The 57290-nt window shown below is 35.8% G+C and carries 64 protein-coding genes, 1 pseudogene and 2 other annotated features (2 of these 67 running past the window's edge); of the genes and pseudogenes, 43 read left to right on the plus strand and 22 right to left on the minus strand.

Annotation, left to right across the window (positions count from 1 at the left end; all coding sequences use genetic code 11):
* Positions 1–250, plus strand: partial view of a NupC/NupG family nucleoside CNT transporter gene (locus tag Q3V31_RS21115; protein WP_000706849.1) — the 3' portion only. 932 nt of this gene lie to the left of the window's left edge; the window shows 250 of its 1182 coding nt (coding positions 933–1182); the start codon falls outside the window, past its left edge; its stop codon occupies positions 248–250.
* Between the two features lie 43 nt (positions 251–293).
* On the opposite strand, the gene Q3V31_RS21120 is transcribed toward Q3V31_RS21115, so the two are convergent.
* The 3 genes from Q3V31_RS21120 to Q3V31_RS21130 form a co-directional block, all read right to left on the minus strand.
* Positions 294–1463: a DUF418 domain-containing protein gene (locus tag Q3V31_RS21120; RefSeq protein ID WP_329766977.1), complete on the minus strand. Its 1170-nt coding sequence runs from the start codon at positions 1461–1463 to the stop codon at positions 294–296.
* A gap of 147 nt (positions 1464–1610) precedes the next feature.
* Positions 1611–2117 carry a ferritin gene (locus Q3V31_RS21125; RefSeq protein WP_000949403.1) on the minus strand — a complete coding sequence of 169 codons (507 nt, stop codon included), beginning with the start codon at positions 2115–2117 and terminating at the stop codon, positions 1611–1613.
* A 53-nt stretch (positions 2118–2170) separates the two neighbouring features.
* Complete coding sequence (locus Q3V31_RS21130; RefSeq protein ID WP_000355746.1) at positions 2171–2494, minus strand: MazG nucleotide pyrophosphohydrolase domain-containing protein; 324 nt, start codon at positions 2492–2494, stop codon at positions 2171–2173.
* Between the two features lie 73 nt (positions 2495–2567).
* Between Q3V31_RS21130 and Q3V31_RS21135 the strand changes: the two genes are divergently transcribed.
* The 3 genes from Q3V31_RS21135 to Q3V31_RS21145 all read left to right on the plus strand — a co-directional run bounded on the left by Q3V31_RS21135 (position 2568) and on the right by Q3V31_RS21145 (position 4466).
* Positions 2568–3146 carry an LOG family protein gene (locus Q3V31_RS21135; RefSeq protein WP_483413565.1) on the plus strand — a complete coding sequence of 193 codons (579 nt, stop codon included), beginning with the start codon at positions 2568–2570 and terminating at the stop codon, positions 3144–3146.
* A gap of 118 nt (positions 3147–3264) precedes the next feature.
* Entirely contained in the window at positions 3265–3546 is a 282-nt protein-coding gene (locus tag Q3V31_RS21140; RefSeq protein WP_329767006.1) for a hypothetical protein, read from the plus strand.
* A 416-nt stretch (positions 3547–3962) separates the two neighbouring features.
* The gene (locus tag Q3V31_RS21145; protein ID WP_329767007.1) at positions 3963–4466 is read left to right on the plus strand and encodes a DinB family protein; all 504 of its coding nucleotides are present in this window, start codon (positions 3963–3965) and stop codon (positions 4464–4466) included.
* Positions 4467–4573: 107 nt separating this feature from the next.
* Here the strand turns inward: Q3V31_RS21145 and Q3V31_RS21150 are convergent, their stop codons facing one another.
* The 4 genes from Q3V31_RS21150 to Q3V31_RS21165 form a co-directional block, all read right to left on the minus strand.
* The gene (locus Q3V31_RS21150) at positions 4574–4771 is read right to left on the minus strand and encodes a hypothetical protein (protein WP_000656323.1); all 198 of its coding nucleotides are present in this window, start codon (positions 4769–4771) and stop codon (positions 4574–4576) included.
* A gap of 306 nt (positions 4772–5077) precedes the next feature.
* Entirely contained in the window at positions 5078–5233 is a 156-nt protein-coding gene (locus Q3V31_RS21155) for a hypothetical protein (protein ID WP_329767009.1), read from the minus strand.
* Positions 5234–5431: 198 nt separating this feature from the next.
* Positions 5432–5872 carry a Dps family protein gene (locus Q3V31_RS21160; RefSeq protein WP_071734618.1) on the minus strand — a complete coding sequence of 147 codons (441 nt, stop codon included), beginning with the start codon at positions 5870–5872 and terminating at the stop codon, positions 5432–5434.
* A gap of 213 nt (positions 5873–6085) precedes the next feature.
* Positions 6086–7519 (minus strand): alanine/glycine:cation symporter family protein, encoded by a 1434-nt coding sequence (locus Q3V31_RS21165; RefSeq protein WP_329767011.1) that lies wholly within the window; start codon positions 7517–7519, stop codon positions 6086–6088.
* A gap of 409 nt (positions 7520–7928) precedes the next feature.
* On the opposite strand from Q3V31_RS21165, the gene Q3V31_RS21170 reads away from it, so the two are divergent.
* The 7 genes from Q3V31_RS21170 (at position 7929) to Q3V31_RS21200 (ending at position 14003) form a co-directional block, all read left to right on the plus strand.
* Positions 7929–8426: a cation:proton antiporter regulatory subunit gene (locus tag Q3V31_RS21170; protein WP_001026068.1), complete on the plus strand. Its 498-nt coding sequence runs from the start codon at positions 7929–7931 to the stop codon at positions 8424–8426.
* Entirely contained in the window at positions 8427–9626 is a 1200-nt protein-coding gene (locus Q3V31_RS21175; protein WP_000380227.1) for a cation:proton antiporter, read from the plus strand.
* A gap of 81 nt (positions 9627–9707) precedes the next feature.
* Positions 9708–10301, plus strand: a complete 594-nt coding sequence (gene uptA, locus Q3V31_RS21180; RefSeq protein ID WP_000900199.1) for an undecaprenyl phosphate transporter UptA — start codon at positions 9708–9710, stop codon at positions 10299–10301.
* 136 nt (positions 10302–10437) lie between these two features.
* A complete protein-coding gene (locus Q3V31_RS21185; RefSeq protein ID WP_329767016.1) occupies positions 10438–10872 on the plus strand; it encodes a DUF3920 family protein in 435 nt (144 codons plus the stop codon).
* A 114-nt stretch (positions 10873–10986) separates the two neighbouring features.
* Entirely contained in the window at positions 10987–11397 is a 411-nt protein-coding gene (locus tag Q3V31_RS21190; RefSeq protein ID WP_000642652.1) for a MarR family winged helix-turn-helix transcriptional regulator, read from the plus strand.
* A gap of 51 nt (positions 11398–11448) precedes the next feature.
* The gene (locus tag Q3V31_RS21195) at positions 11449–12147 is read left to right on the plus strand and encodes a pirin family protein (protein WP_329767018.1); all 699 of its coding nucleotides are present in this window, start codon (positions 11449–11451) and stop codon (positions 12145–12147) included.
* A gap of 206 nt (positions 12148–12353) precedes the next feature.
* Complete coding sequence (locus Q3V31_RS21200) at positions 12354–14003, plus strand: M4 family metallopeptidase (protein WP_044738130.1); 1650 nt, start codon at positions 12354–12356, stop codon at positions 14001–14003.
* Positions 14004–14046: 43 nt separating this feature from the next.
* Here the strand turns inward: Q3V31_RS21200 and Q3V31_RS21205 are convergent, their stop codons facing one another.
* Together Q3V31_RS21205 and Q3V31_RS21210 are read right to left on the minus strand one after the other, a co-directional pair.
* Positions 14047–14364 (minus strand): metal-sulfur cluster assembly factor, encoded by a 318-nt coding sequence (locus tag Q3V31_RS21205; protein ID WP_000082522.1) that lies wholly within the window; start codon positions 14362–14364, stop codon positions 14047–14049.
* 473 nt (positions 14365–14837) lie between these two features.
* Positions 14838–15656 carry a class I SAM-dependent methyltransferase gene (locus Q3V31_RS21210; protein ID WP_001072237.1) on the minus strand — a complete coding sequence of 273 codons (819 nt, stop codon included), beginning with the start codon at positions 15654–15656 and terminating at the stop codon, positions 14838–14840.
* A gap of 115 nt (positions 15657–15771) precedes the next feature.
* Positions 15772–16044, plus strand: a binding site (T-box leader).
* Positions 16045–16094: 50 nt separating this feature from the next.
* Between Q3V31_RS21210 and metG the strand changes: the two genes are divergently transcribed.
* A complete protein-coding gene (gene metG, locus Q3V31_RS21215; RefSeq protein WP_098271652.1) occupies positions 16095–17729 on the plus strand; it encodes a methionine--tRNA ligase in 1635 nt (544 codons plus the stop codon).
* Between the two features lie 43 nt (positions 17730–17772).
* On the opposite strand, the gene Q3V31_RS21220 is transcribed toward metG, so the two are convergent.
* From Q3V31_RS21220 to Q3V31_RS21240, 5 genes are all read right to left on the minus strand, one after another.
* Positions 17773–18675, minus strand: a complete 903-nt coding sequence (locus Q3V31_RS21220; RefSeq protein WP_000410493.1) for an EamA family transporter — start codon at positions 18673–18675, stop codon at positions 17773–17775.
* 206 nt (positions 18676–18881) lie between these two features.
* On the minus strand, positions 18882–20324 hold the full coding sequence (locus tag Q3V31_RS21225; RefSeq protein ID WP_098477761.1) for a sensor histidine kinase: 1443 nt from the start codon (positions 20322–20324) through the stop codon (positions 18882–18884).
* On the minus strand, positions 20302–20967 hold the full coding sequence (locus tag Q3V31_RS21230; RefSeq protein ID WP_000148841.1) for a response regulator transcription factor: 666 nt from the start codon (positions 20965–20967) through the stop codon (positions 20302–20304). The genes Q3V31_RS21225 and Q3V31_RS21230 overlap by 23 nt, the downstream gene beginning before the upstream one ends.
* Positions 20968–21326: 359 nt before the next feature.
* Positions 21327–21788: a L,D-transpeptidase gene (locus Q3V31_RS21235; protein ID WP_329767024.1), complete on the minus strand. Its 462-nt coding sequence runs from the start codon at positions 21786–21788 to the stop codon at positions 21327–21329.
* A gap of 29 nt (positions 21789–21817) precedes the next feature.
* Entirely contained in the window at positions 21818–22261 is a 444-nt protein-coding gene (locus Q3V31_RS21240; protein WP_000388748.1) for a DUF3978 family protein, read from the minus strand.
* A 415-nt stretch (positions 22262–22676) separates the two neighbouring features.
* Here Q3V31_RS21240 and Q3V31_RS21245 point away from each other — a divergent pair, with 415 nt between their 5' ends.
* On the plus strand, positions 22677–23291 hold the full coding sequence (locus tag Q3V31_RS21245) for a DedA family protein (RefSeq protein WP_000455363.1): 615 nt from the start codon (positions 22677–22679) through the stop codon (positions 23289–23291).
* A gap of 42 nt (positions 23292–23333) precedes the next feature.
* Here Q3V31_RS21245 and Q3V31_RS21250 read toward each other — a convergent pair whose 3' ends face one another.
* Complete coding sequence (locus tag Q3V31_RS21250) at positions 23334–24026, minus strand: hypothetical protein (RefSeq protein ID WP_002077813.1); 693 nt, start codon at positions 24024–24026, stop codon at positions 23334–23336.
* 263 nt (positions 24027–24289) lie between these two features.
* On the opposite strand from Q3V31_RS21250, the gene Q3V31_RS21255 reads away from it, so the two are divergent.
* The 4 genes from Q3V31_RS21255 to Q3V31_RS21270 all read left to right on the plus strand — a co-directional run bounded on the left by Q3V31_RS21255 (position 24290) and on the right by Q3V31_RS21270 (position 26541).
* Positions 24290–24511 carry a helix-turn-helix transcriptional regulator gene (locus tag Q3V31_RS21255; protein ID WP_000776149.1) on the plus strand — a complete coding sequence of 74 codons (222 nt, stop codon included), beginning with the start codon at positions 24290–24292 and terminating at the stop codon, positions 24509–24511.
* Positions 24495–25208 carry a DUF3169 family protein gene (locus tag Q3V31_RS21260; RefSeq protein ID WP_083583353.1) on the plus strand — a complete coding sequence of 238 codons (714 nt, stop codon included), beginning with the start codon at positions 24495–24497 and terminating at the stop codon, positions 25206–25208. Before Q3V31_RS21255 ends, Q3V31_RS21260 begins: the two co-directional genes overlap by 17 nt.
* A gap of 13 nt (positions 25209–25221) precedes the next feature.
* Positions 25222–26304: a M50 family metallopeptidase gene (locus Q3V31_RS21265; protein ID WP_083583352.1), complete on the plus strand. Its 1083-nt coding sequence runs from the start codon at positions 25222–25224 to the stop codon at positions 26302–26304.
* 96 nt (positions 26305–26400) lie between these two features.
* Positions 26401–26541, plus strand: coding sequence for a DUF3985 family protein (locus tag Q3V31_RS21270; RefSeq protein WP_000404783.1), 141 nt, complete (start codon positions 26401–26403; stop codon positions 26539–26541).
* A 235-nt stretch (positions 26542–26776) separates the two neighbouring features.
* Here the strand turns inward: Q3V31_RS21270 and Q3V31_RS21275 are convergent, their stop codons facing one another.
* Positions 26777–27163 (minus strand): DUF3938 domain-containing protein, encoded by a 387-nt coding sequence (locus Q3V31_RS21275; protein WP_001077772.1) that lies wholly within the window; start codon positions 27161–27163, stop codon positions 26777–26779.
* Positions 27164–27623: 460 nt separating this feature from the next.
* Here Q3V31_RS21275 and Q3V31_RS21280 point away from each other — a divergent pair, with 460 nt between their 5' ends.
* On the plus strand, positions 27624–28145 hold the full coding sequence (locus tag Q3V31_RS21280) for a GNAT family N-acetyltransferase (RefSeq protein ID WP_329767031.1): 522 nt from the start codon (positions 27624–27626) through the stop codon (positions 28143–28145).
* Between the two features lie 110 nt (positions 28146–28255).
* Here the strand turns inward: Q3V31_RS21280 and Q3V31_RS21285 are convergent, their stop codons facing one another.
* Positions 28256–29149, minus strand: a complete 894-nt coding sequence (locus Q3V31_RS21285) for a YitT family protein (protein ID WP_000530031.1) — start codon at positions 29147–29149, stop codon at positions 28256–28258.
* Between the two features lie 274 nt (positions 29150–29423).
* Between Q3V31_RS21285 and Q3V31_RS21290 the strand changes: the two genes are divergently transcribed.
* The 7 genes from Q3V31_RS21290 to Q3V31_RS21320 all read left to right on the plus strand — a co-directional run bounded on the left by Q3V31_RS21290 (position 29424) and on the right by Q3V31_RS21320 (position 36959).
* Positions 29424–29708 (plus strand): hypothetical protein, encoded by a 285-nt coding sequence (locus tag Q3V31_RS21290; RefSeq protein WP_000394940.1) that lies wholly within the window; start codon positions 29424–29426, stop codon positions 29706–29708.
* Between the two features lie 28 nt (positions 29709–29736).
* Positions 29737–30519, plus strand: a complete 783-nt coding sequence (locus Q3V31_RS21295; RefSeq protein ID WP_329767036.1) for a membrane protein insertase YidC — start codon at positions 29737–29739, stop codon at positions 30517–30519.
* 129 nt (positions 30520–30648) lie between these two features.
* Complete coding sequence (locus tag Q3V31_RS21300; RefSeq protein WP_329767037.1) at positions 30649–31611, plus strand: hypothetical protein; 963 nt, start codon at positions 30649–30651, stop codon at positions 31609–31611.
* A 288-nt stretch (positions 31612–31899) separates the two neighbouring features.
* Positions 31900–32136: a binding site (T-box leader), on the plus strand.
* 64 nt (positions 32137–32200) lie between these two features.
* Positions 32201–33514: an APC family permease gene (locus Q3V31_RS21305; RefSeq protein ID WP_098271645.1), complete on the plus strand. Its 1314-nt coding sequence runs from the start codon at positions 32201–32203 to the stop codon at positions 33512–33514.
* Between the two features lie 108 nt (positions 33515–33622).
* Positions 33623–34807, plus strand: a complete 1185-nt coding sequence (locus Q3V31_RS21310; RefSeq protein WP_142319571.1) for an MFS transporter — start codon at positions 33623–33625, stop codon at positions 34805–34807.
* Between the two features lie 79 nt (positions 34808–34886).
* Entirely contained in the window at positions 34887–35051 is a 165-nt protein-coding gene (locus tag Q3V31_RS21315) for a hypothetical protein (protein ID WP_000312822.1), read from the plus strand.
* A gap of 297 nt (positions 35052–35348) precedes the next feature.
* Positions 35349–36959 carry an MSCRAMM family protein gene (locus Q3V31_RS21320; protein ID WP_329767039.1) on the plus strand — a complete coding sequence of 537 codons (1611 nt, stop codon included), beginning with the start codon at positions 35349–35351 and terminating at the stop codon, positions 36957–36959.
* 31 nt (positions 36960–36990) lie between these two features.
* Here the strand turns inward: Q3V31_RS21320 and Q3V31_RS21325 are convergent, their stop codons facing one another.
* Positions 36991–37749: a TrmB family transcriptional regulator gene (locus Q3V31_RS21325; RefSeq protein WP_000939474.1), complete on the minus strand. Its 759-nt coding sequence runs from the start codon at positions 37747–37749 to the stop codon at positions 36991–36993.
* Positions 37750–37957: 208 nt separating this feature from the next.
* Here Q3V31_RS21325 and Q3V31_RS21330 point away from each other — a divergent pair, with 208 nt between their 5' ends.
* The 3 genes from Q3V31_RS21330 (at position 37958) to Q3V31_RS21340 (ending at position 40632) form a co-directional block, all read left to right on the plus strand.
* Complete coding sequence (locus tag Q3V31_RS21330) at positions 37958–39958, plus strand: methyl-accepting chemotaxis protein (protein ID WP_329767040.1); 2001 nt, start codon at positions 37958–37960, stop codon at positions 39956–39958.
* A gap of 77 nt (positions 39959–40035) precedes the next feature.
* Positions 40036–40338, plus strand: a complete 303-nt coding sequence (locus Q3V31_RS21335; RefSeq protein WP_001018862.1) for an MTH1187 family thiamine-binding protein — start codon at positions 40036–40038, stop codon at positions 40336–40338.
* Positions 40339–40386: 48 nt separating this feature from the next.
* Positions 40387–40632 (plus strand): YusU family protein, encoded by a 246-nt coding sequence (locus Q3V31_RS21340; RefSeq protein WP_329767069.1) that lies wholly within the window; start codon positions 40387–40389, stop codon positions 40630–40632.
* Positions 40633–40786: 154 nt separating this feature from the next.
* Here Q3V31_RS21340 and Q3V31_RS21345 read toward each other — a convergent pair whose 3' ends face one another.
* Positions 40787–41158: a DUF1433 domain-containing protein gene (locus Q3V31_RS21345; protein WP_000728342.1), complete on the minus strand. Its 372-nt coding sequence runs from the start codon at positions 41156–41158 to the stop codon at positions 40787–40789.
* A 58-nt stretch (positions 41159–41216) separates the two neighbouring features.
* Between Q3V31_RS21345 and Q3V31_RS21350 the strand changes: the two are divergent.
* From Q3V31_RS21350 to Q3V31_RS21360, 3 genes and pseudogenes are all read left to right on the plus strand, one after another.
* Positions 41217–42299 (plus strand): annotated as a pseudogene (locus Q3V31_RS21350) (cytoplasmic protein).
* A 15-nt stretch (positions 42300–42314) separates the two neighbouring features.
* Positions 42315–42614 (plus strand): hypothetical protein, encoded by a 300-nt coding sequence (locus Q3V31_RS21355; RefSeq protein ID WP_329767074.1) that lies wholly within the window; start codon positions 42315–42317, stop codon positions 42612–42614.
* Positions 42615–43057: 443 nt separating this feature from the next.
* Complete coding sequence (locus Q3V31_RS21360; protein WP_000436766.1) at positions 43058–43975, plus strand: proline dehydrogenase family protein; 918 nt, start codon at positions 43058–43060, stop codon at positions 43973–43975.
* 22 nt (positions 43976–43997) lie between these two features.
* Here the strand turns inward: Q3V31_RS21360 and Q3V31_RS21365 are convergent, their stop codons facing one another.
* The gene (locus tag Q3V31_RS21365; protein ID WP_071734595.1) at positions 43998–44837 is read right to left on the minus strand and encodes a D-alanyl-D-alanine carboxypeptidase family protein; all 840 of its coding nucleotides are present in this window, start codon (positions 44835–44837) and stop codon (positions 43998–44000) included.
* A gap of 87 nt (positions 44838–44924) precedes the next feature.
* The gene (locus Q3V31_RS21370) at positions 44925–45071 is read right to left on the minus strand and encodes a YuzL family protein (RefSeq protein ID WP_001096346.1); all 147 of its coding nucleotides are present in this window, start codon (positions 45069–45071) and stop codon (positions 44925–44927) included.
* Positions 45072–45308: 237 nt separating this feature from the next.
* On the opposite strand from Q3V31_RS21370, the gene Q3V31_RS21375 reads away from it, so the two are divergent.
* The 11 genes from Q3V31_RS21375 to Q3V31_RS21425 all read left to right on the plus strand — a co-directional run bounded on the left by Q3V31_RS21375 (position 45309) and on the right by Q3V31_RS21425 (position 56391).
* Entirely contained in the window at positions 45309–47690 is a 2382-nt protein-coding gene (locus Q3V31_RS21375) for a 3-hydroxyacyl-CoA dehydrogenase/enoyl-CoA hydratase family protein (protein ID WP_329767078.1), read from the plus strand.
* Between the two features lie 21 nt (positions 47691–47711).
* Positions 47712–48884 carry an acetyl-CoA C-acetyltransferase gene (locus tag Q3V31_RS21380; RefSeq protein ID WP_001206340.1) on the plus strand — a complete coding sequence of 391 codons (1173 nt, stop codon included), beginning with the start codon at positions 47712–47714 and terminating at the stop codon, positions 48882–48884.
* Between the two features lie 262 nt (positions 48885–49146).
* Positions 49147–50931, plus strand: coding sequence for an acyl-CoA dehydrogenase family protein (locus tag Q3V31_RS21385; protein ID WP_000416295.1), 1785 nt, complete (start codon positions 49147–49149; stop codon positions 50929–50931).
* 138 nt (positions 50932–51069) lie between these two features.
* On the plus strand, positions 51070–51792 hold the full coding sequence (locus Q3V31_RS21390; protein ID WP_329767084.1) for an MBL fold metallo-hydrolase: 723 nt from the start codon (positions 51070–51072) through the stop codon (positions 51790–51792).
* 3 nt (positions 51793–51795) lie between these two features.
* Positions 51796–52353 carry a TetR/AcrR family transcriptional regulator gene (locus Q3V31_RS21395; protein WP_000074930.1) on the plus strand — a complete coding sequence of 186 codons (558 nt, stop codon included), beginning with the start codon at positions 51796–51798 and terminating at the stop codon, positions 52351–52353.
* Between the two features lie 183 nt (positions 52354–52536).
* Positions 52537–52764, plus strand: a complete 228-nt coding sequence (locus tag Q3V31_RS21400; RefSeq protein WP_000813830.1) for a helix-turn-helix transcriptional regulator — start codon at positions 52537–52539, stop codon at positions 52762–52764.
* The gene (locus Q3V31_RS21405) at positions 52761–53048 is read left to right on the plus strand and encodes a DUF2178 domain-containing protein (RefSeq protein ID WP_000029290.1); all 288 of its coding nucleotides are present in this window, start codon (positions 52761–52763) and stop codon (positions 53046–53048) included. Before Q3V31_RS21400 ends, Q3V31_RS21405 begins: the two co-directional genes overlap by 4 nt.
* Before the next feature lie 663 nt (positions 53049–53711).
* On the plus strand, positions 53712–53897 hold the full coding sequence (locus Q3V31_RS21410) for a hypothetical protein (protein ID WP_001180550.1): 186 nt from the start codon (positions 53712–53714) through the stop codon (positions 53895–53897).
* A 13-nt stretch (positions 53898–53910) separates the two neighbouring features.
* A complete protein-coding gene (locus Q3V31_RS21415; RefSeq protein ID WP_001002991.1) occupies positions 53911–54159 on the plus strand; it encodes a spore coat protein in 249 nt (82 codons plus the stop codon).
* A 245-nt stretch (positions 54160–54404) separates the two neighbouring features.
* Positions 54405–55355 carry an L-lactate dehydrogenase gene (locus tag Q3V31_RS21420; RefSeq protein WP_002079696.1) on the plus strand — a complete coding sequence of 317 codons (951 nt, stop codon included), beginning with the start codon at positions 54405–54407 and terminating at the stop codon, positions 55353–55355.
* Between the two features lie 22 nt (positions 55356–55377).
* Entirely contained in the window at positions 55378–56391 is a 1014-nt protein-coding gene (locus Q3V31_RS21425; RefSeq protein WP_000666165.1) for a PTS sugar transporter subunit IIC, read from the plus strand.
* A gap of 56 nt (positions 56392–56447) precedes the next feature.
* On the opposite strand, the gene Q3V31_RS21430 is transcribed toward Q3V31_RS21425, so the two are convergent.
* Complete coding sequence (locus tag Q3V31_RS21430) at positions 56448–57095, minus strand: phosphatase PAP2 family protein (RefSeq protein WP_000787715.1); 648 nt, start codon at positions 57093–57095, stop codon at positions 56448–56450.
* Between the two features lie 144 nt (positions 57096–57239).
* Between Q3V31_RS21430 and Q3V31_RS21435 the strand changes: the two genes are divergently transcribed.
* Positions 57240–57290 carry the start of a hypothetical protein gene (locus Q3V31_RS21435; protein ID WP_000830433.1) on the plus strand. The gene runs 477 nt beyond the window's last position, so the window shows 51 of its 528 coding nt (coding positions 1–51); it begins with the start codon at positions 57240–57242; its stop codon lies beyond the right edge, outside the window.

The raw sequence follows: 57290 nt of genomic DNA on the forward strand, positions 1-57290 counted from the left end.
AACGAACGAATTCGTTGCAATGCTTGACCTTGGAAAAGTAGCTGGTGAGTTATCAGCTCGTACAGTAGGTATTTTATCTATCTTCCTTGTATCATTTGCGAACTTCTCATCTATCGGAATTATCGCAGGTGCAACGAAGAGTATCGATGGCAAACAAGCAAATGTTGTATCATCATTCGGACTAAAACTTGTATACGGTGCAACGTTAGTAAGTATATTATCAGCGATTATCGTTGGGGTTATGCTTTAATAATAAGAAAAGCAATGAGCATTGGGCTCATTGCTTTTTTTGTTTAACTTGCTTTATCCAAACTTCTTTTAAATCGTGGTCTCTCTAAATAAGTTCCCAGTCTCCATACATATTCAACAGGCCCCATTCGATATTTCCGTAGCCAATATGTGCTAACCAATAGTTGAATCGTATAAATTCCGATGGTTAAAACAATACCGAAGAAGTATCCGATTTTACCGAATAAGCCAAAGCCATAAGCGTAAAAAATTGTTGTTGCGATAATGGATTGAGCTAAGTAATTACTAACCGACATTTTCCCCGTATTCGCCAAATATGTTAGTAAGCGCGATGCTTTTTTGTAATGGAATAATAAAATAATTGTGCTTCCGTAAAAGAATGTCATGGTTACTGATGTAAGGCCATCTTGTAACATAATTAAAATTGGATGCTTTACGAACATGGCTAAGATTTTAATTGTAAAAGAGAAAATACCAGTGATAAGCCAAATCTTTTTGATAGAAGGTATGTGTTTATCAATCTCAAATAGCCAGCCCTTTTTTCCTACATACATTCCGAGTAAGAAAAGTGGGGACATAAAAATTATTGCGAAAATTGATATGAAAACTAGTCCGAAGAAACCGTTAATCCCAATATACTCGAAAGGATTTTCAGTTAATCTAAAGTTGACATGATCCATATAGCTTCCAGTTTCATGAACTTTATGCTCTTTTTCAATATAAGGAGCAAAATCATTAATATTTGTATTTGGATCAGTTTGATAAGACATAAGTGTAATGAGTGCGAGTAGAATAGTTGCCCAAATCAATAATGTTTTTGGTTTTCTATTTATAAACATCATTAAGAAAATCCCGATAAGCCCGTATGCAAATAAAATATCTCCGGACCAAACAAAGGTGCCGTGAATGAAACCTAGTAGTAAAAGAATGCTAATACGCCTTATATATGTAGGGAAAAACTTTTTTCCTTTTGCGATAATACTTTTTTGTAACAAAACAATACTAAGCCCAAATAAAAAAGAGAATAGGGAAATAAAATTCTGCGTGCCGAAAAATTGAATAAACCAATTAGCACTTTCATCGAGTTTTCCGAAAATATAAGTGGGTTTTTCATTAGCGAATAACCCGAATTGGATTAATGTCATATTAACAAGTAAAATGCCAAATAAAGCGAAACCACGAATGGCGTCAACAGCTTCTACACGTTGGTTCATTTTTTCTCTCCTCGTATATTATTTTATATTGAAAATAATACCATTTATTTGCTGGTGCTATGACAAATACGAGGAATTTTAAGGTGATTTTAAGCTAGAGAGAAAATAAAAAATCACCTTAATACATTCATTAAGGTGATTAAAATATTATTCAGCTGGAGGTGTAAATGTACGTTTCTCTAATTCAGCATCTAGCATAAATAATGCGTTCGAATCGCTTGTAATACGTTTTAATTTTTGGATGATGCTATCAAATGAAGCTTCTTCTTCTACTTGCTCATCAACGAACCATTTTAAGAATGTAATCGTTGCGTGTTCACGCTCATCCCAAGCGATATCAGATAAGTTGTAAATACGCTTCGTTACTTCACGCTCGTGCTCAAGTGCCACTTCAAAAGCGTTCAGTACAGATTCATATTCGTTATTCGGATTATCAAATCCAGTAATAATAGCGCGCTCGCCGCGGTCATTAATATAGTTGTAAAGCTTCATTGCGTGGAAACGTTCTTCTTCAGCTTGTACAAGGAAAAAGTTAGCGAATCCATCATAGCTCTCGGCTGTACAGTAAGCAGCCATTGCCATATAAGCATGGGCAGAGTAAAACTCAAAGTTCATTTGTTCATTTAATGCGTCGTGCAATTTTTTAGATAACATAAAATCCCCCTTATTATTGTGACAAGAATATTATACCATAATTGATAATATTCTCATTTGGATGCTTCGAACCTTTTCGAAAGCTTTGTGACGTGTGCGTCCATAATGTCTTGTAAATCTAAATCATATTTTTGCGAAAGAATAATAAGGTTAGATAGTACATCACCAAGTTCTTCTTTTAGTTCTTGTTTTAGCTCTTCTTCTGTTTTCGCATCTTCATCAGGACGATCGCGGCCGATTTCAATAGCGCGAACAACTCGTGATACTTCCCCAACTTCTTCAGTTAAGAAATTTAAGCGAATAAAGGCATTATACTGTGACCAGCTTCGTTTTTCGTAAAATTCCTCAACCCATCTTTGAAATGCAACGATATCCATTTCTTCCTCATCCCTTCAATATGTTGTACAATGTTCATTGTATCATAACAATATATAGTTTCGGGGTGTAGGGATGAGAAAGATTTGTGTGTTTGCAGGTTCAAATTTAGGGGAAAGACCAGAGTTTAAAGAACAGGCAATCCAGTTAGGAAAAATGTTTGTTGAAAACGATTATGAGCTTGTATACGGTGGTTCATGCGTTGGATTAATGGGAGAAGTAGCGAATGAAGTTCTTCGCTTAGGTGGGCGTGTAACAGGTGTTATGCCGCGCGGTCTATTTCGAGGAGAGATTGTGCATACAGGATTAACAGAATTAATTGAAGTAGAAACGATGCATGAGCGCAAGGCGAAAATGGCAGAGCTTGCGGATGCTTTTATTGCACTACCAGGCGGATACGGAACGTTTGAAGAGCTATTTGAAATTGTATGTTGGTCACAAATTGGTATACATAATAAGCCAGTTGGTTTATTGAACATAAAGGACTTTTACGGACCAATTCTGCAAATGGTTGAACGTGCAGCTGAAGAAGGATTTATGAATCCATCGAATAAAGAGTTAATCGTTTCAGCTGATACGGCAGATAAATTAATTCATGAAATTCAAAATTACGAGCGTCCTGTTTTGGGGACAAAGTGGAAGCAACTATCATAATACAATTGTATAGAGATTTTTGGAAACACATGTCATTTTATCTTGAAAAGGCATGTGTTTTTAATTTGGTTAAATATGTTAATGTTGAGATGTAATGTTTTTGGAAAAGGAGAAATAGATGGAGGAGTTTGTGTATTTACGTCCTGTTTTTAAAAGTATTTTAGCAGCATCAATTTTGGTTATGCTAATTGTTTCAACACAGAAGAAAGAGCTAATTAATGAATTTTCGCTTTGGTTTATTTCGATATTGTGTATCGGTGTTTCGGCGATAACATTGTTTATGTCTGGGTTTATCGTTGATGAGTATAATTTAGGTGGAGATGCACAATCGTTTTGTATGTTTATTGCGATTGGCTGTATTAGCGGTTTTAATTTCATTATTTACTATAGACGGAAATAACAAGGAAGGCATTCCATATGACTTTGGAATGCTTTTATCATTTTGGTTACCTTGTTTTTTATATAGATTTTTGGAAACACATGTAAGTTTATTTTAAAAAGACATGTGTTTTTAATTTGGTTAAATATATTGATAGGGAGATGTGAAATCGTTCGAAGAGGGGAAGTAGATGGAGGGATGTTTTGATGAATAAAAAAAGAAGATCTGAATAAAAGGTGAGTAAGGAATTATTGAGTGACATAGAATTGTTCCGTTAAAGGGTCAGATTGTGGAAGATAGCGAATGTTTTTATGAAGTTAATAGAGGTTTTTTTAATCGAAATCAGAATAAATTTTATAGATGTAATCCTTTGGGAATTTTAATCAGCTATGCATCATAATCTAATCATTAAAATGAAAATTGGAGGAGAAATGAGCATGGGTCGTTCTATATTAAAAATGTATAACTACCACTTATGGGCAAATGAAGTTATTTTAAATCGCTTAAAAGAACTACCGCAAGACATTTTCCATAAGGAAGTTAAGAGTGGTTTTTCTTCGGTGGCAAAAGTAATATCTCACATCTACCTCACAGATTTAGCCTGGTTTGAGATTATTTCTGGTAAAAGCATGAGTGATGCAATGGTACAAACAGACCAATTGAAAGAACAGCTGGAAACAAAAAATATTGAGGAAATGGAAACTAGTTTTTATGAATTATCTAAACGATATAAAGAACTTTTAAGTAGTCAACAAAATTATGAAAAAGTGTTTGAGGTTGATAATCCATATGCTGGGCTTCTGGATACGACGGTTTCTGAAACAATACTACACGTCGTCACCCACGGAGCATATCACCGTGGGAATATAGCCACAATGTTGCGGCAAATGGGGCATACCTCTGTTATGCAAGATTTCGGACTATTTCTATATTCAAAATGAATTCTTTTTATTTACCATAGAATATGGCTTTGTATGATGTTTTTGGGGGACTGCTTTTATTAGTGATTTAAGCTAAATTGTGTATTATACAAAAAAGGCATTCCATATTACTTCGGAATGCCTTTATCACTTTGATTACTTTGTTTTTTATACAGGTACCAGCCCCCCCAGCCGCCACCAATTGCTACAACAACGAGGAAAGCATAGTCTTTCACCTCGATACGTATATTGAAAATATTAGCTATAAGTAAGACAATCCCAACTGTTATTAACGCAAAAAATGCTCTAATTAAGTAGTCTTTCAACTGAACCACTCCCGCCATTTAAGTAGTAAATGATGAATATGGAAAAGCTTTTTTGGATCTATTTTACTAAAGGGTGTTACCTATATTTTAACATAAAAGGGATTGTAATATATTGATAAAAGTAGAGGAGGGGGTGCTAATATTGTCGTGATTTGTCGGTAAGTCGATATATTTGAAAAATCGCTGATAAATTTGACGGAATCGCCGATATAATTAGAAAATCGCTGATATAAATTTCATGTACTGATATGCGCGATTACTCCATAGAAAAAAGCGACTCTGAACAAGCCGCTTCCACTTTAAGTATTATCCAGCTCCAGCGGCTAGAACAGTCGGTTGTTTCACTCCTTCATTCGAGGCAAAAAGCGCCTCGCAATCAGGAGTTCCAACACCCTCCTGTTCTGAACGAGCCGCTTCCGCTTTTAGTGGTATCCAGCTCTGGTGACTAGAACAGTCGGTCATTTCGCGCCTTCCTGCGAGGCAAAAAGCGCCTCTTCGTCAGGAGCTCCAATGCCCTCCTGTTCTGAGCGAGTCACCTCCGCTTTAAATGATATCCAGCTCTCCGGTCATTTCGCTCTCTCGCTCGAAGCAAAAAGCGCTTCAAGGTCGAGAGCTCCAATGCCCTGCGATTCTGAGCAAGCCGCTTCCGCTTTTAATATATTATTGATTCAAGAACGCACGTAGCATCCAAGCGTGTTTTTCTAGTTCTGTGTAGATGCCTAGTAGTAGGTCAGATGTCATTTCGTCGTCAGATTCTTGAGCGATTTCCATGCCTTTTTTCAGTTCAGTTAGCATCATTTCGTAGTCTTTCATGATTGCTTCGACCATCCCTTCTGCAGTTTCTCCGTAAGCTGCTTCTTGAATAGAAGATAGTTCTAAGTACTCTTTCATTGTTGCTACTGGTTTGCCGCCAATTGCTAAAATGCGTTCTGCAATTTCATCGATGTGAGTAGCTGATTCTGTGTAAAGCTCTTCGAATTTCTCGTGTAATGTGAAGAATTGAGGTCCTTTTACGTACCAATGGAAGTTGTGTAGTTTTGTAAATAAAACGCTCCAGTTTGCTACTTGTTTGTTTAATACTTCGATTACTTGTTTGTTCATTATGATCAATCTCCTTTTGAGTTGTTATGTTATATCAATTACTAATTTATAATTATTATAATCTAGTAATTTGTATAAATCAACCCTTTTGCTGGAATTAATTTGAACAAATTATGAACTGTTGTAGATAAAAATCCCTATTACTGTGAAGTAATAGGGATTTTGTTTGATATATAGTTCTTGTTTTAAACGAGCCGCATCCGCTTTTAATTATTATACAGCCTTCTGTTTTTCTTCTACATCCTGTCCATCCCAGCACTCTGTATTCTGTAAACCAGGGATAGAACTTGCAACGAAAACAGGATCTTTTCCTTGTTTCTTTTGCTTTATATAGTCTACTAAAGCTGCGTATGCAAACTTGCTAAGGAATGAGATGGCAATTAAGTTTGTGAATACCATTAGTCCCATAAAGAAATCAGCTAAACTCCAAACTGTTTGAAGGGCAGCGATAGATCCGAAGAACACCATTCCGACAACTGCAACACGATAAATCAGTAACCATGTTTTGCTTTCTTTAATGAATGCGATGTTTGTTTCACCATAATAGTAGTTTCCTAGTAAAGAACTGAAAGCGAATAGGAAAATAATAATCGCTAAGAAAGTGCTTGCCCACGGTCCAATTTGTGAACTTAATGCTTGTTGTGTTAATTCAATACCTTCTAAATTCGATCCTTTGTAAAGTCCAGAACATAATACGATAAACGCTGTTGATGTACATACTAAGAATGTATCTACGAAAACACCTAATGCTTGAACAAGTCCTTGTTTTACAGGGTGAGATACATCTGATGTTGCTGCTGCGTTAGGGGAGCTCCCCATACCTGCTTCTGTCGCGAATAAACCGCGCTGAATTCCGAATTTGATTGCTGCTCCAATACCACCAGCGATAGCTTGGTCTAAACCAAATGCACTGTTAAATATTTCTGTAAAAATGCTTGGTAACATAGTGAAGTTGTTAATTACGACAAAAACAGCTACGCCGATATAAATGATTGCCATTGGAGGAACAATCGTTTCTGTAATACGTGAAATGCTCTTGATACCACCAAAAATAATAACTGCAACTAATAAAGCTAATAGAGCTCCTACGATCGTTCGCTCTAGTCCAAAAGCATTTTCAAATGCTATTGTTACCGTGTTTGCTTGTACAGAATTGAAAATTAATCCGTACGCAACTGTAATAAGAAGTGAAAACCAAACACCCATCCAGCGTTTGTTTAACCCTTTTTCCATGTAATACGCTGGTCCACCACGGAATCTGCTTCCATCTTTTACTTTATAAATTTGCGCGAGCGTACATTCTACAAAACTAGTAGCTGCTCCAAGGATAGCGATAAACCACATCCAAAATATTGCGCCAGGTCCACCCATTGAAATGGCTAATGCTACACCAGCTAAGTTCCCGATACCAATACGTGCTGCTGCACTTAAGCAAAATGCTTGGAATGGAGAGATGCTATCTTTCTTTTTTTCTTTTCGATTAAATCCTTTACTAATTAAACTGACCATCTCACGGAAATGAGTAATTTGGACAAATTTTAATTTGAAAGAGAAATAAAGACCGAAGCCGATTAACATTGCAATAAGAATATATGACCATAAAATATTATTCGTTACCTCAAGGAATCTGCTAAAGATATCAACCATATAATACACTTCCTTTTTTTCATAATAAGAAAATTATATGCAAAAAATATACCAGAATCAATTTTTCTAAAAAATCATGTTACTTAAATGTATTTTGTGTTATGATTATGTTACATCGTAATATTTTTAGAATTATTTACATTTTAAAAAACTAAATGTAAAGCGAAAAAGAGGGGATAATTTGAAAGAAGAATCTTTATTGAAAGTAAGTCTTAAGAGTTTGAAAATAAGAAGTAATTTATTTTTTATCATTACATCTTTAAGTATCTTTTTAGGAGCCACTTATTATTACAATAAAAGATTTCCAAGTCATAGGTATCCTGAATGGTTAGAATTTCTAAAATTGATTGGATGAACAAAAGACAGAAAAACAGAAAATTAAAATAAAGAAGTTATGGAGGAGCTAAATATGAATATTAGAGAAAGTGAACTTCCGGGTATTGGTTATAAATTTCAAATCGTTACGAAAGGTAACGAAAAGATGGTGATTGTCATTCATGATGATGGGCGTAGAGAAATGTATCATTTTGATTCAGACCATGAAGAAAGCATCTCAAGTATTTCATTACGTGACTCAGAGGCAAGACAAATTGCAGCAATATTAGGTGGAATGGTATACAAACCTAGAGCATTAGAAAATGTTGAGATGGTCTTTGAAGGTTTAGCAATTGAGTGGTTCAAAGTGGAGAATGCAGCTCCGGCAATCGGAAAAACAATTGGCGACCTTGAAATAAGAAAAACATATAGCGTAACGATAATTGCAGTTATGAAAAAGAATATGAAAAAGCTATTTAATCCAGGTCCAGACACGGTGATTGAAGAAGGAGATATGCTTGTAGTTTCCGGTGAGAGAGAAGAAATTAAAAAAATTATTAATGAGTTACTTTCGAATAGGGGGACTGACTAGATGGATACTTTAATTTTTGAAGTTGGTACAGCTTTAGTTTTAGTAGCAATTGCGGCGGTAATCGCTGGAAAGTTTAAATTCTCAGTAATACCTTTTCTAATTGTTCTTGGCATGTTAGTAGGACCGCATGCGCCGACAATAGGTGTTATCGATCTCAAATTTATTGAAAGTGCAAGTGTAATATCCTTCCTTGGAAGGATTGGAGTTCTGTTCCTTCTGTTCTATCTAGGGCTAGAGTTTTCGATGAAAAAACTAATTAAATCTGGACGTTCTATTGCGATTGGCGGAACGATTTATATTTTAATTAACTTTTCACTTGGATTATTATATGGATTTATAATGGGATTCCCTTTACTTGAAATCTTAATTATTGCGGGTATTATTACGATTTCTTCTAGTGCTATCGTTGCAAAGGTATTAGTGGATTTAAGAAGAACTGGTAATAATGAGACCGAATTAATTTTAGGAATTATTATGTTTGAAGATATATTCCTTGCTGTATATTTATCAGTAGTTTCTGGCTTAGTTCTTGGGGATCACGCTTCCTTCTTAGGTGCCCTTACTTCAATTGGAATTGCTTTAGGATATATGCTTCTATTCTTTATTGTGGCTAGAAAAGCAACGCCGTTATTAAATAGATTGCTCAATATTAGTTCAGATGAAATTTTTATTATTGTAGTATTTGCTTCGTTGTTCTTTATTGCAGGTTTTTCAGAAACAATTCACGTTGCAGAAGCAATCGGGGCACTTCTTTTAGGGTTAGTTTTCTCTGAGACAGAGCATAGTGATCGAATTGAACATCTTGTTGTTCCATTTAGAGACTTCTTCGGAGCTATTTTCTTCTTCAGTTTCGGATTAAGTATCGATCCGTTTTCATTAGGCGGGGCGATATGGTTAACGTTAGGTGCTGTCCTTCTTACAATCGTCGGAAACTTTGTTGCAGGGATGATTGCAGGAAGACAAGCTGGATTATCTCATAAAGCATCAACAAATATTGGATTAACAATCGTTTCAAGAGGAGAGTTCTCCATCATTATGGCTAATATCGGCATCGCCGGTGGTTTAATGTCAGTACTGAAACCATTCTCAGCACTATACGTGCTTATACTATCGATCTTAGGTCCACTTCTGACGAAAGAGTCAAAGAATGTATATAAATTTTTAAATAAAATCTTTAAGTGGGATACGAAGACTAGATAAATTTTTAAAAAATAAAAGTACAAGATATTTACTGCTTGTACTTTTATTTTTTGCAATGAAAACAGTAAAGAGAGGTAAATGATGTTAGGAGAGTTGATTCATTCAGTTTTAGTTTTTCTAGAAGGACTTGGTTATTGGGGAATTATGCTGGGATTAATGATAGAGGTTATCCCAAGTGAAATCGTATTATCTTATGCAGGTTATTTAGTATCAACAGGAAGCATTACATTTTGGGGGGCTGTCGCGTTCGGTACAATTGGTGGTGTAATCGCACAACTATTCATTTATTGGATCGGTCGATACGGAGGAAGACCTGTTCTTGAGCGATATGGAAAATATATTTTGATTCAGAAGAAACATATTGATTATGCTGAAGCGTGGTTTAATCGTTACGGAACTGGTGTTATTTTTACAGCGCGTTTTATTCCTGTTGTGCGTCATGCTATTTCGATACCAGCGGGTATTGCGAAAATGTCACATGCTAAGTTTATTACGCTAACTACACTAGCTGTTATTCCATGGTCAATTGTATTTGTATATTTAGGTTTTAAATTAGGAACAGAGTGGGAAAGTATTAATAAAGTAGCTGGGCCATATGTGAAATACTTTGCACTTGCTGCTATTGTTTGTGCAATTGGTTATTTTATATTAAAAAAAATGATGAAAAAAAAGTGATTATGAAAAAAGAATCTATGCTGACATAGATTCTTTTTTATTGTCATTTTTTAAAGGATGAAAGTGTATGTTTAATATTTACCATATTGTGGCATATATATAGGAAAAGGGAGTTTAGGAAGGGGATTATTGAGAAATGGAACTCCAGTTTCAAAATGTATATCAACAAGTTGAGAATTGGTATGTGTTGGATTCGGAGCTTCCTTGGGATGTCAAAAAGTTAAGAAATGATTTGTTTTCTCTTATTGAAGTAAGTGCAACGCCAGTTATTTTTTGTGATACGTGTGATGCGAATCATGTACTTTTATCATTAGGAGAAGAAGAAGAGGAATTTTTATTCCCAGTAGGTGGTTTTTATCATAAAGAAAAGCAATTAATTTTCGTTTGTATGTGGGAAGAGTATGAACAAGTGCTCAAAACGCTATTGCATGAATTCAGGCATGCGATGCAGCATAAGGACGATGTACTATATATTGGAAATGAACTATACGAAGAAAGATGGATCGAGAAAGATGCGAGGCATTTTGCGGAGAGGAAGCTAGATGAATATAAAAATAGAAATTTAATCTGAAGCATAGTGGAGAAAGGGCGCTGTGCTTTTGTTTTGTTGCTAATTAAAAATAAGTAGTTGACCTTTATTAAGTTTAGTTCTAAACTAATAGTATCAAATGAGCGAGGTGATGGAATGAAAGCAGAGGAAAGACTTGGATTACTATTATGGTTTCGTTTATCACGCTTTTATAATAGAAGTATTCGTGAGACGAATCAGCATTTGAAAAAGTGGAATGTATCTGCTGCTCAGTTTGATGTATTAGTTCAAGTTGGAGGACACGATCGTTTAACGCAGCAAGAACTTGGAAATAAGTTATTTGTTACGAAAGGAAATGTTACTCAACTTTTAAATAAGATGGAGCAACTCGATTGGATTCAGCGTGAACAAGAAGGCACCACGAAATATATTTCATTAACAGAAGAGGGAAAGGTTCTATATGAAGAAATAGTCCCGCCGCAAGAAACATTTCAAGCAGAACAATTTGATAAGTTAAATAGAGAAGAACAAAAACAATTATTAGAATTACTGAAGAAGTTGCAGTGATAAAAATTAAAAATAAATATCTCGATTTCGAGATGATATGAGGTGAAGGATATGTTTAGAAAAGTTGATCATAAAAATATGAGAAGAGCAAATCACGGGTGGTTAAATACACATTTTCATTTTTCTTTTGCAAATTATTATAATCCAAACAATATGAATTTTGGAGCAGTACGTGTTATGAATGATGATTTAATAGCGGCACAAACTGGTTTTGATATGCATCCGCACCGTGATATGGAGATTATCTCTTACGTTATAGATGGTGAATTAACACATGAAGATAGTATGGGGAACCGAGGGACAATTGAGCGTGGGCATGTTCAATATATGAGTGCAGGTACTGGTGTATTTCACAGTGAGCATAACTTAGGAAATGAAACATTGCGTTTATTACAAATTTGGATTTTACCGGACCGTGATGGTCATAAACCGAACTATGGTGAGTTTAAATTTGATTGGAGTAAACGTGAAAATGAGTGGTTCCATATGGTATCTCCTTCTGATGGAGATGCGCCAATTCATATTCACCAAGATGCAAATTTATATTCTTTATCATTAGAGGCTGGTAAAGAAATTCAGTTTCCTGTTCAAGAAGGACGTCAATTATATCTTGTACAAATTGAAGGTAGCAGTGTTGTGAATGGTGAAACACTCGTAACGCGTGATGCAGCGGAGGCTGTAGAAGAAGATATTCGCATTCAAGCGAAAGAAAACTCTCATTACTTAGCGATTGAAATGAAAATGGAATAAAGTGAAATTTTAATCCATGGTGGTTTTAAGTATGTGAATAGCGAGATGAAAAGTTATAGGAAAGAGGATATCGGAAACGATATCCTTTTTTGTGTGAGTTAAATTAACAGAAAAAACTTTCTCAATTTTTGGAAGCAGGTATCAGGGAGGTTATTCAGAATTTTATAAAAGTGTTAAAAACTTTTAGGGGAATGGGGAGTGTTAGATTGAAAAAGCAAGTAATTTCATCAGCATTAGCATTAACTGTTATCGCAAGTGGGTTTGGGGCATTTGGAGCAACTACGACGAAAGCAGAAGAGCAAAAAATCCAGTATCACCAAGAGTTTAAAACGCCAGCTTACATAGGTGAAGAATGGAAAGCGCCGGAAGGACTAGATAAAAAAGAGACAGTCTTTCAATATTTAGAGAGTAAAAAGGATATGTTTAAACTAGCGGGAAATATTGACAAACATTTCAATATCGTTGGTGAAGAAAAAGATGCTGAGTCTGGTACAACACATGTGAAGTTAGTTGAGAAGCATAATAACATTCCTGTGTATGGTTCAGATCAAACGGTTACGCTTGATAAAGAGAATAATGTAAAAGCATTTTTCGGACAAGTTATTCCGAGTTTAGATGATAAAAATATTCCTGCATCTGCAAGTATTAGTGCAGAACAAGCAGAAACGATTGCAAAAGCTAATATTGAGAAAGAAATTGGTAAGGTAAAGAATTATGATGGTGTGAAAAAAGATTTATATGTGTATGAAAAAGATGGTCAATACTATCTTGCATATCTTGTAAAAGCATCGGTTTCAAAACCAGCTCCAGGATATTGGCATTACTTTGTTGATGCAACAAATGGAAATGTTATTGAGAAATATAATGCTGTAGATAACATTACTGGATTTGGTTACGGAGTATTAGGTGCTAGACAATCATTTGAAATTGCTCAAGATACGAAAACAGGAGCGTTCAACTTATTTGATGGTACACGAGGACAAGGTGTCCATACATTTGATGCAGAGAATATGAACGAAGACTGGTTTAATTTATTCTCACAAATTCTTGGATATACAGGAGAAGAAATTGGAAGTAAATCTAAGTTCTTCGAAGATAAAGCGGCAGTTGATGCGCATGTGAATGCAGGAAAAGTATATGATTATTATAAAAAGACATTTAACCGTAACTCTTTCGATGATAAAGGTGCAAAACTTATTTCTGCTGTTCACGTAGGTGAATCTTGGAATAACGCAGCGTGGAACGGTGTACAAATGATGTATGGTGATGGAGATGGTAAGACATTTATTCCATTATCAGCTGGCCTAGACGTTATTGGCCACGAATTAACGCATGCTGTAACTGAACATACAGCAAACCTTGTATATAAAAATGAATCAGGAGCGTTAAATGAATCGTTATCTGATATTATGGGCGTCATGGTTGAGAAGAAGAGCTGGGATTTAGGTGCTGATATTTATACACCTGGTAAACCTGGAGATGCACTTCGTTCTCTAAAGGATCCAGCATCTATTCCAAACCCATTAAAACCAGGTGAAGGTTACCCAGATCACTATAATAAACGTTATACTGGAACAGCTGATAATGGCGGCGTTCATATTAACAGTAGTATTAACAATAAGGCGGCGTATTTAGTGTCTGAGGGCGGCACGCATTACAATGTGAAAGTAACTGGAGTGGGCCGTGAAGCGACAGAAAAAATTTACTATCGTGCTCTTACAAAATATTTAACTGCAAACTCTGACTTTAAAATGATGCGCCAAGCTGCACTTCAATCAGCAGAGGATTTATACGGTAAAAACTCTAAAGCTGTACAAGCTGTAACGAAAGCTTATGATGCTGTAGGAGTAAAATAATAAGAGAAAAAGACCTGACTGGATTGTCAGGTCTTTTCTTTATTTAGTCACGAATACCTAATGCGATTTTCGCCATACGTGACATACGTTCTTTTGTCCAGGGCGGATTCCATACAACGTTTACTTCTATTTCATTTACTTCAGGTACGTTCGTTGATAATACTTTTTTAACGTCTGATACGATTTGGCCAGCCATTGGACAACCGATAGAAGTCATCGTCATTGTAATGACAGCATTATTATTTTCATCTGCTGTAACGTCATAAACTAATCCAAGATTGATAATATCAACACCTAGTTCAGGGTCAATAACAGCTTCTAAGTTGGCATATAACTTTTCTTCAAAGGCTTGTTGTGACATGCGTAGCACCCCCTAAATATTAATGATATCGTTTCTCATTATAACGGATATGCGGGATAAGTGCAGTAAATAACCCCTTAAAGCTGAAAGTTGTAAATGACAAAAGGGGGTTAAAAAAGTAATCCCTCTTTATTTTAAAGGTTATTAATCTATTCAATGAAAATTATAGCGGATAATGGAAAAGGGCAGATGAGTATAAGTGAATGATATATAAATGTATACATTTATATATCAAAAGTTCTTAAATAAAAATAAGAAATCCTATTGTAATTCGAAATAACATCATGTATACTTCTAATTAGTTGATAACGATTATCACTATCAACTGAAACATTACTCTTCGTTATGTTGGTCATACCCCTTTTTGACGACGTAAGTCAGAGACGAATGTTGAAATATCTTGTGTCCTATTCTACAGAATTATGGTAATCTCCAACCTCAACTTATATGCGTAAGCATGCAAAAAAAGGATCCTATCCGTGAAGGGATCCTTTTTTGCATGTTGTCGCAATTAATGTATATAGCCCGGGTATACGTTCTTCAATTCCTTCCGGTGAAGTAGAAGGGAAGACCCACCTTTGATGAGATCCGTGTTCTTCAATTAATTTTTCAATCTTGAAATTTGCTTCTGCCATTGCTGTAATAACTTCTCCTAGTGTCCAGCGCCTAATTTTTGTTCTCGGTACAGCAGCTTTCTGCGATTCCGTAAGGAGGATACTATAAGCTACGTCATCTTCAATAAGTTCTTCATCGAAATAATTTTCATTTGCTCGAAATGATGGATGATCTACTCCTAATAATTTTGTATAAACGGGATGGTAATCACGCAGTATAAATGTCCCATCTTGTTTTAGTAAGTGGGAGATTATATGAAAGAGTGGCTCTAAGTCTAAAAAGTAATGGAGCACGCCAAGTTCCAGTAACACGATATCAAATGACTGAGATAGATTTAGATCTAGTACATCGGAAACGATATACTGAATAGAGACGCCAGCAGCCTCGGCTAGTTCGGTTGCATATTTTTCGTTACTTGCTGAAATATCTACAACTGTTACATCGGCTCCTAAAAGAGCAAGAGCAACTGCTTTGTTACCTTTTGATCCGAGTAAATTAATAATACGCTTTCCTTTTGGAGATTGTATGTAAGGTAAATAGTAGGAGACTTCATGAACAGGATCTTGCATGAGTTTTTTTGCATATTCTGTCGGTGTGCCGTGACGATTCGTCCAAGCTTCATAAGCAGCTGCATTCCAGCTTTTTTCATTAATCGTGCTTAGTTGTTTTTGATTCAATTTTATCACTCCTTTTGTGAACATATAGTTATTCGGTGAATGAGTGGGGTTTCCTGTTCTTTTTTGAATTAAAGTTTGATTTTTCTGTTGTTAAGTCGTAAAATACGTTTTATACATAAAAGCGTTGAAAAGGAAAAGTAGAATGGAACCATTCTTTCCAGAGAGCTTCGGTAGCTGAGAAGAAGCAAGAATATTCATTTGAACAATGGCCTTTGAGCTTCGTTCTGAACTTATCAAATGATAATAGTAGGCGGCGACGAGAGTTGGTACTCGTTATCAAAACCACAGTATACGAGCATGAATTGCTCCGTACTTGTTAAGGTTAGTTATGCGAATGACTGACGAAATAAGGTGGTACCGCGACTGTTTATACAGCCCCGCCCTTATCTTTTTTAAGATAAGGGCGGGGCTTTTTATATTTTAAAGGAGGAATATAAGATGAGTATTTTTATTGGAGGCGCTTGGCCGTATGCAAATGGTTCGTTACACCTTGGACACATTGCTAGTTTGTTACCAGGAGATATTTTAGCACGTTATTATAGGGCGAAAGGTGAGCATGTGTTGTATGTTTCAGGAAGTGATTGTAATGGAACACCGATTACAATTAGAGCAAAACAAGAAGGTGTGACGGTGAAAGAAGTTGCTGATAAGTATCACGAAGAGTTTGAGCGATGTTTTCGTAGCCTTGGTTTTACTTATGATTGCTATACACGTACAGATAGTGAGCACCATCATGAAACTGTTCAAAAAGTCTTTTTGCGTTTATTAGAAGAAGGCTATATTTATAAAAAAGTAGTTGAACAAGCTTATTGCGAAACGTGTACGCAATTTTTACCAGATCGTTATGTAGAAGGCCTTTGTCCACATTGTCATGAGGCAGCAAGAGGAGATCAATGCGATGCTTGTTCTGCCATCTTAGATCCACTCGATTTGTTAGAAAAGAAGTGTAAGTTATGTGGTAGTACGCCATCAGTACAGGAAACAGAGCACTTCTATTTTGCATTGCATAAATTTCAGCAGCAAATTAAAGCGGCTGTAGAAATTGCAAAGCAGAAAGGAACATGGCGCGACAATGCAATTCAATTAACAGAGAGATATTTAAAGGAAGGATTACAAGATAGGGCAGTATCACGTGATTTACCAATTGGGGTACCAATTCCGGTGGAAGGATATGAAGATAAGAAAATTTACGTATGGATTGAAGCGGTGACAGGATATTATTCAGCGAGTAAACACTGGGCTGAAGAAACAGAGAAAGCTGATCAAGAGTTTTGGAATAGAGATGCGAAAACATATTATGTACATGGTAAGGATAATATTCCGTTTCACTCCATCATTTGGCCAGCGGTATTACTTGGAATAGGAGAAGAAGCGATCCCGCGTCATATCGTTTCGAATGAGTATTTAACAGTAGAAAAAAGAAAGTTATCGACAAGTAAAAACTGGGCAGTATGGGTACCTGATATATTGGAACGCTATAATCCAGATTCTATTCGTTACTTTTTAACAGTAAATGCACCAGAAAATCGTGATACTGATTTTTCATGGCGTGAATTCATATACAGTCATAATAGTGAATTGTTAGGTGCATATGGGAACTTTGTGAACCGAACATTAAAGTTTATTGAAAAGTATTATGATGGCATTGTGCCGAAGGGAATTATTAATGTAGAGCTGAAGGAGAAGATAGAAGGATTATATAAAAATGTAGGGGAATTGATTGAGCAAGCAAAATTTAAGGTGGCATTAGAGACAATATTTGATGCAGTACGTTTTGCAAATAAATACTTTGATGAAAAGCAGCCTTGGAAACAAAGAGAAGATGCCCCAGTTTCATGTGAAGAAACGATTTATAATTGTGTTTATCTTATCGCTAATTTTGCAAATCTCCTTGAACCGTTTTTACCATTTTCAAGTGAGAAAGTTAGAAACATATTGTCGATTGTTAAACAAAATTGGGAACCTCAAAATACGTTGCCCAATAGAATTGATAGCGTGCAGCCATTATTTGAACGAATTGATGTAAAACAAATTGAGCATGAGATAGAGAAGTTATATGGAGCGGTAAAGTGAGATATAGAAAAAAGACCTTTCAAGTAAATGAAAGGTCTTTTTTCTATGCACTATGCACACGATTATGTTTTTTTTCTTTCCTAGCAGTAAGTAGTTGTGGTGTGAAAATACCGAGTAATATAAATACAATCCCAATCCACTGCATGAGCGATACAACTTCATGAACAAGTGTAATAGAAGCGATAATTGCTGTTGGTAATTCAGCTGCACCTAATATTGTCCCAAGCCCCGTTCCGACTTTCGGTACACCAATTGAAAAACAAATGACAGGTACAATAACTCCAAACAGTCCAAGGAAGAAAGCATATTTCCATAGGCCTGCTTGTAAAGCGCCGTCCGTTAAAAAGGTAGGCGGGAAAAATAAACATACAATAAGAGTAGCACTCGTTGTCATAAGAAAGCTTTTCGTATAAGGCGGAACATCTGTAGCGACGCGCCCGCTTGCAAATACATAGAATGAGAAAGAGACGGCAGCTAATAGCCCGAAGATAATACCTTTCGTCGAAAAGTTTTGTCCAAGTCCTTCAAATACTCCACCAGCAAACAATGTACCAGTAAACAAAATAATAATAGATATAACTTTTTCACGGCTTGGGAATGTTCGGTTGGCAATTGCTTCGATGACTACACCAATCCAAGTGAACTGAAAGAGTAAAACGACAGCGATAGAGGCTGGCAGTTCTTCTACCGAAATAGCATAGAAAATACCTGTCATACTCATTGTGGTGCCGACTGTTAGTAACGAAAAGAATTGTTTTTTTGATACTTTATGACGTGAAAAGAAAAGGACAAGTAAAAGTAGGCCAATCCATCCGAAGACATATTGTCCTCCTAGTAGTTGGTGTGCTGAAAATCCATCGATGAATCCAAGCTTAAAAATAGTTGAAAGTACGCCGTAGCTACAAGCGCCGAATAAAACTAATAATGAATACTTAAATTTTTCCATGGGAAAACCTCCTTATATAAAGTGAAACTTTAATCAGTGGAGGGTGTTCATCCCTCACTGATTATTAGCCCGCACCAATCGGGATAAATAAAAAACGCCCGTTATCCTAATAAGGACAACGGGCGAACGAAACAGAGTAAGAGACTCTACAAAATTCCGCCACTCATACGAAGTATGAGTTTGGGGTATGAAATTATAGTAGTAGTTTACATTGCTTTTGGAAAGACAATTGAGCATTTTACACCTTGAGGTGTGTTTTGTATTCCATAAGGAAACTGATGTTTATCTAGTATTTGTTTTACAATATATAATCCAAGACCGCTACCTTGTACTAAACCATTGTTTCCAGGATTAGCGCGATAGAAAGGCTCAAATAGATGAGCGAGTTTGTCCTCATCTATTTGTGAACCTGTATTTAAAACCTCTAATGCGTAACCGTTCGGTTTTTCATAAAGCTTTATATATACATACTGATGATCGATTGTATAGTGAATTGCATTTGAAATAATATTAAAAATAGCAGTTTGAATAAATTTAGGATCAGCTAAAATTGTTACATCTTGTTTAATGTTAGATTGAACAGTTAATTGCTTTACAGATATAAAATAATCTACTTTCCTCATAACGTCCTCAATGATGTTAGATAGTGAAATAACTTCTAAATTCGGTTTGAATTGAGGATTTTGCATTTTGGATAATTCTGACATCTTTTCCATTAGTGCGTTAATATCTTGCATCATCTCATAGGATCGTTTTAGATATTTGTCTCTATCTTGGTATGCACCGATTCCGTGAATCATGCCATCTAGTTGTCCCATAACGGCTGCGATAGGTGTTTTTAATTCATGGGATACCATAGACATAAATTCTTTACGAGATTGTTCTAATTGTTGTTCTTTCTTGAGCTCATTTCGTAAATCTTTATTTGTTTCGTGTAGATTCCTCACAATAGTTGGGACTTGTGAAGCCGCTACTTGTAAATTGAAATCTGTTTGATCTGTATTTTTGTTAGGTGATTGTTTATCTGAACAGTCCAGATTTATAATATCTTTTAAAGTATCACTTATATATTGAAAAGGTTTGGCAATTAGTTTGGCATAAATTAAAGAACCGAGCAGAGATAATGCAAGCATTGTTACACCAATATTTGGAGCTAAGTGTTGCAAGGCATCTGCTAAACTTGGACTATCATGTGTTTCATTTGTTTTCTTTTCTGCATTTTGTGTATGTAAGGAAGCAGTGTTAGCGGCCGTTTGTTCCGCTTTAGTATGTGATTCAGTTTTGTTGCTTTCCCCCGAAAGATTTTCTGCATTTTCTTTTGCAGTTGCAGTTTGGCTAGGTTGCAAAAGATGATTAATAGCTGTAGAGAGTGTTTTGAAATCTATAATAGATGACTGGAAATTTGAGATGCTACCCTCTGAAACAACTTTATTTTCTTCTCTATTATTTTGTTCATGATTCGTAACTGAATCCGCATGTTCCACAGTTTGAGTTTCAGGGTTTTGCGCATAACGCTCTTTATCATAGTCTAAAGCTAGAAAATAAATAATTTGATACAGGCAAAGTGATAAAAGAACACAAAACAATAAGGTTTTGATGAAAATATTTTTGGTGATGTTATCCTTGCTATGCTTCGATTTTGTAGCCAATGCCTTTCACCGTTTTAATATAAGGGATCCCCAATTTTTTTCTTAAATTTTTAATATGTGTATCTATAACTCTTACATCACCATAATGTTCATAGCCCCATACCTTATTTAACAAATCACTTCTTGATAATACTTTTCCTCGATTTTGTAACAAAGTATATATAATCTCAAATTCTTTAGTTGTTAGTTCAATTTGATTGCCATGAACATAAGCCGCATATGCTGTAGAATTTAACATCAATTCATGGAATTGTAGTATAGTTGCAGTTTCGGTTTCCTTCGTTGTTGTTCTTCTTAATACAGCTTCTACACGTTTAATAAATACCGTGTAATGGAACGGTTTCGTAATATAGTCATCAACGCCCAACTCAAACCCTTTAATTTCACTTTCTTCATTATGTAAGCCTGTTAACATAATGATTGGTACATCAGACTGTCCTCGCATAATTTTACAAATACTATAACCATCTATATCTGGTAACATTACATCAAGGAGGACAAGGTCGTATGAATTTTTTTGGAAAAGAAGAATTCCTTCCGTTCCAGCGCCAACCACATCAACGGTAAAATTTTGGGCAGTTAAAAATTCACGAATAAGTTCTTGTATATCTGGGTTGTCTTCAATCACCAGTATATGCGTCATAGTAACACCTCCTAAATAACGCTTTTTACTGCAATATTCGAATTCTTCATTTTTGGATGACTCAGGTTATATATATAATAAGCCCCTGCTATAAAGTAATCATAAAAGTAGCAAGGGGAATTGTTTATTGGAACTGAATATTTCAGAATCACAGTAGTTCTATTATAGTGTGCAATGTAACAGTTATAAAATATTATAACTGTTTAATTTTAATATCCATGTGTATCGATGTTTCGATGCTATTTAGTGCAGTCTACTTTCATTATATATGCAAGTATAGTTGTTTCGCTACTGTAAATGAATAAATAAAATAAGCCAAGATATAAAATTCTTGGCTACATGTAAATCTGGTTCATATGTTATTTTACAGTGACAGTGGCACGATCGTGGATACGTTCAAATAACCAATGTATATCATTGTTATACATGCGAATACAGCCAAGTGTTGTAGCTTTACCAATCGCTTGATTATTGTTAGTGCCGTGAATTGCATACGTTGTTCCGTATGTTCCTGCCATATTTAATCCGAGCCAACGATCACCGAGTGGATTACGTGGATCGCCGCCTTTAACATGTCCTTTATAATAAGGACGGTTTTTAATTTTGTTTACCACTTGAAAAGTACCTTTTGGTGTAGGCGTTGCAACTTTGCCAGTAGCGACAGAGAAGCTTTTTATAAACTTTCCATTTTGATAGAAATCCATTTTATTTAATTTCGTGTCAACGATAAGCTGTTCGTTAGTTGAAGCTGCTTCTGCAGACATATATGGAACAGTTAAAAAACCTAACGATAACATCATAGTTACTAGTAATTTTTTCATTATATTCTCCTTTTACTATTTTAGTAGTGTTATATACAACGAATTTGTAATCCGCGTAATGCTTGATGTACGTTTTCATTTAGTGATTCAAAAAAATTGGCGATTTTTGCATTATATTTGTTATTTTTATCAATAAGTAATCTTTCATTTAGTAGAAGCTCGCCGTATAGCCCAAAGCTCTGTACTTGAATGTTCATTTCATCTTCTGTTTCAGAAATGATAGGTAAGAAATAATGAAAGGCTTTAGTTGGAATGATATAACTTTTTCCAATCATGCTTTCGTGATTAGAATTAATCCATTTTTTCGTGACAATCTTAATATTCTTTTTAGAAATGATAAAGGATAGCGTTGTAGATTTTGTTAAACTTACGTCAAATTCATTTGTTTCACATATGTGTAAGTTAAAAATCGTTTCATTTGGATGAGATTCAATATTGGTATTAATAAAATCGTGCATTTTATAAGCTTCCATTCCTATTCTCCCTTTTTTCATTTTCAGAAAGCGATTTATATTTATTCAATTTAATGTTTAGGTAATATAGTAGTAAAAGTATTCAACAAATTCCGATATAATCTTACAATACGTATATGAAGCTAATATGAAGTTAGTATGAGTTTGTTATGGTTTTTTATAGAGAACAAAATGAGGTGATTTCCGAGGGTTAAAAACTGGATAAATTTTGTATATTAATGTCCCTATCCAGTGTAATAGATAGGTGTCATCTCGTTTTAAAGCGATAATTTATATAATTAAATAAAGAACAGAAAACGTTAGTGTGAGCCTTACAAAAATGTAATAAAAATGTAAGCTATTGCGATAGTTATTTCGACAATTTTTTTATACAATATATAGTAAGAAGTTGTACGTGATTGAAAGGAGAGATGACATGGAATGGGTTCATGAATTATTTCAGCAATACGGGTATTATGTAGTGCTTGTAGGCTTGCTGTTAGAATATATTGCGCTTCCGTTTCCGGGAGAGCCAACATTAGCATATGCGGGATTTTTAGCACAGAAGGGTGATCTAAGCTTACCTATTTTAATTATCCTATCCTTTATTGGGACAAGTGTAGGAATGACGATTCAATACTTTTTAGGGAATAAGCTTGGTATGCCTTTTGTTCAAAAGTATGGGAAGTATGTATTTTTAACACAAAGAAAAATTGATTTAACGAGAATGTGGTTTGATAAATACGGATATTTCCTTATCTTTATCGGTTTCTTCATTCCTGGAGTACGTCATTTTACAGGATACTTTGCAGGTATCATTAACTTACCGTTTCGCCGTTTTGCGATTACAATTTATTCAGGTGCTTTATTCTGGGTATCATTCTTCTTAATCGGTGGCTACTGGTTAGGTGGTAACTTACATGATATTTTCGGATTATTGGAAGATCATATCGGCAAAATTATTTTCGGAGCTATTGTCATTGTAGCAATTACGTTAAGTGTTCGTTTCCGCAAGCAACTAAAACGAGTATTTTTACAAAACGCAAGTTAATATGGAATCCATTCTATGTCAGATTTTAGAAAAGGCAGTGCTTTAGGGCACTGCCTTTTTTATTTTCCAGTTTGTTTTTATTTTTCCTTCGATACCGTAACCGGTCACTACTATATAATATGTTCCCGTTTTACTAGGGGAAAGTTCATACGTATCGTCGTTTAGTTCGGAAAGGGGTTCATATTTATTAAATTCACTAGAAAAGTAAGTGCTATAACCTTGATAGGCGCTATTTTCAGTAATAAGGAAGTTTACGTTAACTTCAAGTGTTTCTCCCTTTTTTACATAAACGGGTATTTTATGTGTGCCGTTAAAAAACGAGAATTCCGCTTCGAATGCATTTTTTGTACTGTGCTCAACCCAGTTTTCTTTTTTTGTAAAATCAATAGAGCATATTACGATGAATAAAATAGGAATGATAATAGCGGTCGCATATCGAAACCATTTTGATTTATTTGCTATACATGTACATAAATAAAAGAAAAGTGAACAAATTGCTCCTACAGATCCTATTATGAGAGTTAGGATAATATCTCCCCCATTGTATATATGCAATGGAAGAAAGAATAAGTAACCAGATAGAATATAAAGCAAAACTTTTCTTGGCGTGCTATTATGTTTTGAACTTAATTTGTCAATTACAAGCGAGCATAAAATCGCGTAGAAGAAAAGAAGGTAAAACCAAAAATTATATAAAAATCCAGTTAAGTATGCGGAAGTTTTAAAGAAGTTCATATCACTTCCTATAAAGAAAAATAATAAAAAAGAAAAAAAGAGAGAACAGGCCGCTGAAAGTTTAATAAGAGCATAAGGAAAGACCATTCTTTTATCCATGAGACACCTCAATTATGTAGTTCTTAAAAATTATTATATACGTTATATCTAGTATAATATATATGTATTTTTGACATGTATCTATGTCAAAATGACAATGATAATTGACATTTAACAGGATATTATTTACAATTCTAATTAAATAAAAGAAAAAGAGGTAAAATATGAAGCTTCAAAATCGGGTGAGGGAATTTCGAGCAAAGCATCGTTTATCACAAGGTGAGTTAGGTAAAGCGATTGGCTCATCACGGCAAACCATTAGTTTAATTGAACGTGGGGATTATGCGCCATCTATTGTGTTATCGCTAAAAATCGCACAAATTTTTGGAGCGCCGGTGGAGGAGATATTTATGTTAGTGGAGGGGGAAGATGGAGATGGGGAGTAAGGGGAATGGGAAAATGACGGCTATATTGAAGTTGTTAGTAGGAGCAATTTTTGGTGGGTTTATAGGGTATGTAGTAGGGGATATTGCAACAGCGGGTACTAGCAAAATATCTCCTGTTATTAGCGTCGTGATGGTGAGTGTATTTGGCGTAGCGATTATATATTATATTTGGAAGCGTACAAGAGCGCTCGCACAAACGAAAGATGAAGAAGAAAATGTTAAGGGACGAAGATTAGGGATAGCGCTTATTTATTTTAGAGTAATGGAAATTGTTATTCCATCATGGTTTGTTTGCTCAGTTATCGCTTTTTATAGAACGTATACAAGTGAGGGGAACTTGCTCTTTGTTAGTGTAAGTATTGTGGTATCTACAGTGTGCTTTATTGCTATAACTTGGTTAGGATCTGTAATGAGGAAAAGGTATAACGCTCTATATCCAGAACAGAGTGTTACGTATTCTCAGTCAATGGAAATGTGGGCAAAGAATGCAGATGAAGGGCAAAAGCAAATTGTTCATGAAGCGGGATATAAGGCATATCAATATACAAATATGACACTTGCTTGTGCGTGGTTGGTGGCGATTGCGTATGCAATTTTAGATGGAAAAGACTTCTTTATGGTCATTATGATTTCATTTGTTTGGGTTTTACATGTTGGAACATATATGTACGAAATGCATAGAAAAATGATTTATTAAGGGGAGAAAAACGGTGGACATTTTAAAAAGACCTGCTTTTTCAATGTTCGTTGCCTTCGTTTGCTCCGCTTTATACGGATTCATTCGAATAGAAAAAGTACAGCAAATTATAGAAATATGGGCCTTTTTCGGGATTGCATTGCTTGTGTTAGCTATTCATGAATTAGGGCATGTAATATTCGGTTTGATGGGTGGTTTGAAATTTAAGTTTATGACAGTAGGGCCTATTACTGTTCAAAAAGAAAAGGGAAAAATACGAATTCGAGAAAATAAAATATGGATGTATGTTGGTGGCGTCGCAATGTTAGTACCGCCTTCCACATACACACCGAACCTCTCAAAAAAATGGGCCTGGATGACTTTAAGCGGACCATTAACGAGTTTCGTATTTTGCATTGTATCAGGTTACATATATATGGTGAGTTATTACCACATGCTTTTATACTTTTCAGTGTTACACCTTGCAATCTTTGTCGTCACAGCAATTCCAATAAAGGGAACGCTACTAAGCGATGGCATGCAATTTCTCATTTTAATTAAAGATGATGAAAAGGCTAGAGAGCATTTATACACGATTCAAGTATCGAGTGAGTTATTTAGTTACAAAAGACCAGAAGATTGGGATGAGAGATTAATAGAGCTTAGTGAGGAAAAATTAAAAGAGGATAAAAGTATAAGCGAGATAATGAGTGGACTTATGCTCGTCTTTTATGCCCGAGCTGATCAAGAAGGAATGGAAAAGGCGATAGTGTATTTAGAGAAAATTGTGCAGTTACCTGTGACAAAAGAGAATAAATATTTTGTTGGTAGTTTTCATAGTTGGTATCTTTTATATAGAGTACTGTATCAAAAGGAAGGTCTTTCTCTGCAAGAAGCGAAGAATCATGCAAAGGCCATTACAAGGCTAGACTTACATGGGTATTACCGCGCACAAGGAATTATCAAATATTTAGAGCAAGACATAGAAGCATTCCATATTTATATGAAGAAAGCAGATAAAGAGTTGAAGACCGCTGAGAAGAGTGAATTGGGATATTTACAACTGGAGAGAGAATGGTTTGAGCGGCTGAAGGAGAGGGTATCTTACGATGGGTGAGGTATCCTCTTTTCTATATGTAATCTTCTGCCGTTCCGTAAAAAGCTTGGGGCGAGTAAAATGAGGTAAGAAGAGCAAAGCTTGGAGGAATTCTAGATGGAAATTTTAACGATTATTTTAATAGTCTTGCTCATTTATGCTGTTTTTAAAGTAGCATATGTAGCATTAAAGATACTCGCGATCCTATTAGTTATCTTTTTAATCGTAGAGTTCGGCAGTAAATTACTTGGGGGATAGGGTATGTTGTACGCCTTGAGTGTCGAAGGATGTCGGTAAGTCGATATAATGAAAAAATCGCCGATATAAGTGGAGAAACGATCGATATATTTGAAAAATCGTTGATATATTCCAGTAAGTACCGGATGGGGTATGTGGAAAAGAAGTTGCCGTGGGGGTAACTTCTTTTTATTTTGATGATGGGTATGAACAGGGAAGGATAACAAACAAAAAAGCTGGAAGAATATCTTCCAGCTTAAGAGTTGCTTTCAATTTGTTGACCATTTTCTTCTTCGTGATCTTGTAGTAGGTTGAATACATCTGCTAGGCAGAATGCAATGAACCAAGTCCAAAGACCGTGGAAGAAAGCTGAGCTTAATTGAAGTGGTAATGTATAGTTTGTCATTGAGTAGGAAATGCATCCGCCAACGATTCCGATCATTGTTAATAACATTGTTTTTTGAGCATTTTCTTCTGGATTGAAGAGGAAGTAAATGTATCCACCTAAAATTGAAGCGCTTACAAGGGTTTCGATTCCATTAAAAATGATATTCTCTCCAAGCTGAGTGTTTGTCCAGAAGCAGATTGTTCCGCCGATAATAGCAAACAGGACAGCTATTGTATATCTTATATATTGATTCATATGTTCATCTCCTTATGTAATAAGATGATTTGGAAGTCAAAAAGGTAGGTATAGTATATTGAAGTGAATTTTAGTTGTACGTATCTTTTTATAAAAAGATCATGGAAGAATAACTAAGATGATCGGTTTTTTAAACCGTTACGTGTATGGTGTCTGAAATATACCTGACTGCTCGTTTCTTTTTGCTTGTAAAAATAAGAGAAACTTCCAAGTCTATATACTCTTTTTTTGTGAGTCTGCTTTCATTATAACACATTTAGGGCCACAATAATAGAATTATCTGATTTTGTAATAAGTGTAAAAAATAAAAATCGCAAGGAATTCCCATTAACGGTGCAGTTTAGTGGAAGAAGGATTTTAATTTACTATGATGAAATATGTAATCAAGGTGGGATATAAGAAGGGGACTTAAATACTATAAAAATGTTTTGTAGTATGAATGAAAAGGAGGAGAGCTAACTTGGAGATCACAACAGAAAGATTAATAATTAGACCTTTTAAGGGTACTGATTTACAGGATGTATTTGCTATTTATAATAATGATGATACATGTAAGTTCCTATTACATAATAAGTGGACTCATGAAGACATGCAGAAAAGGTTTAATAAGAAGCTAGCAAACAATGTACTTACTAAAGAATCAATATTAAGTTTGGCAGTTATATATAAGACTAAAGTAGTTGGTGACTTATCCGTATGGTATACAAATATGAAAGACACTGTTGAGATTGGTTATAGTTTTTCAAATGAAGTAGCTGGGATAGGTTTGGCAACAGAAGCAGTAAGTAGTTTGGTATTTAAATTATTTAATGAATGTAATGTACATCGTATACAAGCTAATCTTGATGCACGTAATACAGCTTCACAAAAATTGTGTGAACGAATAGGCATGAGAAAGGAAGCCCATTTCATACAAGATTTTTGGAGTAAAAATGAATGGACAGATAGTATTATATATGGAATGCTATCCTCCGATTTGTAGTAATAAACTTAGTGGTTTTATTATGCTAAAGGGTGCGTTAGTTAAATAACAAAGGGCATAACATATTATATATGGCTAATATGTTATGCCCTTTCATGTATTAACCTTTTTTATATACGTTTGAAACGGCCGACAATTTCAACTGTTTCAGTAATGTTCATAAATGCTTTATTATCCACTTGGCGGATAATACGTTTCATTTCGCCCAACTCGTAGCGAGTTACGACAGTGTAAATCATTTTTTTCTTATGGTTTGTATAGCCGCCGACAGCATCTACCATTGTCACCCCGCGTATGCCGTGATGTAATAGTGAGCTTTTTATTTCCTCACCTTTTTCTGTAATTGTCATTATCGTTAATTTAATATGTTTTGTATGCACGGCATCAATTACTTTGCTGACTACAAACCGACTAATTAACGTATAAAGTGTAATATCCCATCCGAAAATAAATCCTGCTGCAACAAGTAAGATTAAGTTGAATCCAAAGATGATTGCTCCAATTGAAACATCGCGATGTTTCGCTACAATCAATCCAACAACATCAAAACCACCTGTTGAAGAAGCAAATCGGAATATGATTCCTGAGGCAGCACCGCAGATGACACCACCGAATACAGAAGACAGTAAAATATCGTCTGAAACTTGGTGTACTGGGATAATGTTCATCGCTAAAGATGATACAGCCACAAAGTATGCCGTTAAAAAGGTTGTCTTCTTACCTAAGTAAAAGTGACTTAAAATAAGAAGCGGAATGTTTAGTAAAAAGATAAGTGCTCCGATATTGTAGTGCATTAAATAACCGATAATCATCCCTACACCAGCGAATCCACCGCTAATCATATTATGCGGGATAAAAAACATATTCATAGAAATTGCATACAAAATAGAAGCTATAAAAATAACAACTAACTGTATGATAAATTCTAAATGAAATGTTTTAGCTGCTGGGAAGGATAAAAAGGCGGTGTCGGGAACGTAATCGGCGTCTCCTAGTTGACCCATAGTATGTTTCATCTCCATATTCATTTTTGATTACAAGAAGAGAATAAAGCTTTTTTCAAAAACTGGCAATAGTTTTATTATAATGCAAAAATTTTATAAATTTCTAACAAATTAAACCTATTCAAAGATACGTGTGAATATACTAAAGAAAGCGAATACATTGGTTTTCTAGCATAATTTTTTGAGAAAATATGCAAAAAAACTTTTGAGAACAAAAGGAAATAGAGAATGTTTGCTGAATATGCTAAAATGACTTTATTAAGGATGTGAAGCGATGGAATTTTTATTGCAGGATGCAATTCTATATATATCGTTTGTAACGACAGCGCTTTGTGTATTAGAAGTCTTTTTTCTTGCTAATGTTTCTCGCTTTGTACGTCAACAAGCATCGAGCGGTAGACAGAGAGCTTTTAAACTAGTTGATACGTGTGAAGAGGGTATAGGAAATGTACCGCTTTTCTCTATTTTTTATAAATATGGAATGATTCGTTCTGTCCGTAGACAAGAATCGAGCGGAGAGAGTGACGAGGTAGGTCCGTATACACCAATGTTTCGCTAATTAATTACGAAACATTGGAGGAATGAACATGTTAAAATCATACCGAGCTGCGCTCATTAGTTTATCATTATTACTTGTTTTTGTTTTATCTGGCTGCAGTAATGCAGGCACAATTGATTCACATAGTACGGGAATTTGGAACCATTATTTCGTATATCCAATCTCGTTTATGATTCAATTTGTTGCTCATCATATACCTGGTGGAAGTTTCGGGATTGCTATCATTGTTATTACGCTAGTTGTTCGTTCAGCGATGATTCCATTAGCTGTTTCGCAATATCGCAGTCAAATGAAAATGAAAAAGATGCAACCTGAATTACAGAAGCTGAAAAAGAAACACGGTGATGTGAGTAAAGATCTTGAAAAACAAAAACAGTATCAAAAAGAAATGTCAGAACTAATGAAATCAGGCGGTTGGAATCCGTTAGCTGGGTGCTGGCCAATCTTTATACAAATGCCGATTTTCTCTGCTTTGTATTATGCGATTAGCCGAACTGAAGAGATTCGTACATCTTCATTTTTATGGGTGAACCTAGGACATGCAGATCCATATCATGTATTACCGATTATCGCAGCGTTAACAACATTTATTCAAATGAAGGTGTTCCAATCAAATATAACGCCTGGAGAGCAAGTACAGATGCTAAAAGTACAGCAAATTATGATGCCTGCAATGATTCTATTTATGGGATTTGCGGCGCCATCAGGACTTGTGCTGTATTGGATTACAGGTAATTTATTTACAATGACACAAACAATTGTGCTAAGAAAAGTAATGGAGCGTGAAGAAGTACAATTACAAAATGCATAGAGAAACACCGCTCATGATGAGCGGTGTTTTTTATTTACATCGTTAAGGAAATTTTAAGAAACCAACATTACTATTGGCATTGTATACGAAAGTGTACATGCTTTAGAAATATGAAGGAGGAAATTTCCTATGAAGAAGAAAACAGTTGGGTATTTAGCAATTGCAGGTGCTTTATCATTTGGAATTATAGGAGGAGTGGGTATACCAGCATTTGCGGCAACGAATACTCCGGCGGCTGAGCAACCTACAAAAACGGCGAAGCAGGATTTAGATGACGCTACAAAACAAAAAGTAAAAACGATTATGGATGATACAAAGAAACAGTTAGAGGAGCTAGGTGTAAAGCTTCCAGAGAAAGAAAAACGTAAAGATATGTTTGCGGGATTAGATGATCAGGCGAAAGAAAAAGCGAAGTCGATTTTAGAGCAAGAGAAATCTGGGAAATTAACACGTGAGCAAGCAAAAGAGGAATTAACAAAACTAGGTGTGAAATTCCCAGAGAAGGGTAAGCATAAGGAAATGTTCGCGAACCTAGATGAAGTGACGAAAGAAAAAGCGAAGTCGATTTTAGAACAAGAAAAGTCCGGAAAATTAACACGTGAACAAGCGCAAGAGGAATTAACAAAGTTAGGCGTGAAAATGCCAGAGAAGGGTAAGCATGGTGATATGTTTGCGGGATTAGATGATCAGACGAAAGGAAAAGCAAAATCAATTTTAGAGCAAGAGAAATCTGGTAAATTAACACGTGAACAAGCGCAAGAGGAATTAACAAAGTTAGGCGTGAAAATGCCAGAGAAGGGTAAGCATAAAGACATGCTTGCTAACTTAGATGAAGCAACAAAGGAAAAAGCAAAGTCGATTTTAGAACAAGAAAAGTCCGGAAAATTAACACATGAGCAAGCAAAAGAAGAATTAACAAAGCTAGGTGTAAAACTTCCAGAGAAAGAGAAGCATGAAGACATCTTTACTGGATTAGATGAGGCAACAAAAGAAAAAGCGAAAGCAATTTTAGAAAATGAAAAGAAACAATTAGAGGAATTGAATGTTGATTTACCGCACCATAAGTTTTTTATGAAAAAAGAAGATAAATAATTGAACTATGTCGTATCTTCCGTGTGGGCAACCGAAAGGTACGTATGCGAGGAGGCTGTCTTTGGAACAGCCTCCTTTTAGTATTTAGGGTGATATCGTTGTCGTTTTTGTCGAATTATCGATATAATTCCATTTACGATCTTATGGCGTTCGTGGAAGAGGAGATTAGAGAAATAAAGTAGCTTCTGTTATAATATAAGAAGAGAAATATTTCTTATGTTATATAAAAAATATATTGATTTTTTCTAACAATTCAATATAATGGGAAATAACTACAAAATTCGACATCAAGAAGTGATGATGAGGACATGATCAATTTTTTACGATTCTCAGAGAGGGAAGCCTTTGGCTGTGAGCTTCCTAATACGGGAAAATCGATTACCCCCTCTGAACTGCAGCAGTGAACGGATATCTAGTAATTGCTTGCCGGCAAAAACCGTTATTTAGACTTGAGAAATTGGTGAAGTGTGTCACTTTGCGAATTGAAACAAGGGTGGAACCACGAATACAACACTCGTCCCTTTTTAGGGAGGAGTGTTTTTTTATTTCATTTTTGCATCACACTAGAATTGGAAGGAGGATATGCAGCATGCATCATGATGAGAAAAACAAAATTGGTTTAACAGTGGCACTTTCTATCGTAGTAGGAACTATTATTGGGTCTGGTGTGTTTATGAAACCAGGGAGTGTATTAGATTACTCAGGGAGTTCTAATATGGCTATTTGGGCTTGGATAATTGGTGGTCTGTTGACGTTAGCAAGTGGTTTAACAGTAGCCGAAATTGGAGCGCAGATTCCGAAAAATGGTGGGTTGTATACGTATTTAGAGGAGATTTACGGAAGCTTTTGGGGGTATTTATCTGGCTGGATGCAAACGATTGTATATGGTCCAGCTATTATTGGAACGTTAGGTTTGTACTTTAGTTCTTTAATGATTAATTTTTTCTATTTAGATAAAGTCTGGAATTTACCAATTGCAATTGGAACAGTTGTGTTCCTAGGCGTTATAAATAGTATGGGAACAAAATATGGAGGCATCGTTCAAACCGTTACGACAGTTGGGAAGATGATTCCAATTATATTAATTGTTGTGTTAGGGTTTTGGAAAGGGAATAGTGATATCTTCAACGTAGTTGTACCGATATCAGAAAATCAAAGTATCGGGATGGCAATTTTGGCAACTTTATTTGCTTATGATGGTTGGATTTTACTCGCTTCTATTGGCGGAGAAATGAAGAACCCAACAAAATTATTACCGAAGGCAATGACAGTTGGGATTTTAATTGTAACAGCTGCTTACGTATTAATTAACTTAGCGTTATTAAATGTATTACCAGCAGCGAAAATTGTAGATCTTGGAGAAAATGCAACAGCGACAGCTGCGGGCATGTTACTTGGAGAATATGGCGGGAAAATTATTAGTATCGGTATTATCATTTCTATTTTCGGCTGTTTAAATGGAAAGATCTTAACATTCCCACGTATTCCGATGTCGATGGCAGAGCGTGGACACCTTCCGTTTTCTAAGTTTATTGCAAAGGAAAGCCCAAGATTTAAAACACCAGCGAATGCGATTACTGTTGAAATCATATTAGGAATTATTTTAATGCTTATTAGTGATCCGAATAAGCTATCTGAGATTTCCGTATTCATTATTTATATTTTCTACGTAATGACGTTTATTGGTGTCTTCATTTTAAGAAGACGTAACAAGGATAAAGAGCGTGCATATAGTGTACCGTTATTCCCGATTGTACCAATCGTTGCGATTTTAGGGTCATTGTTTGTACTGGGAAGTGCGATTATTAACGATCCGGTAAGTTGTTTCTTATCGATTGGAATGGTATTTACTGGACTTCCGGTGTATTGGTACTTAAATAAGAAGAAAAAAACTGGAGTTTAATGTTTGAAGGGCAGGCGTATTATACGCCTGCCTTTTTATTGCGAAAAAATTATACTTGCGTCCATTTTTCTTTTAGGTTACTATAGCGGTAGTAACCTAAAAGAAAGTGTGGGAAAAGTCTTGGATTTTCGTGTGTATATTTTAGCTATCGCGGCTTTCGTAGTCGGAACGGTTGAGCTAATTATAGGAGGAACGCTTGATTTAGTTGCCGATGATTTAGGAGTATCGATTAGCGCAGCTGGTCAGCTTATAACCGTATATTCGGTAGTGTTTGCTTTGTCAGGTCCAGTTTTATTAGCATTAACAGGGAAGTTTGAAAGAAAAACATTATACATTGGGGCATTATCGATTTTCTTAATCGGAAATATCGTTTCGGCATTTAGTGTGAATTACGGAATGTTAATGTTCTCAAGGGTCATTTGTGCAGCGGGTGGATCGCTTATTATTGCACTGTCAGTAACACTTGCTTCTAGTGTAGTAGAGCCGCATTTTCGTGCGCGTGCAATTGGAATCATTTTCATGGGGATTAGTGGATCACTCGTACTTGGAGTACCACTAGGTCTTGTGCTAGGAAATGCATATGGGTGGCGTGCGCCATTTGTGTTAATTTCAATATTAACGGTTATGGCGATTGCTTGTATTTCATTATTCTTAACGAAAGTACCACCAACATCGGTATTATCAATAAGAGAACAAATTGCTACGTTAAAGGATAAAAAAATTGTAAGTGCACAGTTAACATCATTTTTATTTTTAACAGGTCATTTAACACTGTATGCATACTTAACACCATTTTTAAAAGATGTGATGCATGTGGAAGCGAACTGGATTAGTGTATTTTACTTCATTTTCGGAATTGCAGCGGTACTTGGAGGTGGCCTTGGCGGCTGGCTTGCTGATAAATGGGGATCGAAGAAAAGTATTATTTCCATCATTATCGTATTTGCATGTGCAATCTTTATGTTGCCGATGATGACATTCTCATTCCCGCTGTTCATTATTATGATGGGACTTTGGAGTATGCTGAGCTGGGCAATTTCGCCAGCACAGCAAAACTATTTGATTGAAATTGCGCCAGAATCAGCTGGTATTCAGCAAAGTTTAAATAACTCTGCACTTCATTTAGGAATTGCACTTGGCTCAACAGTGGGCGGAGTTGTTATTGAGAAATCATCTGTTATATATAACGCTTGGGTAGGCGGCGTTTTTATTATATTGGCACTGCTTTGTGCGATTTTCTCTATTACGAGAGGACGCTCTACTCAGTTCGCGAAAGAAGAATCTATCGTTTGATAGGTTCTTTTTTGTTTTGTAAAAAATTGCAGGTTTTAGTAGGGAAATGGAGAAGGTGTATATGGCGAGGTGATGGAAAATGGCATATGATTTAGTTGGAGCTATATTGGCACTACTACCGATAGTTATAGTCGTGTTTGTTCTTAGATGGGTTCGTTTCATCTATCAAAATTCAGAGAAACAAGTGGAGCAAAATGAGAAAATTATTGAACTGTTGATGGAGATAAAGGAGAAGAATAAGTAATAGTAGTTATTTTGAAAATAATTATATGCAGATATAAAGAAATGCAATTTTAGCAAATTTGAAAGGTACTTTTGAAAGTGCCTTTTTATTATGTTTAAAGGGCTGAGCGCAAATTATCTTTATTTATCAATAGTCAAATGAGAATGAGAAATTCAAAATTCGCAGTTTATCCGTTTGAATTTCTCAACAATTCGACAAGATACTACAAAAAAACCAACTATTCTCTTTTTTTTACTATAAGTACAATGAAACAGTAAGATTGCTTCATGTAGAAATTTAAATATGGTGGTGGAGAGAATGAAACGAAAGATGGTAGGGAAATGGTTTAGTTTTTTAAGTGCTCTTATTATTTTATTAGGAATTGCAATGCCACAAGTGAAGGCAGAAGTAATGAACAGAGACACATATAAAATGGATTGGAGCTATAGTAATTCGAAACAGCGTGAAATAAAGACAGAGATAATTAAAACGGCTTCGGGTAGTATTGCGTATTGTTTAACGCCTGATTTACGTTCTCCCAATGGGGATGATTTGCCTGAAATGGGAAAAACATCTGATGCTGTATATCGTGTTTTATTAAATGGATATCCTCAAAAAAGCCCATCTGAATTAGGTGTAGCGACAGTAGAAGAAGCGCATTATGCGACACAATTAGCAGTATGGATTGCAGCAAATGAATTAACGGAAGAAGATTTAGTTGCAAAAAATGAACGAGTACATAATCTTATGAAGAAGTTAGTAGAAGCTTCAAAAAATACAACTGGATCACAAGATGTGTTTTTTGAAGTTAATCCTGTAGATCCACAAACTGCTACACAAAAAGGTGACTATTTAGAAACAGGGTTTTATGCAGTGCAAACAAATGCGGTTTCTGGCTCTTATACAATTCTTCCTGAAAATGCTCCTAAAGGACTTCGAATTGTAAATGAAAATGGAGAAGAGAAAAGTACATTACAAATTAACGAAAAATTTAAAATATTAATCCCGAAAGATACGAGTAGTGGAAATTTTAAAATGAAAGTGAAGTCTACTTTAACAAATTTACAAGCAATAGCTTTTAAAGGCTCGGGAAAAGTTCAAAATACAACGGTATTGTTACAAAGAAATAGTGAGAAAATCAGTACAGATTTAGCTGTAAATTGGGAATCAGTAGGCTCTTTAAAGATTATGAAATTAGGAGAAAAAAAGGAATTATTAAAAGGAGCTGTGTTTGAAGTCTCTAATGAAAACTTTAAACAAAATGTTACGACAAATGATAAGGGAGTTGCGGAGCTAGGTAATCTTCCAATTGGTATATATAGCGTCAAAGAAATTCAAGCGCCAGCTGGATATGTGTTAGACGAAAGTGTTAAAAAGATTGAAGTGAAAACTGGTGAAACAGCTGTATTAGAGTTGAAAAATGAAAATCTAAAAGGTGAATTAGAAATAACGAAAGTAGATGTAGCGGATGGAAATACGAAACTGCCAAATGCAGAGTTTACAATTTATAACGAACAAGGAAAAGAAGTAGTAAAAGGAAAAACAAATGAGCAAGGTGTAGCGAAATTCAAACTAGCATACGGAAAGTACACGTATAAAGAAACATTAGCACCGAATGGATATGTAATAAATGAAGAGACATTCGCATTTGAAATAAAAGAGGATGGAGAAATTATTAAACATATTGTGAAAAATAAGAAAGAAGAAAAGGCATCACTTCCTTCTAAGCCAAATAAGCCAACACCGAGTGGAGAAGTGAAACCTTCCACTGATGTGAAGCCAGTAAAACAACCTAATACTCATAATGAAGTTCGTTTACCAGCTACTGGTGGCGTCGGTAATGAATTTACGTCGTTATTCGTTTTAGGAATTAGTTTTATTATTGCTGGTGCTTATGTGTTAAGAATGAAAAATAGAAAAGAAATGTAGAAAAAAACGCCTTGAAATAGAGGCGTTTTTTTTAGTATCTCAACTTCATCAACAAGCTCTTAATTTCCTCATCTTCCATAAAGAGATCATGGTGTTTCAGGGTAATCTTTGCAAGTGCAACATCATGATAGAAGAACTCCGTAAAGAACTTCACGAAAGGTTGTGACATTGTTTTCATCGCTTGCCATGATTCTTGCTCTACACCAGCAAATAAAATTTCACGATCGTCAACGATGAGTAGTAAGTAGCGCTCTAATGCGTTAGGTTCTTCAGTTGGGATTAGAAAATGCATGTTTTCTAAGTCTGTTTCTACTTTTCCAACTATGAGGGACTCGATTTGGACGCCTTGTTTTGCTTTTTGTTCTAGTAAAGGAAGATATTCTAAAAGGGTATCGTTCCATGCGGATATGCGTATAGATTCTTTTGCATCTTCTATAAGTTGCCTACTTTGTACTTTAATAGAAGACTGCATTTTTAAGCTCCAAACGCGGTCATCTGTAAATGACTTTTTAGAAATATTATTTTCAAGTTCTTTAATATTAGATTGGAATTCTGTCGTTAATTTTTCAATTGCTAGCTTGAGTGGTAATGCTGTATACAACTTTTTCTTTTCTGAAACAGAATCCATTACCATCCCCTTATCAATGAGGCGTGCTAACACTTCGTATATTTTTGCTTTTGGAACACCTGAATGTTTAACGATAGTTGTTGCATCTAATGGTTCGTTGCTTGATACGACAACTTCATAGGCCTGGCTTTCATATTGTGAGAAACCGAATTTTTGTAGCATAGTTCCCTCCGAACGAATGAGATTATATGTTAAGGATAATGAACTATTTGTTTTTGCACAAGTGTTGAGATAATAACTAAGCTGATTGAAATGAGAATAAATTTTAATTTTTTATACTATATAGATTGAGCTTTTATATTTATCCATTATACTTAATATAGTAATTAATAGAATTATAATTCATCGAGAAGGAGATGCTTGAGGGAAGATGTTGAGAAGTTTAAGTTTAAAAATTGCAGTAGTGTTTTCGGTGCTTATTTCTATGATGTTTGTAATATTAGGTACAGGTGTGTATCAATTACAAAAAGAAAAAGAAACGCACTCCTTAGACCAGCATTCTAAAAATACGATGGACCTTGTGACAGAGCAATTAAATGCATTTATGCAGCAAATTGAAGAGGGCATGGGGTATTATGGGAGCCATTATAGCATTCAAAATATGTTACAAGATGGAGTTACGCCAGAAGAAGAAAGTTCTATATTAAAGGAGTTTTCCTATTTTAAAAAATCCCACCCCGATATTTTAGACGTATATATTGGGACGAAAGATAAAAAGACATTCAGTGCAAATATTGCAGATGGTGGGACGATTCCAGAAGGATATGATCCGACGAGTCGCCCTTGGTATAAAGCAGCAGAAGCAGATACGAATTCTATTATTTGGGGACAAACACATTATGAAGTTGCGACAGGCAAGCTAAGTATCGGAGTTTCAAAGGCTGTTGTTGGTCAAGATGGATCAGTATTAGGAGTTATGGCAATGGACGTATCGCTAGGGACACTTCAAAAACTACTCCATAATATTCAATATAACAATGGTGGGGAAATGTTTATCGTAAATGATAAACATATTGCCCTTGTATATCCGGGGAAAGTTGGGAAAGATGTTTCGAAAGAACCACTTGTGAAAAGTTTAAATAAAGGTGAAACGAGATTTGCAGTAACGACACTAGATAAGAAAGATGTAGTTGCGTATAGTCAAACCTTTAATAAGATGAACTGGAAGGTAGGGATTGTATATCCGAAAGAGGAAATTGATAATTTACTTGTAGAAACAAGGAATACGGTTATTTTAATGGCGTGTATAAGTTTATTAATTGGAATAGTTGCGTCATATATATTCTCAAGAAGATTAGCAAGACCATTACAACTATTAACAAATCACGTTCAAAAAGTAGCGGAAGGTGATTTAACACTCCAAATGATGGTGACAAGTAAAGATGAGGTTGGTACGCTTACGACGCACTTTAATCATATGGTTGAGCAAATGAATGAAATGGTAAGTGAAATTAAAAATAGTGTATCGACAGTACAGCAATCAACTCACAATCTGTATTATTTAACGAATGAAACGGTAGCGGCTAGTAGAGAAGTTTCAGGTGCAATGGATGATGTGAGCGGAGGCGCATCTACTCTTGCTAATAGTGTAGATAAGGTTTCAGCGCAACTTGAAAATATGGCGAAATCGATGGAAGAAATGAATGGTTCCGTTGGTGAAATAAAGGGAGTGACTGGCAAGGCGGAAGAAGCGTCTAAGCAAGGATTAAATACGATGCGGAATTTAGTTCGTACAAGAGCACAATCATCTTCTATCGTTGTTCATACGGAAGAAGCATCCGGTAAGTTAGAGAAAAGGGTTGGATCCATTCAAAATGTTGTAGAGCTTATAAAGGGTATTTCGGATCAAACGAATTTACTAGCTTTAAACGCTTCGATTGAAGCAGCACGTGCAGGTGAGCAAGGTAAGGGCTTTGCTGTTGTTGCTGAAGAAGTTCGAAAGTTAGCGGAACAATCGAAAGAGGCAACAGGAGAAATCGCAACGATGATTGGCGATGTACAAGTAGAGGTAAAACGAGTTGTAGAAGTTATAAGTAAATTAAAAGATATTGCAGATGTACAAAATAAAGTTACGACAGAGGCAGAGGCAGAATTCCGTACAATTATGTCAGTTGTTAATACGATTAGTACTTCAGTGGAACAAATCGTAGAAGAGGTAAATAACATTGGTCACGAGCAAGGAGAAATTACAGCGGTAATGCATACGATTGCTGGTACGAGTCAAGAAAGTGCAGCTGTTTCTGAAGAGGTAAATGCTGCAACTGAATCACAAGTGAATCATCTAGAAAAGGTAGCTCATACGATGGAAAGCTTGACGGAGCATATGAGAGACTTAGAAAGATTGGTTGAGCAATTTAAAATAGAGGAATAACAAATTAGTAAAATGCTGCGTATTTCGGTAAAATAGACAATGGATATATAAGAAACGATTATAGGAGGAAGACTACTATGGCAATTGTTGACGTATCGATTATTCCAGTAGGAACAGGTAATCCAAGTGTTAGTGAGTATGTAGCAGAAGTACAAAAGGTGCTTGAGAAAAATGCAGATCGCGTGAAGTATCAATTAACACCAATGAATACAGTTATTGAAGGAGATCTTCCTGTCATTCTAGAAGTAATTCAACAAATGCATGAAGTTCCATATACGAAAGGTGCACAGCGCGTTGCAACAACAATTCGTATCGATGATCGTCGTGATAAAGTAAGTACAATGGAGAAAAAATTAAACTCTGTTCGATCAAAATTATAAGGAAAAGCAGCGATCTTCGCTGCTTTTTTCATATAGGAGGTAAAGAAGATGAGTGAAAAGTTTAACGAACAATTTGACGGGTTGTTAGAGAAATACACGGAACTATTACTCGGAGAGAGCAATGAAGAGAGAAAAGAACAGGTGCAGAAGTGGGCACTGTATTCTTACATAGCTAAGACGATGCCGGCTTTAGTAAAGCACTGGAATGAGACGTATCCAGATGCGAAAGAAGAGATGGTGAAGTTAATTACGGATATTAAAAAAATGAATGAAGAGAAGAGAACTGAAGGATAAAAAGAATAAAATGCACAACTTTTTCTCAATACAATATTGAGAAAAGGTTGTGCATTTTTTGATCGATTCCTCATTATAAAATTAAATGCATTCTTCAATTGTTTAATCAGCTATTTCGTATGTTCTTGGAAGAATGCTGATTTGAATTCATGCTCTATCTTTTTTCTTCTTTTTCTATTTCGGATACAGATTTTTCAGGATCTTTTATAAGTTTTCCCAGTTCTCCAGAACGTGTAAGCTGCTCCTCAAAATCTTTTGTAGTACTGACGCTAGCTATAAACCATAATTTGTCATCTTGGTTTATATATCCATTTATATGTGGAATGCCCATAGGGGTTATTTCCCTTTTTGTAAATGTAATAGATTTCACATCCTTTACATTATAACGAATGTACTTTTCCACTCGTGCTTCTTGTTTCTTCCAAAACAGCTCTTCTTGTTTTTTCTTCTCTACATATTTCATTGCAATATATCCTCCTGCTATAATACAAATAATGGTTAATGTAATTACCAATTTCTTTTTCATTTGGAATCTCCTTGCATTAAAATATAATTAAAATATATCATGAAACGAGTGGTGAAAGATGACTGAATTTCAAAAAAATCCTATTGCGACAGATCAAGATTATTTTGAATTAGCAGATCAAGTTTATGGTGACGTTTTGCAAAAGGGTACTGAAATAAAAGGTAGTTAAGGGAAAAAATGGGTAGTAATTGAATCCATCGATACCAATCAAAACGAAGCAAAAAATGGCCTGCAAGCTATTGCTGTTGTACCTGCCAAGGATTATGACCCAGATAAAACGCAATATGATAATATTATCTATTCTTTTCGTGGAACGGAATTTGGAAAGTTTGATGGTGATTTATCTACGGATACTTTCCAAATCACAATGGGAATGAAAGATAACTGGGGAGCTGTTGGGGGAGACATCCAAAAGCTCCCGACTTCTTTTGATAGTTCACTAGAATTTGTAGACAGAGTGAACGAAACCTACAAACCAATCTCTGTTCATACGACTGGACATAGCAAAGGAGCTGCGGAAGCTGATTTTGTTGCTGCTGAACGAAACTTTTATGCGACAACATATGCTGCACCTAATATTTATCGCTTGTTAAGTGATGAAGCAAAAAAACGTGTAGATGAAGGTGTAATGGATCATAAGGCTGTTGATTATACACATGAAAAAGATGCTGTAGGGAATTTTGAACAATTTGGTGCAAATCCGATTGGTAAACAATATGTTGTAAAAAGTAATGGAACTTCTCATGGTGTACTGGGTCTTTTACTTATGTCAGAACACCCTATGGATACATTTCAAGGAATGTTCCACTCTGATGGAAGTCCGATGTTAGTAGCCGAACCCCATGGAGTTATTCGCCAAGTTAAGAATACAGAAATCCACCTGAAAGTTGAGGATATTCAAGCCATTACAACAGATTTACAACGTGAAATAGATCATATTAACGAAAAAATCGTGGAAGCCAGCTCAAAGATTATACAAGTATTACAGCAATCACCGGCTAGTGTAGATGGTAATTTAATCCCTACAATCACGTATGCTGTAAATCAATTCCAAAGAAACTATGTGGAATCTCTACGTTCTACATCAGATTTTATTTATCAAAAGGCAAATGAATTTGAACGGGTGGATAATGAAGGCTAAATAGGAGGAAATAGCATGAAAAACTATGATGTTATTCAACATTCTTTAGATGTACAAGGGGCAACCAATCAATTAGCTGAGTGTTTATCAGATTTAGAAAATCACAAAATCAAACTATATTCTATCAAAACATTATTAGCTCATAATTGGAAAGGGAACACTGCAAGCGAAATTGAAAGAAGATTAAGTGAAACTGAAGATAAATTAATGTATGTACTTAATCAATTTCAAAATATAGAAGGTGATTTAGAAAGATATAAAAGAAGTGTAGACAGTTTTGCCAATCAGTTTATGATGATGGGGCCAAAATATTAATTAATATCCTCTATATGCAAAATATAAAATGAGTCTTAATCTACATAGAAAGTTGGTTTTACTGTAAAAGGGTATATTTAATTGTAAGTGCTAGTCATTGCATCCCTTTTTAGGTAGATATTCAAAGTCACGATGATTGATGAATATGAAACATATATTGTTCTTGACATTAATATCCTCATATAATTTACATGGAATATAAAGGGTTTTATAGGCATGTCGAATATTTTCGATATGCTTATTTTTTGCCTAGTAAACCCGTTTTTTATAAATGTCGAAAAAAATTCCCGGCATATTTGTAAGCAAGAATATGGGGTTTTAAATATTTTTATAGTATTTTATAAATTATCTAAATAATTATTTGTATCAAATAATTTTAAACAGTGATATAATTTTGAAGAGGGGTAAAAAACAGATAAAGAACAGTCATAGGGGTGAATTACATGGAACAATTAATGCGCAATTCGTTTCTTTTTTTATCAAAAAATAAAGCGCTAACAAAACTGGCTAAAAAGTACGGTTTACGCTTTGGCGCGGGTCGCTTCGTCGCAGGGGAGACGATTGAATTAGCGACAGCAGCAATTAAAGCATTAAATAAGCAAGGGCTTTGTGTAACGATCGATTATTTAGGTGAATTCGTTGATAACGAAGCGGAAGCAAATGAAATGGCTAGCGAATCGATTGAAGCGATTCGTGCAATTGGAAGAGAAGGTCTTAATTCGCAGCTTTCTTTAAAGATGACTTCTATGGGATTAGATATCTCTGATGAAATCGTAATGAACAATATGCGCCGTATTTTAGAAGCTGGAAAAGAAAACGGTGTGTTTATTACAATTGATATGGAAGACTATACGCGCTGCGGAAAAACAATTGATATCTTTAAACAGTTAAAATCTGAATACGATAATATTGGTACTGTTATTCAAGCTTACTTATATCGTACAGAAAAAGATATGGAAGAATTAAATGCTTATAGTCCTAATTTACGTCTTGTAAAAGGAGCCTATAAAGAGCCTGAAGAGGTAGCGTTCCCGGATAAGAAAGATGTAGATGATAACTATAAAAAAATTATTAAAATGCACTTATTAAATGGAAATTATACTGCAATTGCTTCACATGACGAAGCGATTATTGAATATACGAAAAAACTTGCCGAAGAACACAATATTCCAAGAGACCAATTTGAATTCCAGATGTTATATGGTATTCGTAATGAGCGTCAACTTGAGCTAGTAAAAGAAGGTTACAAAATGCGTGTTTACGTGCCTTATGGAAACGACTGGTATGGCTACTTCATGCGTCGTCTAGCAGAGCGTCCAGCAAACGTTGCGTTCGTATTAAAAGGTATGGTTAAAAAATAACCAAGGAGAAAATACTCCTTGGTTATTTTAATTGCTGAAATGCGTAGTGCGCCATTTTCTTCGTATCAGGGTATAGCTGCGTACGAGTAGAAGATAACACGACGTTAATGACGCGTTTACCGTCTTTTTTATCAACTGTTACGACTGTGTATTTTCCGAGTGCTGATAGACCACTTTTACTTCCAATCGCATATGGATCGTCATATAGTTCTTCTCGTCCATAGTTTGCAATTTTTGGAGAGCGCTCTGAAGTATGTAGAGTAGTATGTGTTGAATTCATATAATCTAAAACAATTGGATACTTTAATGCTTCTTTCGTAATAATAGCAATGTCATAAGGTGATACTTTATTTCCAAGTGCATCAGCACCGCTTGCATTTTTGAAAGTTGCATGCTTCGTCCCGAGTTCCTTCGCCCTAGCATTCATCATTTTCACAAACTCATTTTTTGATCCTGCGATATGTTCTGCAATTGACTCAGCGATAGGGTCTGCACTAATGATAAGCATAAGTTTTAATGCCTCATCACGTTTTAATTTTTCACCAGCACGAAGCTTAATCTTCTTACTTTGACTTTCTGTTTTTATTGCGTTTTCTGTAACTGTAATTTCCTCATCTTCTTTTACATTCTCAAGTAAGAGAAGAGTTGTCATCATTTTGGCTATACTAGCCGGATAAGAGCGCTCATCCTCGCGTTTTCCATACAAAATTTCACCTGTGTCTGCATCGATTGTAATTCCATATTGCCCAGTAATACTAGGTTGATCCGCTCTTACGGCTTGTTGTCTGTGAGCATAAGAGAAGAAAATCATCCCTGTAAACAGTGTAGCAATCATTACAATCATAACTATTGTTCGTTTCATTATAATTCCCTCTTTTGTTCCAAATAAATTGGGCAGAAAAAGCAGCCATTAATCATTATGCCACGTTCTCTGCCCAAAAATATAGCGTTATTTTTCGCCCATATTATGCTTCTTATATTGTTGGTTATTACCTTGACGCCCTTTTTCAACACCTTGATTATGCGGGCCTGCATTTCCAGTTACGCTTGCTGCGCTAATTCCAGCTTTTGAAGGGTTCTTCTTAAGTTTTGCCATATATATTCCTCCAGTTTCGTCAGATTATAAAAAGGAAAAGTGCATTTTAATGAAGAAAATACACATGTATAGCATAGCCAAATGAAAGAAATATATTTATTTCAGAAAATTTTATCAATAAATATATTGCGAAAATTCAAACTGTATCATATATTTATTAGTAGAGGCTCACTCATTGATTGCGACTTATGTCGAAAAATTGAATGAGCATTCATTCAAGAATAGGGGGAGAAATGGATGTTCCAAATTAAAAAGGCTGCTGTTCTAGGTTCAGGCGTAATGGGTTCAGGAATTGCGGCACACTTAGCTAATATTGGTATTCCGACATTATTGCTTGATATTGTACCACCTGCGCTTACGAAAGAAGAAGAAGCGAAGGGACTTACATTAGAACATAAAAGTGTGAGAAATCGTTTTAGTAATACGGCTGTGCAAAAACTATTAAAGCAAAAACCAGCTCCTCTGACAGTGAAAGGAAATTTAGCACTGATTGAAGCAGGTAACTTAGAAGATGATCTTGAGCGTCTAGCTGATGTAGATTGGATTATTGAAGTAGTAGTTGAGAACTTAGATATTAAAAAGAAACTATTTGAAAAAGTAGATGCTGTTCGTAAACCAGGCTCAATTGTGAGCTCAAATACATCAGGCATTTCCGTTGAAAAAATGGCAGAGGGTCGTTCAGACGACTTCCAGAAACACTTCTTAGGCACACACTTTTTTAACCCACCACGATATTTAAAACTTCTAGAGGTAATACCGACGAAAGAAACTGATCCACAAGTATTAAGCTTCATGAAACTATTTGGCGAAGACGTTCTTGGAAAAGGCGTTGTTATCGCAAAAGATACACCAAACTTTATTGGAAACCGCATCGGTACGTATGGCTTGCTTGTAACATTACAAGAAATGATTAAGCGCGGCTATAGCATTGGGGAAGTTGATTCTGTAACAGGCCCACTTATTGGTCGTCCGAAGAGCGCAACGTTCCGTACATTAGATGTTGTTGGTTTAGATACATTCGTACACGTTGCAAATAACGTATATGAAAACGTAAAAGAAGAAGAGCGTGATGTATTTAAAGTACCAGCTTTTATGCATGACATGCTTGATAAAAAGTGGCTTGGAAGCAAAACAGGTCAAGGCTTCTTCTTAAAACAAGGAAAAGAAATTTTAGAACTAAATCCTGAAACGATGGAATACGAAGCTCGCAAAAAATTAAAAGCTGCATCTATCGAGTTAAGTAAACAAGAAAAAGGTTTATCGAATAAATTGAAAGCGCTTGTATACGCGAAAGACCGCGCAGGAGAGTTGTTATGGAACATCATTACACCGACTCTTTTATACTCTGCAAAACTTCATAAAGAAATTGCTGACGATATCGTTGCAATTGACCAAGCCATGAAGTGGGGCTTCGGCTGGGAGCAAGGACCATTTGAAGTTTGGGATGCAATTGGCGTTGAAAAGTCCGTTCAAAAGATGGAAGAAAGTGGTGCAGTTGTTCCGACTTGGGTGAAAGAAATGGTAGAGAAAGGTTTCACTACTTTCTACAAACATGATAACGGAGATAGCTACTATTATGATAATGGCGAATATAAGCTAATCGAACGTAATAAAAAGGCAATTTCTCTTAAGCAATTAAAAGCGAAAAATGGCGTATTAAAGAAAAATAGCGGAGCGAGCTTAATTGATTTAGGTGACGGTATCCTTTGCTTAGAATTCCATTCGAAGAGCAATGCAATCGGTATGGATATTACGCAAATGATTAACTACGCTGTTGATGAAGTAGAAAAGAATTATAAAGGTCTTGTTATCGGTAACCAATCGAAGAACTTCTGCGTTGGTGCGAACCTAGCAATGATCTTAATGGAAGCACAAGATGACAACTACTTTGAAATTGAGTGGGTTGTGAAAAACTTCCAAGATGCAATGACGAAAATTAAGTACTCTTCTAAGCCAGTCGTAGCAGCACCATATGGTATGACGCTTGGTGGAGGTACAGAAGTTTGCTTACCAGCTGCTAGCATTCAAGCTTCTAGTGAAACGTATATGGGCTTAGTAGAAGTTGGTGTTGGCTTAATCCCTGGCGGAGGCGGTAATAAAGAGCTATACATTAAACACTTAAATAAAATGCCAAACGGTGTAGAGTTTGATCTGCAAAAAGTTGCGAATAAAGTATTCGAATCTGTAGCGATGGCGAAAGTTTCTACATCAGCACAAGAAGCTGTCTCGAACAACTTCTTAGGCGATAAAGACGGTATTAGTGTGAATGGTGATCACTTACTATATGATGCGAAACAAAAAGCACTTGCTTTATATGAAGCTGGCTATAAAGCACCAATCCGTAAAAAGATACCAGTTGTTGGTGAAACAGGATATGCAACGCTTGTACTTGGTGCAGAAGCAATGCATTTATCAGGTTACATTTCTGAACATGATCTTCACATTGCGAAAAAACTTGCATATGTCATTGCGGGCGGAAAAGTGCCGTACGGAACAGAAGTTGATGAGCAGTATTTATTAGATGTAGAACGTGAAGCATTTATTAGCTTAGTAAGTGAGATGAAATCACAAGCAAGAATGCAGCACATGCTTGTAAAAGGAAAGCCATTACGTAACTAATAACGAGGGGAGATATCGTTCATGAGAGAAGCTGTCATTGTTGCGGGAGCAAGAACACCAATTGGAAAAGCAAAGAGGGGTTCATTAAAAACAGTTCGTCCTGACGATCTAGGGGCATTAGTAGTAAAGGAAACGTTAAAGCGTGCGAATTATGAAGGACCAATCGACGATCTAATCTTCGGTTGTGCGATGCCAGAAGCAGAGCAAGGGTTAAATATGGCCCGTAATATCGGCGGACTAGCAGGACTTTCTTATGATGTTCCAGCTATTACAATTAACCGTTACTGTTCTTCAGGGTTACAAAGTATCGCTTACGGAGCAGAGCGCATTATGCTTGGTCACTCGGAAGCTGTATTATCAGGCGGAGCGGAATCAATGAGTTTAGTTCCGATGATGGGACACGTTGTTCGTCCAAATAGTCGCCTTGTAGAAGCAGCTCCAGAATATTATATGGGTATGGGACATACAGCAGAGCAAGTTGCTGTGAAATATGGAATTTCTCGTGAAGAACAAGATGCATTTGCAGTAAGAAGTCATCAACGTGCTGCGAAAGCATTAGCTGCAGGGAACTTTGCTGATGAAACAGTATCTGTAGATGTAACGTTACGTACTGTTGGATCAAACAACAAACTGCAAGAAGAAACAATCATTTTCGCACAAGACGAAGGTGTAAGAGCAGAAACGTCGCTAGACATTTTAGGTAAATTACGTCCAGCATTTAACGTTCGCGGTTCTGTAACAGCTGGTAACTCTTCACAAATGAGTGACGGTGCAGCATCTGTACTATTAATGGATCGTGAAAAAGCAGTGAGTGATGGCATGAAACCACTTGCAAAATTCCGTTCATTTGCAGTAGCTGGCGTACCACCAGAAGTAATGGGAATCGGTCCAATCGCTGCAATTCCAAAAGCGTTAAAATTAGCTGGCTTAGAGCTATCTGATATCGGTCTATTCGAACTAAACGAAGCATTCGCTTCACAATCGATCCAAGTTATTCGTGAACTTGGTTTAGATGAGGAAAAAGTAAACGTAAACGGCGGTGCAATCGCACTTGGACATCCACTTGGCTGTACAGGAGCAAAACTAACACTATCCCTTATTCACGAAATGAAACGCCGCAACCAACAATTCGGTATCGTAACAATGTGTATCGGCGGCGGAATGGGAGCAGCGGGAGTATTTGAATTACTATAAAAAGTGGAAGCGGCTCGCTCAGAATGTGAGGGGGATGGAGCTTCAGACGTAGAGGCGCTCTTTGCCTCGCAGGAAGAAGCGAAGCCACCGAACATTCTAGCCGCTGGAACTAGATTATAAAAAGTGCAGGTGGCTCGCTCAGAACGAGATGACGCTAATGCAAAGAATGGAAGCAACAAAGGTTTATAAAAAATAAACGGGAGAGCCAGCTTCTTTCAAAATGAGAGAAGCGGCTTATGGAAATATGAAGGAGGAAATTTTCATGGAAAAAACAGTAGGAAATGCGGTTAAAGGCGGTAGCTTTTTAGTTGATGAGATTACGATTGATCAAGTGTTTACGCCAGAGGATTTTTCATCTGAGCATAAAATGATTGCAAAAACGACAGAGGACTTTATCGTAAATGAAGTTCTTCCAGAGCTTGAATATTTAGAGCAACACGAGTTTGATCGTTCTGTGCGTCTTTTAAAAGAAGCTGGTGAACTTGGTTTATTAGGCGCTGACGTACCAGAAGAGTACGGCGGAATTGGTCTTGATAAAGTAAGCTCAGCGTTAATCGCAGAGAAATTCTCTCGCGCAGGTGGCTTTGCAATTACTCACGGTGCTCACGTAGGTATCGGATCATTACCAATCGTATTATTCGGTAACGAAGAGCAAAAGAAAAAGTATTTACCATTACTTGCAACTGGTGAAAAATTAGCTGCATACGCATTAACAGAGCCAGGTTCAGGATCTGACGCATTAGGTGCAAAAACAACTGCACGTTTAAATGCTGAAGGTACACATTACGTATTAAATGGTGAAAAACAATGGATTACAAACTCTGCATTCGCTGATGTATTTGTTGTATATGCAAAAATAGATGGTGAGCACTTCTCAGCATTTATCGTAGAGAAAGAGTATCCAGGCGTATCTACAAGCCCAGAAGAAAAGAAAATGGGTATTAAATGTTCTTCAACTCGTACGTTAATTTTAGAAGATGCATTAGTACCGAAAGAAAATCTACTTGGTGAAATCGGTAAAGGTCATATTATCGCGTTCAACATTTTAAATATCGGTCGTTATAAATTAGGTGTTGGTACAGTTGGATCTGCGAAACGTGCAGTAGAAATTTCAGCACAATATGCAAATCAACGTCAACAGTTCAAACAACCAATCGCTCGCTTCCCATTAATTCAAGAGAAACTTGCGAATATGGCAGCAAAAACATATGCAGCTGAAAGCTCTGTATATCGTACAGTAGGTTTATTCGAAAGCCGCATGAGCACATTATCTGAAGAAGAAGTAAAAGACGGTAAAGCAGTAGCAGCTTCTATCGCTGAATATGCAATTGAGTGCTCTTTAAATAAAGTATTCGGTTCTGAAGTATTAGATTATACAGTAGATGAAGGTGTTCAAATTCACGGTGGTTACGGATTTATGGCAGAGTACGAGATTGAAAGAATGTACCGTGATTCTCGTATTAACCGTATTTTCGAAGGAACGAACGAAATTAACCGCCTAATCGTACCAGGTACGTTCTTACGTAAGGCGATGAAAGGTGAATTACCACTTCTTCAAAAAGCACAAAAATTACAAGAAGAGTTAATGATGATGATGCCAGAAGAAGTAGGCGATGAGCCATTAGCACTTCAAAAGTATTTAGTAACTAACGCGAAGAAAATCGGTTTAATGGTAGCTGGATTAGCTGCTCAAAAATACGGTAAAGCATTAGATAAAGAGCAAGAAATTCTTGTGAATATCGCTGACATCGTAAGCAACCTTTACGCAATGGAATCAGCTGTTCTTCGTACAGAAAAAGCAATTAAAACAACTGGTCTTGAAAAGAATAAACAAAAAGTGTTATACACTGAAGTATTCTGCCAAGAAGCATTCAACGAAATCGAAGCAGATGCGAAAGAAACACTTATCGCAGTTGAAAATGGCGACATGCTGCGCATGATGTTATCATCATTACGCAAATTAACACGCCACACGCCACTTAACGTAATTCCGAAGAAACGTGAAATCGCTGCGAAAATTTTAGAAGATGAGCGTTACACAGTTTAATACCTTTAAAGAACAGTAGTCGTTTATACGACTACTGTTCTTTTTTTTTGAAAAAATGAAATTTTTAGTGACATAAAACTAATGCCGTTAGTATAATAAAACTAATAGCATTAGTTTTTCGGAAAGGGAGCTGGAAATATGAGAATGATACATGAAAAAACGGTATATCAATTGTCATTTTTACCAAGAGTGTTTCCTGTGAATTGTTACTTTGTGGAGGAAGAAGATGGTTTAACTTTAATTGATGCAGCTTTGCCATATAGCGCAAAAGGTATTTTACAGGCGGCTGAGAAAATAGGGAAACCAATTACTAAGATTGTATTAACGCATGCGCATGATGATCACATCGGTGCGCTAGACGAATTAAAAGAAGTACTTCCTGATGTCCCAGTCTATATTTCTAAGCGGGACGCAAAGCTGTTAGAGGGAGATACGTCGTTACAAAAGGATGAACCAAATATACCAATAAAAGGCGGTGCACCTAAAAAGGTAAAAACGGTACCTGATGTTTTATTGGAAGATGGCGATCGAGTTGGATCGCTTCTTGCGATTATGACACCGGGACATACGCCAGGATCCATGTCGTTTCTTGATGTACGAAATAAAGCTCTTATTGTCGGGGATGCCTTCCAAACAAGAGGAGGTATGGCTGTTTCGGGACAAATGAAATTTTGGTTTCCGTTTCCTGCGATGGCAACGTGGAGCAAAGAAATATCATTACAAAGTGCAGAGAAGCTAAGAGAATATGAGCCTTCCTTGCTTGCGGCGGGACATGGAAAAATGATAAAGGATCCAGGCGCTGCTATAAAACTTGCTATTAAGGAAGCTAAGCGGAATATGGAAAGTAGAAAAGAGGTTTAATTGATGTCACCGAGAATCGGACTTACATTACAGAAAATTGTAGAAACAGCAGCAGAAATTGCAGATATAAATGGAATACAAGAAGTAACGTTAGCTTCATTAGCGCAAACATTAGGGGTGCGTTCTCCCTCGCTATACAATCATGTGAAAGGGTTACAAGATGTACGGAAAAATCTTGGTATGTACGGAATAAAAGAGCTGCATAACAGACTGGAAGAAGCGGCCGAGGGTAAACGTATGGATGAAGCAATTCATGCTTTAGGAGAAGCGTATGTAGCATTCGTACGCAAACATCCTGGATTATATGAAGCGACTTTTTTACGAGATGAAGAAGTAAGAAAAGCAGGTGACGGAATTGTAAAGCTTTGTCTTCATGTTTTACAACAATACGGCTTAGAAGGAGAGAATGCACTTCATGCGACGCGTGGATTCAGAAGTATTTGTCATGGGTTTGCGTCGATTGAACAGCAGGGTGGATTTGGTTTGCCACTAGATTTAGATACAAGTTTACATGTATTATTGGAGACATTTATTAAAGGATTACACGTAATGAGAGATTGAATAAGAGGCGAGACAACATGAAACCTTAGGAGCGATTCTAAGGTTTTTTAGTGCATAGGATTCCAAAAGAACGGTAGGTGGGCGGATTGAAGTTTCACTTTATCTGTGTTAAAAATAGTTTACATGATGTTAAAAATAAATTACAATTAAAATATAGAAAATAATGTAAAACGAGGAGAGGTTATGAAACAGAGTGGGAATTTACAAAATAATCTCGTTGTACTCAGAGCAGAAAAACGCTGGTCACAAACGGATTTAGCGAACAAAGCTGGGGTAAGTAGACAAACGATCGCATCAATTGAAGCAAATCGTTACAATCCATCTTTAATTTTAGCTTTTGAAATTGCGCATATTTTAGGTAAGGAGTTTCATGAAGTTTTTCAATATAAGATAGAGGGGGAAACGGAATGAGTATTGTAATAGGGATAATAATCTCAGTAGCAGGACTAATAGGTGTTTTATATTCAACACGTTTTCAGAAGAATGAGGGGGAAGATGAGAGAGGCGAGCATATTACAGGGAATGCAGCTAAAATTTCATTGTTTGTATTTTTATTTCTATATTTAATTATCTTTTTAATCGGGAATCTATATTCATTGACAGGCGAACAGTATAAGTTAGCAAATGCATTTTTATTAGCTGGAGTACTTTGTTCGTATGCTTTAACTATCGTAGTTTTAAAAAGAAGATATTAACTGGAAAAGAGTCTCTAATGGTTTAGAGGCTCTTTCTTGTTAAATGATATTATTTTGCAGGTTTGAAAAATGTGTATATGGCTAAGAAAAAGCAAACGAAACTGAATGCAATAGGATCTTGATAGGGGGTAGGTTCAGAGCCTTTCTGGATTTCTGTAAGGAATTCATGGGTTTTCATAGTCGTTGCTCCTTTGTTATGTAGAGTTTATAAAAGGGTGTTTTTCATTAAACTAACGCTTACCAATAGAGTTGCACTAATAAATATTAAGAAAAAAGTGGTATTACGATTTCTATAGTTGTTAAGCGCAATGAACAAAAAACCAATGAGAAATAACATATGTAAAGGTATGGAAGTGAATAGTGGTTTTAAAGTTGATATATCAATCAACAATTTTACATACAGGATTGCATAAACTATTAAGAAGATAGCTTTAAAATGTTTTTGCATAAGCACACCTACCTACTATGCTATGGGTTGTTTGGGGATTATATTGTTGTTATAGGTTACCTATTGAAAATTTGTATTTTTCTGTAATTATAACATTTTATTGGATTTATAAATAGGCGTGATTGATTTGAAATGTAAGAAAGCTTTTTAATGAATATGATTTAGAAAGAGCAGAATACTAAAGGAGAATGAAAGAAGAAAGGTAGGAGTATCCTATGCAAAATTTAACAGAGCTTGAAGTAGAAAACTTACGCCATTTAATTGGTGGACATGCAACAATTATTAATAAATTAGACCAGTATGCACAGGCTTGTACAGATCCACAACTGAAACAAATGTTACAAAAGGATGCACAAGATGCACGAAATACGAAACAGCAATTAATGACTTTCCTAGGATAGGAGGAAGTGAAAGATGAATGAAAAAGATATGGTAAATGATTATTTAGCAGGATTAAATGCAAGTTTAACAAGTTATGCAAATTATATTTCTCAGTCTGATAATGAACAGTTACATCAAACGTTAATTCAAATTCGTAATCAAGATGAGATGCGTCAACGTAATATGTATGAATACGCAAAGCAAAAGAGTTATTATAAACCGGCAGCACCTGCTAACCCAATGATTGTACAGCAATTAAAAGGTCAATTAAGTGCGGAATAATGGGATGAAAAAACGAGCGAATGAAGTCGCTCGTTTTTTTGTTTTGGGCATGTCAATAAATATATAATAAATATTTTTCCAGTTGTAACAAATATGACGAAAATGGAATATAACAATTCACAAAAAGGACAAAAGTTTGCTCAATATTTCACAAAGTATCCATGGTTTCTATCGTGGGAATCTATATAATTAGGGGTGTAAAGAACAAAAGAAATAGATTATATGATCAATTAGGAGAGATTGCTATGAAACGAAATACAAGAAAAATTGCAATTATCGGTACTGGATTAGTTGGATCAAGTTGTGCATATTCCATTGTCAATCAAGGCATTTGCGAAGAGCTATTATTAATTGATATAAATCATGAACGTGCAGTTGGGGAAGCAATGGATTTATCACACTGTATTAACTTTACAAATACAAGAACAAAAGTATATGCAGGAAGCTATGAAGACTGCAAAGATATGGACATTGTAATTATTACAGCAGGACCAGCGCCGAAGCCTGGACAAAGTCGTTTAGACACTTTAGGGGCAAGCGCTAAGATTATGGAGAGTGTTGTGAATGGCGTAATGGAAAGTGGATTTGATGGCATTTTCTTAATCGCATCGAACCCAGTTGACATTATTACATATCAAGTTTGGAAATTATCTGGTTTACCAAGAAATCGTGTACTTGGTACTGGCACATCACTAGATTCTTCTCGCTTAAGAACAATTTTATCTGAAATGTTACATGTAGATCCTCGTAGTATTCATGGGTATTCATTAGGAGAGCATGGTGATTCTCAAATGGTTGCTTGGTCTCACGTAACTGTTGGTGGAAAGCCAATTCTGCAAATTTTAGAGGAACAAAAAGAACGATTTGGTGAAATAGATTTAGATGAAATTGTTGAGAAGACTGCAAAAGCTGGATGGGAAATTTATAAGCGTAAAGGAACTACTTATTACGGAATCGGAAATTCCCTAGCATATATTGCCCGCTCAATCTTCAATGATGATCACCGTGTTATCGCTGTTTCAGCTATTTTAGATGGCGAATATGGCGAATACGATATTTGTACAGGAGTACCAGCAATTATTACTAGAGACGGTGTAAGAGAAGTGGTAGAACTGAATTTATTAGAAGATGAAGAAAGCCGCTTTGCGAAATCAAACGATGTTTTACGCGATTATATGAAGACAATTGGTTACTAAATTATAGGAGAAGGTGAAACAAATGAAGGAATATATAATGTCTCGTGTGTTTAAAGCTTCTGCCGGAATCGCACAGGGTATTTTCGTATCCCTTGGAATTGGTTTACTGATCGAAAATATAGGAAGAATTGTTGATATCCCATTACTTATTACAATCGGAGTTGTTGCAAAATCACTTATGGCACCAGCAATTGGAGCCGGAATTGCTTTTATGCTTGGTGCAAACGGACTCGTAATTTTCTCAGCAATGGTAGCCGGAGCAATTGGAGCAGGTTCCATTTCAATTACTGAAGCTGGTCTCATTATTAAAACAGGTGAACCAATCGGTGCGTTATTAACAGCGACTTTAGCAGTTTATATTGGTAAACGATTAAGCGGAAAAACTGCTTTAGATATGATGCTCGTTCCATTTGCAGCAATATTAGGTTCTGGTTTAGTCGGTATTTGGTTAGCTCAAAATATTAGCCCAGTTTTAAATGCAGTTGGAGCATTCATTAAAGATAGTTCAGCTGGTAGCCCGTTCGTCGCTTCTATCGTGATTGCTGTAGTTTGGGGATTATTACTTATCTCTCCAGCTTCATCAGCTGCTTTAGCGATAGCACTTAGCTTAGATGGTGTTGCAGGAGGAGCAGCACTTGCAGGATGTGTTGCTCAGTTTATCGGATTCTCTGTTATCTCAGCGAAAGAAAATAATTTAGGTGGCATATTAGCTCAGGCACTTTGTACTCCAAAAGTACAATTACCGAACATTACTAAAAATCCAATGATTCTCGTCCCAACTGTCGTCGCCAGCGCTATAGTAGGCCCAGTATCAGCATTAATTTTCCAACTGGAAGCAGGGAAAGAAATTGCAGGTCTTGGATTAAGTTCTCTTATCGCACCAATTAATTTAATTTCCAGCCAAGGATGGGAAGTTGTCCCAGCGATGGTAATCACTTATATCATCATTCCAGTAGCTGTTTCTTATATACTTTACATTGCTCTTAAAAAAACAGGTCGTATTCATTCTGGTGATATGACTGTACCGCAATCTTAAATTGAAAATCTCCTTAATATAGAGAAAAGCAGACTGAAGAAGCCACAGTCTGCTTTTTACATTTTTTGATTTTGTTTTACTGGAACACGTACTGTTTCTTTTGCTAATAATAGCTGAACACCGAAGTATAGTACGCTTGCGAGTGTCATTCCAGAAACGGCATCTACAAAAGCATGTTGCTTTGTAAATAGCGTTGATAAAATAATAAGAGTACCGAAGAACGTAAGGATGTAATACTCAAAAGCATGTTGTTCTCTACGTCTAAAGGCAGCTAACATAATTATAAAGGTGGTAAGGACATGAATGCTTGGGAAACAGTTTACTGGTTGATCAATACTATAAATATAGCGGACTAGTTCGGAAAATACGTCCGTTCCAACGACTGTTGGACGTGGTACAGTTGTCTGCCAAAAATAATAAATAGAAAAACAAGCAAGTTTTCCAAGAATTACACTACTTAAAGTGACATAATATTGCTTTCGATCAGCAAAACAGTAATAAATAAGTGCGCCGTATAAGTAAGGAAACCAAAGTAAATAAGGAATAATAAATGCTTTCACAAATGGAATCCAATCATCTACTACAGTTGTGACATCCACTGCGTGAACAGTGGATTTATTTAATACATCGTAAAGGGGACTTACGAGCACGAGTAGAAGTATATAACTTAACGGAAGAAAAGATGAAAGTTTAAAATTCTTCATGATAAGCTCCTATGTTTTAGTAATGTAAGTAAATTCAATTGATTATAATATAGAAAATCCAATTGGGCTATCGATTTCACTTACATTTTCTTGAATTTACCTTACATTTTTGTCACTTGACTTAAAAGAGGGAGAGGGTGCTAAATGAAGCGTTCATTTTATTTCTTAGTTTTTATATTGTTATGCCTAGTGAGT

Origin of the sequence: Bacillus nitratireducens (assembly GCF_036320425.1) — a bacterium.
Lineage (GTDB): Bacteria > Bacillota > Bacilli > Bacillales > Bacillaceae_G > Bacillus_A > Bacillus_A nitratireducens.

Coding starts and splice junctions, on each gene's coding strand:
- Q3V31_RS21145 (WP_329767007.1), top strand. CDS start 3,963: ATGGGTCGTTCTATATTAAAAATGTATAACTACCACTTATGGGCAAAT.
- Q3V31_RS21395 (WP_000074930.1), top strand. CDS start 51,796: ATGTCACCGAGAATCGGACTTACATTACAGAAAATTGTAGAAACAGCA.
- Q3V31_RS21285 (WP_000530031.1), bottom strand. CDS start 29,149: ATGGGTCAACTAGGAGACGCCGATTACGTTCCCGACACCGCCTTTTTA.
- Q3V31_RS21320 (WP_329767039.1), top strand. CDS start 35,349: ATGAAACGAAAGATGGTAGGGAAATGGTTTAGTTTTTTAAGTGCTCTT.
- Q3V31_RS21380 (WP_001206340.1), top strand. CDS start 47,712: ATGAGAGAAGCTGTCATTGTTGCGGGAGCAAGAACACCAATTGGAAAA.
- Q3V31_RS21305 (WP_098271645.1), top strand. CDS start 32,201: ATGCATCATGATGAGAAAAACAAAATTGGTTTAACAGTGGCACTTTCT.
- Q3V31_RS21195 (WP_329767018.1), top strand. CDS start 11,449: ATGTTTAGAAAAGTTGATCATAAAAATATGAGAAGAGCAAATCACGGG.
- Q3V31_RS21140 (WP_329767006.1), top strand. CDS start 3,265: ATGGAGGAGTTTGTGTATTTACGTCCTGTTTTTAAAAGTATTTTAGCA.
- Q3V31_RS21385 (WP_000416295.1), top strand. CDS start 49,147: ATGGAAAAAACAGTAGGAAATGCGGTTAAAGGCGGTAGCTTTTTAGTT.
- Q3V31_RS21290 (WP_000394940.1), top strand. CDS start 29,424: ATGGAATTTTTATTGCAGGATGCAATTCTATATATATCGTTTGTAACG.
- Q3V31_RS21160 (WP_071734618.1), bottom strand. CDS start 5,872: ATGAACAAACAAGTAATCGAAGTATTAAACAAACAAGTAGCAAACTGG.
- Q3V31_RS21415 (WP_001002991.1), top strand. CDS start 53,911: ATGAATGAAAAAGATATGGTAAATGATTATTTAGCAGGATTAAATGCA.
- Q3V31_RS21170 (WP_001026068.1), top strand. CDS start 7,929: ATGAATATTAGAGAAAGTGAACTTCCGGGTATTGGTTATAAATTTCAA.
- uptA (WP_000900199.1), top strand. CDS start 9,708: ATGTTAGGAGAGTTGATTCATTCAGTTTTAGTTTTTCTAGAAGGACTT.
- Q3V31_RS21295 (WP_329767036.1), top strand. CDS start 29,737: ATGTTAAAATCATACCGAGCTGCGCTCATTAGTTTATCATTATTACTT.
- Q3V31_RS21375 (WP_329767078.1), top strand. CDS start 45,309: ATGTTCCAAATTAAAAAGGCTGCTGTTCTAGGTTCAGGCGTAATGGGT.
- Q3V31_RS21425 (WP_000666165.1), top strand. CDS start 55,378: ATGAAGGAATATATAATGTCTCGTGTGTTTAAAGCTTCTGCCGGAATC.
- Q3V31_RS21125 (WP_000949403.1), bottom strand. CDS start 2,117: ATGTTATCTAAAAAATTGCACGACGCATTAAATGAACAAATGAACTTT.
- Q3V31_RS21330 (WP_329767040.1), top strand. CDS start 37,958: ATGTTGAGAAGTTTAAGTTTAAAAATTGCAGTAGTGTTTTCGGTGCTT.
- Q3V31_RS21190 (WP_000642652.1), top strand. CDS start 10,987: ATGAAAGCAGAGGAAAGACTTGGATTACTATTATGGTTTCGTTTATCA.
- Q3V31_RS21315 (WP_000312822.1), top strand. CDS start 34,887: ATGGCATATGATTTAGTTGGAGCTATATTGGCACTACTACCGATAGTT.
- Q3V31_RS21400 (WP_000813830.1), top strand. CDS start 52,537: ATGAAACAGAGTGGGAATTTACAAAATAATCTCGTTGTACTCAGAGCA.
- Q3V31_RS21240 (WP_000388748.1), bottom strand. CDS start 22,261: ATGGAAGCTTATAAAATGCACGATTTTATTAATACCAATATTGAATCT.
- Q3V31_RS21335 (WP_001018862.1), top strand. CDS start 40,036: ATGGCAATTGTTGACGTATCGATTATTCCAGTAGGAACAGGTAATCCA.
- Q3V31_RS21165 (WP_329767011.1), bottom strand. CDS start 7,519: ATGGTTGATATCTTTAGCAGATTCCTTGAGGTAACGAATAATATTTTA.
- Q3V31_RS21360 (WP_000436766.1), top strand. CDS start 43,058: ATGGAACAATTAATGCGCAATTCGTTTCTTTTTTTATCAAAAAATAAA.
- Q3V31_RS21340 (WP_329767069.1), top strand. CDS start 40,387: ATGAGTGAAAAGTTTAACGAACAATTTGACGGGTTGTTAGAGAAATAC.
- Q3V31_RS21370 (WP_001096346.1), bottom strand. CDS start 45,071: ATGGCAAAACTTAAGAAGAACCCTTCAAAAGCTGGAATTAGCGCAGCA.
- Q3V31_RS21260 (WP_083583353.1), top strand. CDS start 24,495: ATGGAGATGGGGAGTAAGGGGAATGGGAAAATGACGGCTATATTGAAG.
- Q3V31_RS21270 (WP_000404783.1), top strand. CDS start 26,401: ATGGAAATTTTAACGATTATTTTAATAGTCTTGCTCATTTATGCTGTT.
- Q3V31_RS21230 (WP_000148841.1), bottom strand. CDS start 20,967: ATGACGCATATACTGGTGATTGAAGACAACCCAGATATACAAGAACTT.
- Q3V31_RS21420 (WP_002079696.1), top strand. CDS start 54,405: ATGAAACGAAATACAAGAAAAATTGCAATTATCGGTACTGGATTAGTT.
- Q3V31_RS21235 (WP_329767024.1), bottom strand. CDS start 21,788: ATGAAAAAATTACTAGTAACTATGATGTTATCGTTAGGTTTTTTAACT.
- Q3V31_RS21345 (WP_000728342.1), bottom strand. CDS start 41,158: ATGAAAAAGAAATTGGTAATTACATTAACCATTATTTGTATTATAGCA.
- Q3V31_RS21205 (WP_000082522.1), bottom strand. CDS start 14,364: ATGTCACAACAAGCCTTTGAAGAAAAGTTATATGCCAACTTAGAAGCT.
- Q3V31_RS21390 (WP_329767084.1), top strand. CDS start 51,070: ATGAGAATGATACATGAAAAAACGGTATATCAATTGTCATTTTTACCA.
- Q3V31_RS21300 (WP_329767037.1), top strand. CDS start 30,649: ATGAAGAAGAAAACAGTTGGGTATTTAGCAATTGCAGGTGCTTTATCA.
- Q3V31_RS21275 (WP_001077772.1), bottom strand. CDS start 27,163: ATGAATCAATATATAAGATATACAATAGCTGTCCTGTTTGCTATTATC.
- Q3V31_RS21135 (WP_483413565.1), top strand. CDS start 2,568: ATGAGAAAGATTTGTGTGTTTGCAGGTTCAAATTTAGGGGAAAGACCA.
- Q3V31_RS21365 (WP_071734595.1), bottom strand. CDS start 44,837: ATGAAACGAACAATAGTTATGATTGTAATGATTGCTACACTGTTTACA.
- Q3V31_RS21245 (WP_000455363.1), top strand. CDS start 22,677: ATGGAATGGGTTCATGAATTATTTCAGCAATACGGGTATTATGTAGTG.
- Q3V31_RS21120 (WP_329766977.1), bottom strand. CDS start 1,463: ATGAACCAACGTGTAGAAGCTGTTGACGCCATTCGTGGTTTCGCTTTA.
- Q3V31_RS21430 (WP_000787715.1), bottom strand. CDS start 57,095: ATGAAGAATTTTAAACTTTCATCTTTTCTTCCGTTAAGTTATATACTT.
- Q3V31_RS21155 (WP_329767009.1), bottom strand. CDS start 5,233: ATGACCGACTGTTCTAGTCACCAGAGCTGGATACCACTAAAAGCGGAA.
- Q3V31_RS21405 (WP_000029290.1), top strand. CDS start 52,761: ATGAGTATTGTAATAGGGATAATAATCTCAGTAGCAGGACTAATAGGT.
- Q3V31_RS21255 (WP_000776149.1), top strand. CDS start 24,290: ATGAAGCTTCAAAATCGGGTGAGGGAATTTCGAGCAAAGCATCGTTTA.
- Q3V31_RS21185 (WP_329767016.1), top strand. CDS start 10,438: ATGGAACTCCAGTTTCAAAATGTATATCAACAAGTTGAGAATTGGTAT.
- Q3V31_RS21250 (WP_002077813.1), bottom strand. CDS start 24,026: ATGAACTTCTTTAAAACTTCCGCATACTTAACTGGATTTTTATATAAT.
- Q3V31_RS21220 (WP_000410493.1), bottom strand. CDS start 18,675: ATGGAAAAATTTAAGTATTCATTATTAGTTTTATTCGGCGCTTGTAGC.
- Q3V31_RS21410 (WP_001180550.1), top strand. CDS start 53,712: ATGCAAAATTTAACAGAGCTTGAAGTAGAAAACTTACGCCATTTAATT.
- Q3V31_RS21355 (WP_329767074.1), top strand. CDS start 42,315: ATGAAAAACTATGATGTTATTCAACATTCTTTAGATGTACAAGGGGCA.
- metG (WP_098271652.1), top strand. CDS start 16,095: ATGAGTATTTTTATTGGAGGCGCTTGGCCGTATGCAAATGGTTCGTTA.
- Q3V31_RS21130 (WP_000355746.1), bottom strand. CDS start 2,494: ATGGATATCGTTGCATTTCAAAGATGGGTTGAGGAATTTTACGAAAAA.
- Q3V31_RS21175 (WP_000380227.1), top strand. CDS start 8,427: ATGGATACTTTAATTTTTGAAGTTGGTACAGCTTTAGTTTTAGTAGCA.
- Q3V31_RS21325 (WP_000939474.1), bottom strand. CDS start 37,749: ATGCTACAAAAATTCGGTTTCTCACAATATGAAAGCCAGGCCTATGAA.